Genomic DNA, 54,792 nt, shown 5'->3' with positions numbered 1-54,792 from the left:
GCGACGCGGCGGGCGCGCCGATCCACATCCTGGAGACCGGCCGCGACGTCACCGAGGCCCGCAAGGCCGAGGAGGCCCTGCGGCGCAGCGAATACCGTTTCCGCAACGTGTTCCACGCCATGAGCGTGTCGTTCTGGGAGCTCGACTTCTCGGCCCTGGCCGGGATGTTCGGGGCCCTGCGCGCCAAGGGGGTGACCAGCCTGAGGAGCCACATCGCCGAGAACCCGCGCTTCGTGCGCGAGATGATGGAGGCCAGCCAGGTCGTCGACGTCAACGAGAAGTCGCTGCAGCTGTTCGAGGCCACGCGCGAGCAGCTGATCGGGCCGGTCGACCGTTTCTGGCCGCCGAGCAGCGAGCACGTCTTCGCCGCCAGCGTCGTCGCCGCCCTGGAAAAGAAGCCGCACTACGAAAGCGAGGCGCGGTTCCGCACCTATGACGGCCGCGAGTTCGACGGCCTGTTCACCTGCTGCTATCCGCGCGAATACCTGCCGCAGGGGGCGACCCTGGTCGGCGTCATCGACATCACCGACCGCCTGCGCGCTCAGGAGGACCTGCAGAGGGTGCAGGCCGAACTGGCCCACGCGGCGCGAATTTCGACGCTGGGCGAGCTGACCGCCTCGATCGCCCACGAGGTCAACCAGCCGCTGTCGGCCATCGTCACCAACGGCGAGGCGGGGCTGCGCTGGCTGAAGCGCGAGACGCCGGACCTGGAGGAGGTGCGCAAGGCCTTCGACCGGATGATCGGTGAGGCCAACCGCGCCTCGGGCGTGATCGGCCGCATCCGCACCATGGCGGTGAAGGGCGAGCCGGAGACGACGCGGCTGGCGCTCGGCGCGCTGGTCGAGGACGCCGTGCTGCTGGTGCGGCGCGAGCTGACGGCCCACGGGGTGGCCCTGCGCGTGCAGGTTCCCGCCGACCTGCCCGAGGTGGAGGGCGACCGGGTCCAGTTGCAGCAGGTGCTGGTCAACCTGATGGTCAACGCCGTGCAGGCGATGGCCGAGGGCCTGGAGGACGAGGGGGCCGAGCGGGTGCTGACCGTGCGCGGGGCCGTGGAAGGGCGAGGGGAGGGCGAGGCGGTGGTGCTGTCGGTGGCCGACACCGGGCCGGGCGTGGCGCCCGAGCGCCTGCCGCAGTTGTTCAACGCCTTCTACACCACCAAGTCCGAGGGGATGGGCATGGGGCTGTCGATCTGCAAGACCATCGCCGAGGCCCATGGCGGGACGATCGTCGTGACGTCGCAGCCGGGGGAGGGGGCGCGGTTCGATCTGCGATTGCCCCTGGCGGCCGACCCGCAAGAGATTGATTGATGAATTTTGCTCATCGAGCCGTGAAAGACTGAGCGGCTAATTTTACGATCGCGCGCGCGCTAGATTGGCTGTGCGAGGCCCCGCGGGGGGTCTCCTCCTCCCCCAAAGCCAATCGGAATATCCTGCACATGGCCATCAAAGCCTATGGCGCCTTCGCCGCCGACAAGCCGCTGGAAGCGATGGACATCACGCGCCGCGCCGTCGGCGCGCACGACGTCCAGATCGAGATCGCCTATTGCGGCGTCTGCCACTCCGACCTGCACACCGTGCGCTCGGAATGGGCCGGCACCCTTTTCCCCTGCGTGCCCGGGCACGAGATCGTCGGCCGCGTCTCGGCCGTCGGCGGTTCGGTCAGCCGCTTCAAGGAAGGCGACGTGGTCGGCGTCGGCTGCATGGTCGACAGCTGCAAGCACTGCCACTCGTGCGACGACGGCCTGGAGCAGTTCTGCGAGAACGGTTTCGTCGGCACCTATAACGGCCCGACCGAAGACGCCCCCGGCCACACCCTGGGCGGCTATTCGCAGCAGATCGTCGTCAACGACGGCTTCGTGCTGAAGATCAGCCACCCCGAGGAGCAGCTGGCCGCCGTCGCCCCGCTGCTGTGCGCCGGCATCACTACCTGGTCGCCGCTGCGCCACTGGAACGTCGGTCCGGGCAAGAAGGTCGGCGTCGTAGGCATCGGCGGCCTTGGCCACATGGGCGTCAAGCTGGCCCACGCGCTGGGCGCCCACGTCGTGGCCTTCACCACCTCGGAAGCCAAGCGCCAGGACGCCCTTGACCTGGGCGCCGACGAGGTCGTGGTGTCGCGCAACGCCGATGAGATGGCCGCCCACGCCAACTCGTTCGACTTCATCCTCAACACCGTCTCGGTCAGCCACAGCCTCGACGCCTTCACCGCCCTGCTGAAGCGCGACGGGACCCTGTGCCTGGTCGGCGTGCCGGAACACGCTCACCCGAGCCCGGACGTCGCCGCCCTGATCTTCAAGCGCCGGTCGATCGCCGGTTCGCTGATCGGCGGCATCGCCGAGACCCAGGAGATGCTCGATTTCTGCGCCGAGCACGGCATCGTCTCCGACATCGAGATGATCAAGATCCAGGAGATCGAGACCGCCTACGAGCGCATGCAGAAGAGCGACGTGAAGTACCGCTTCGTGATCGACAGCGCCTCGCTGGCCGAGGGCTGAATCTACCCCGGCGATCGCCCCTCATCCGTGTGTCCCCGCGAAGGCGGGGACCCAAGCTGACTCCCAGGCTGTGGCGCGTTCGGCGCGAGCCGGCCGACTCGGCTTGGATCCCCGCCTTCGCGGGGATGCACGGAAAAAGGGGACGGTCTGTCCGCGAAGGTAGCGATCCCATACCTGGGTATGAGGCCGTCAAACCCTGGGACTGCGACGATAAGCGCAGGTGCGATGGCGACGGGCGGCGCGGTCGCAGAACAATGATCCTCGAAAACGAAGGGGCCCGTCGGGGCGCCCGCAGTCAGGGATCGAAACCATGTCCTTCCTCGCTCCGTCATCCTTCTCCGACGCCGCCCCCTCCAACGGCCTGCTGGCCGCGCGGGAACTGGCGGGCGAGCCCCGCAGCTTCGCCGACCTGCGCGAGGTGCTCGGCGCCCTGGAACGCTCGCTGGAGCGATCGGTCGAGCCCGAGGCGGCCACGGCCCGGGCCCTGGTCGCCAAGGCCTCGGCCCTTGTCGTCGGCGTTGGCGTCGTCGGGGTCGCCGCGCCGCAGGTCGCGCCGGCGGTGCAGGGCGGCCTGGCCCCCTGGCAGGCGCGCAAGCTGCGCAAGCACATCGACGAGGGCCTGGAGGGCGATCTCAGCACGGCGGCCCTGGGCGCCCTGGTGGCGCTCAGCCCCAGCTATTTCGGCCGCGCCTTCAAGGTCACCTTCGGCCAGACGCCGCACGCCTATGTCACCCGCCGGCGGCTGGAGGCGGCCCAGCACATGATGCTGACCACCCGCGAGCAGCTGAGCCAGATCGCCTATCTGTGCGGCTTCGCCGACCAGTCGCACCTGTGCCGGCTGTTCCGCCGCGCCATGGGCGTCGCGCCCCAAGCCTGGCGCCGGGCGCATCGCCTGGCGGCTTGAGCGGCTCCATTTTCTCCCGTCATTCCCGCCCTTGTGGCGGGAACCCCTGGTTCAGCCGACACGTGAAGCGCCAGCGGACCGCCTGCGGTCCGCCTCATCCGTCCTTGCGGCGGACGGAGGGTTTCCCGCCACAAGGGCGGGAATGACGGGAATAAGGATAGGCTGGCCCGCTCTCCACTACGCGACCGTTCCCGCCGCACGCCGCGCGTGCACCGCCGATCCAGGCCACACCTCTCCCGGGAGACTTCCAGGAGAGACGGCCATGGCGAAGTGGTTGAAGAGCGGGGCGGATGCGGGGGTTGTTGCGGCGGCCGACCGGGCGGTGCGCGAGACGGTGGAGGGGATCCTCGCCGACGTGGCGGCGCGGGGCGATGCGGCGGTGCGCGAGCTGTCGACGAAGTTCGACGGCTGGGACCGCGAGAGCTACCGCCTGTCGCCGGCCGAGATCCAGGGCTGCCTCGACCAGCTGTCGGATCGCGATCTGAAGGACATCGAGTTCGCCCAGACCCAGGTGCGCAACTTCGCCCGGATCCAGCGCGATAGCCTCAAGGACGTCGAGGTCGAGACCCTGCCCGGCGTGATCCTGGGCCACAGGAACCTGCCGGTGAACGCCGCCGGCTGCTACGTGCCGGGCGGCAAGTATCCGCTGCTGGCCTCGGCCCACATGTCGGTGCTGACGGCCAAGGTGGCCGGCGTGCCGCGGGTGGTGACCTGCGCCCCGCCGTTCGGCGGCAAGCCCGCGCCCGCCATCGTCGCCGCGCAGGCCATGGCCGGCGCCGACGAGATCTACTGCCTGGGCGGGGTGCAGGCCGTGGCGGCCATGGCCCTGGGCACCCAGACCATCGCGCCGGTCGACATGCTGGTGGGCCCCGGCAACGCCTATGTCGCCGAGGCCAAGCGCCAGCTGTTCGGCCGGGTCGGCATCGACCTCTTCGCCGGTCCCACCGAGACCCTGGTCATCGCCGACGACAGCGTGGACGGCGAGCTTTGCGCCACCGACCTGCTGGGCCAGGCCGAGCACGGCCCCGACAGCCCGGCCATCCTGCTGACCACGTCGCGGAAGCTGGCCGAGGACACCATCGCCTGGGTCGAACGCCTGCTCGAGATCCTGCCGACCGCCGCCATCGCCCGCCGGGCCTGGGAGAGCTTCGGCCAGGTGATCCTCGCCGACAGCGACGAGGAGATGGTCGAGATCGCCGACCGCATCGCCTCCGAGCACGTGCAGGTGATGACCCGCGACCCGGACTATTTCCTCAAGCACATGACCAACTACGGGGCGCTGTTCCTGGGGCCGCGCACCAATGTCTCGTTCGGCGACAAGGTGATCGGCACCAACCACACCCTGCCCACCAAGCTGGCGGCCCGCTACACCGGCGGCCTGTGGGTGGGCAAGTTCATCAAGACCTGCACCTACCAGAAGGTGCTGACCGACGAAGCGTCGGCCCTTGTCGGCGAGTACTGCTCGCGCCTGTGCGCCCTGGAAGGCTTCGCCGGCCATGGCGAGCAGGCCAACATCCGCGTGCGCCGCTACGGCCATCGGGAGGTGCCCTATGCCGGGGCGGCCTCGCCCGTGCTGGCGGCGGAATAGGGGGCGGGTAGGGCGATGGAACTGCCGCGCACGCCGTCGTTCCGTCTGGACGGCCGCCGGGCCCTGGTCACCGGGGCGGGGCGAGGCATCGGCCTCGCCGCCGCCGCGGCCCTGGCCGACGCCGGCGCGACGGTGACCCTGGTCGCCCGCTCGGCCGGCGAGATCGAGGCGGCGGCGCTGGCCATCCGCGAGCAGGGCGGGGCGGCGGAGGCCCTGGCGCTCGACGTCGGCGATGTCGCGGCCGTCCGCGCTGCGCTGGGCGCGCGCCCGGCCTTCGACATCCTGGTCAACAACGCCGGCACCAACCGCCCCAAGCCGTTCGGCGAGGTCACGGTCGACGACTACGACGCCGTGCTCGACCTCAATCTCAAGGCCGCCTTCTTCGTCGCCCAGGCCGTGGCGCAAGGGATGGTGGAGCAGGGGAGCAAGGGCTCGATCATCCACATGACCTCGCAGATGGGCCATGTCGGCGGTCCCAACCGCACGCTCTACTGCGCCAGCAAATGGGCGCTGGAGGGCCTCTCCAAGGCCATGGCGCTGGACCTCGCCCCGCACGGGATCAGGGTCAACACCATCGCCCCCACCTTCATCGAGACGCCGCTGACCCGGCCGTTCTTCGAGGACCCGGCCTTCCTCGAAAGCGTGCTCGCCAAGATCAAGCTCGGCCGCCTGGGCCAGGTCGAGGACCTGATGGGCGCCATCGTCTTCCTCGCCTCCGACGCCAGCGCCCTGATGACCGGCTCCTCGCTGGTGGTGGATGGCGGCTGGACCGCCGATTGAGGCGCTAGACCAGGCGCGAGATCTCGTCGACGCGCTCGGTCGGCACCAGGAAATAGTCCCAGCAGTAGCGCGCCTTGGCGCCGTCCCACAGCTCGCGCGAGCCGATGTCCTTCAGGAACGGGTCGTGGATGCGATAGCCGACCGAGGCGGCGTAGTCGTAGAGGCTGTCCTCGCGGTGGCCGTAGGCCTTGTAGGCCTGGCCGCCCCATTCGACCGAGATCATCGGCCGAAACCGCCCGACCGTTCCAGCCCCGCCCGCCAGGGCGTCCAGCTCTCCGCCCTCGATGTCCATCTTGACGTAGGCGACGGCCGAAATGCCGAGCCGGCCGGCCGCCTCGTCGATGGTCGTGGCGCGAACCTCGATCGTCTGCGGCGTCACCCGGTCGGGGTCGTTGTATTGGCGCACGCGCAGGCCGCTTTCCGACAGGCTGCCGACGGCGCGGACGAACCGCACGGTGGTGTTCTCCAGGCGTCCGAGGGCGACCTTCTCGACCTGGAGATTGGGATGGCGGGCCGCGAGCTGATCCAGCACGACGCCCATTTCCGGCAGGGGTTCGAACGCCGCCACGCGTCCGTCCGGACCTACCGCCGCGAGGAATTGCACCGTGTGCAGGCCGTTGTGCGCGCCGACGTCGAGAACGGTGTCACCCGCTTTGAGGAAGCGCGTGTAGGAGGCGGCCAGCACCGCTTCGTAGTCGATGGTCCGGAAATCGACAGGCGCGCCGGTCATGGACGGTTCTTCCCCACGGGAGACGCGGCCACGAACGATCGCCGCCGAGGACGGGTTCTCGGCGGGCGCGATCGGTCCTGGGTTTTTCTCTCCCTCTACCGATAAGCCTCCGATTGTGTTTCGGTTCCACCCTCCCCATGCAGCGAGCGCCGACCTGGGGGCTCGACGACCCTGCGCGGCTAGGCTAGGCCAGGGTCACCAGCGCGCGGGCATGGCGAAACTGGTAGACGCAGCGGACTTAAAATCCGCCGGCCGCAAGGCCTTGCCGGTTCGACCCCGGCTGCCCGCACCAAGCAATTTCAATGACTTAGATAGATTTCGGAGGCCAGCCGCCGATAAGTTGTGTTTTTCGATAATGTTGTTGAATTTATTCTATTTTCCAGGCTCTCCCAAGCGTTGAGCAGGCTCGCGAGCGGCGTGAGGCCGGAACAAAACGGCTGGGCAGCGCTGCTGATTGGCGTGAGCGGGATGACCCTTTGCCTAACTCATAGGCAACATTTCGTAGCTGACGCGCTAGATTGCCGTTTGCAACTTGTCCGTCTACGGTTCCAATCCGCGCAGCGTGATCAAAAAGATCGTGCTTTGGCTTGGGGGAGCCTTTGGACGATCGGCCGAACATTGAGCTTACTGTTGTGGCTCCAGCCCGCATTGGGATCCTCAGAGACGCGCTACCCAAAACCTCCCAATTTCTCGAAGATCTTCATGACGCCGTTGTGAAGACAGACGCTCGAGTTTTAGTCGATCTCTCTGGTTGCGAGCATATATCGCGATCGGGGTGTTTACTCCTCACGGCGGAAATGGAGAGGTGCGCGAAGTTGGCGAAGCGCACAATCTACGGGCATTTCCCTTTGTCCGAAGCTGTTTGCCGAACCCTAGAAGCGTTTGGCTTCTTTCGGCACTTGCGGATCGTTTCGCCATTCACTGGCCGTAAGCGCACGCGCGATAAGAGCGTTTTGCTGGTCAGATCGGGTGGGCCGACCGATGTGCAGGACCGCCTCAGCGAGGTGGCGCACGTCACACGTCAGTTATTCGATGACAACGCTTATGCAAACGATGTTGAGGTCGCTCTTCAAGAGGCGATGACCAACGTCATTAGCCATGCGTATGATGGTCCTAACGCCAGCGACAAGGCGCACCTCCCGCATCGGTGGTGGTTTGCTGGGGTCGTGGATCACAAACGACGCGACGTGTTGTTCTACGCCCTTGATCATGGGGTCGGAATCCCGACGCGAGCCCCTCAGACAATGCCAGCGGTGATCGACGCATATTGGTCGGGCAAATCAGACGCTCCGATAGTCCGTAGGGATAAGCACGTGTTGGAGGCTGTGGTGCGGGCGCGAAGGGAGGGGATCGCTCCCGAGCGGCATGGCAATGGCCTGCCGCAGATGATCGCGCTAGTGGAGCAGTCGTCTGTTTCCGGCGCGCTGCAGATCATCAGCGGCAAGGGGGGGTATCGCTTCACGAAAACGGCATCACATGAGTCGGCAGCGGAGCCTCGCGAAGCGTGTTATGGGTTTCGGAAGAATTTTCCTGGAACCTTGGTCGTATGGCGCTTGTCTGGTCCGCTAAAGCAGTCTCAACGGTGAACTGATGGACATCCTCGTCGCGCGCGATTTTCACTCCAAACCGTTTGGCCGTTTTCCTGAGCATAGCAAGGATGCCAATGGTCAGAAATTTCGGCGAGAATTCCTCGTGCCCGCACTGAAGCGAGGCGACCGGGTGTTTGTCGATTTTGACGGCACCGGTGCCGTCGCCCCATCGTTTCTTGAAGAGGCTTTTGGTGGCCTGATAGAGGAGGGCTTTGACGAGGCGACGCTTCGCGCGTTGCTGACCGTGCGCTTTCCCAACAACCGAGAGCGTGAGGAAGAAGTCTGGGTCAAGATAGCTATCGCGGCCCATAAGCATCGCGCCCTTGCCCACTAATTCTAGCATTCTTACAGCTCTACTTCCGCTCGCTGGCCCGCTAGTCGCCGCGCTAGGTATCGGCGGTATCGTGACAGCTCTCGTCACACCGATGGCGCTGTCGCATTCACGTCGCTGCAGTCGGGCTCTGGAGGCAGTTGACGATTGCAAAACATCGACGTTGACAGGGATACATCGAGCTGCACGCGGCGAGCAAAACCAAGCGGTCTCCTCTGAACCTTTCGTGAAGCTATCAATTCTTGAGAATCGTATCGCGGAGGCGTTCTCAAGAGGTAAAGACTACCAAATGATTGCTGTAGCGCTGGGATCATTCACCAAGGCAGTCGTGCCATCGGATTCCTTCTCTTCTGAGGCGGCCACTGCGGAAAATCTCAATGCTTGCTGTGCGGCGCTGGAATCCGCGCGTGATGAGCTTCGCCGTGTGATGTTGTTGTCCGCCAATCGCGATCCAATCTTTCGCCATGTGGGGGTTCATAAAAAGGCTGATTGACCTGCTTAAGGGTTGAAAGCGTGTGGGCCATTGCTCGCTTGGGCGATGTCGAGTTCTGCCCGCACCAGCTGTTTCGGCGATCTTGGGCCGCGTGTGCGTCAGCGCACAGATGGCGGCGGCGACTCCGGCGAGTGCGGGGGCGCGTTCGTCTTCCACTCCACACTGCCGGACGCCGGCCGGCTCGCGCGTCCCAGCCCGGGCCGGCCACCTGTCTTCAGCGGCGGGCCTGTTTTCTCTGTCGCCAGGCCAGCGCCGCCAATCCGACCGCGAAGGCCACAAGCTCGGCGTAGCTCCACAGGTAGTAGGCCGAGAAGAAGCCCCACTGCATCAGCGAGCGGTCGAGGGCGAAGGCGACGTGGGTCAGCACGATCAGCAGCTGGAAGGCGGCCATGAACAGCAGCCAGATCCGGCGGTCGAAGAGGGCCACGCTGCCCAGCACGCCGAGATAGACGAGGTCGACGGCGAAGATGCCCCACTGGGGGATACGGTGGTCGTCGATCTCCAGGGCGGCCGAGCCGACCCAGGCGATGATGGTGGCGATGGCCAGGCCGCGTTCCAGCCGGCCGCCGATCCACAGGGCGATCCCGCAGATGACGAACATGGCGCCGGCGCCCAGCTGGGTCGGCAGGATTGAGAACAAGGCGGCCCCCGAACGTGTCCGGGGGCCATTGTCGCGATGACTCGCGTGATTGGGAAAGGGCGGAGGTCGGCGCGGGGCCTCAGGCCGACTTCACCACCTCGAGCCGGCCGCGCGTGGAGTCGGGCTCCTCCTTGTCGCCGCCGCCGACCAGGGTGACGCGGCGCAGGCCGATCTGGTCCTTGGCGTCGGCCAGGGCGCCGTGGGCGGCGATGAGGGAGCGGCGGACCTCGGCCAGGCCCGAGGCGGCCTCCATCACGTGGTCGACGGCCAGCTGGCCGACCCCGGCGGCGATCCTGGCCTGCAGGCGGGCGCGGGGCATGGCGGCGATCAGCTCGCCCATGGCGGCCAGGGTGTTGTCGACGGCCTCCTCGGCGGTGAACAGGCGGGTGGCGAGATGTTCGGCGACGATGCGGCGGTTCATGTGGAGTTCCCCTCGAGAGATCCGGCGGCTTCGGCGGGCGCGGTCCGGACGTTGAGCGAAGGCGCCGGCGGGCGCCTTCTGGGGAAAGGCGGCCTCAGCCGTGGCGCAGGTTCTGGAAGAGCTCGACCACCTGGCGCGCGCCGAGCAGCCCGCCGATCAGCATGGCGAAGCCGAGCGCGATGGCCAGGACGGCCAGCAGGCGGAAGGCGGGGGTCAGAGCATGGTCGAATCCTCCGCGCATTTCTCGCGGAAGCCCTCGTCCAGCACCGTCGCGGTGATGGTCAGGATCTCCCTCAGCACCATCTCGGGCGGCTTGGCGGCGGATTCCTTGCGGATCGCCGAGACCAGGTCGGTCACCAGCGGGGCCAGTTCGGGCGGGGCCAGGTCGGTCAGCTGGCGTTGCAGTTGCGACCAGCCGAAGGGCGGGACCGGCGGCTCGGGGGGCAGGGGCGGCCAGGCCTGCTCGAAGGCGCTCACCGCCTGGCGGATCTGGCGGGCCTTCCACACCAGCATGCCCAGGCGATGTTCCTGCAGGCTGACTGGAGCGGCTGTCTTCTGATCGGTGGTGTCGGATGTCACGGTCGTCGTAAGCCTCGGTTCTACGCAAGGCCGACGGTGGCGAGGACGGCGGGGCGCCCGCCAGTCCGATTGGGTCGGGGTGGGATCGAATCCCATAGTCGGCGGCGACGGCGCCTGTGGGATCGATTCCCCGTTCGTGCTCGCTCAGCACCCGCGCCGCGGCCCGGCGCCCGTTGACGCCCAGCTTGCGGCAGGCGCTTTCCACCAGGGCGTCGGCGCGCGACTTGGAGACCCCCATCAGCGGGCCGATCTCCTTGGAAAGCCTGTGTTCGCTGACCAGGCGCAGGGCTTCGCGCTCGCGTTTGGTCAGAAGTTCGAGGCCGGCGGCGGGGTTGGAAGGCGTGTCCATGGGGGCGAGCGAATCGGCTCCACTCGATCTAGGGATGAAGTGCGTTGCGGCGCGGGGCGGCCACGCCGATAGATAGCCGAGTTCTTCGATCTTCGGACATGCCTAGATGACGACAGCCGGCCCGGATCCCATCGACCTCGCCGTCGGAACGCGCATCCGTATTCGTCGTCGCTATCTGAAGATCAGCCAGGACGAGCTGGCCGAGGCGCTCGGCCTGACCTTCCAGCAGATCCAGAAGTACGAGCGCGGCGAGAACCGCGTCTCGGCCTCGATGCTGGTGCGCATCGCCGCCCGGCTGGAGACCACGGTCGCCACCCTGGTGGGCGAGGACGCCCCCGCCGAGGAGAGCGCCGGCATGCTGGCGGCCCTGACCCTGCCCGGCGCGCTGGACCTGCTGAACGCCTACGCCCAGGCCGGTCCCAAGACCCAGCGGGCGATGGTGGGCCTGGCCCAGGCGATGATCGAGGCCGGCGAGGAGGATTAGAGTTTCGACCTGATTGCATCAGGTCAGAACTAATTCTTTGTTTTAACGCATTTTCTTCACGCGAAGCGGAATCCGCTTCGCATCGAAAATGCTTCAGGCCTCCAGCCGCTCCACGCCCGTGACGCCGAGGTCGGCCAGGGTTTTCTCCAGTTCGACCGCGGCGGCCTCGACCTCGGCCGGGTCGCGGCCGCGGATCACGAGGCTGGCGCCGTAGACGTCCGGCGGGGCGAAGAACGGGTAGCTGCCGATCGACAGGTCCGGATGGGCCTTGGCGACGGCCTCCAGCGGCGCGGCGATCGTGCCCTCGCCGGTGCCGGTGACGCGGACGGTGGTCGCCACCACCACGGCTCCGGTGCGCAGGCGCGGACCGACGTCGTCGAGCATGCCGCGCATGATCGCCGGCACGCCGGCCAGGACGAAGACGTTTTCCTTCTGGAAGCCGGGCGGCCCCTGGACGGGGTTCTTCACCAGCGTCCCGCCTTCCGGCACATGCGCCATGCGGCGGCGGGCGGCGTTGGGCTCGCCCCAGCGCTCGCGCAGCAAGGCCATGATCTCGGGGTGCTCGGGGGCCGTGACGCCGAACGCCTTGGCCACCGAGTCGGCGGTGATGTCGTCGTGCGTGGGGCCGATGCCGCCGGTGGTGACGACGTAGTCGTACTTGATGCGCAGGGCGTTGACGGCCTCGACAATCTCCTGCTCGACGTCGGGCACCACGCGGGCCTCGGCCAGGTCGACGCCATAGGTCGCCAGGTACTTGGCGATGGCGTTGAGGTTCACGTCCTGGGTGCGGCCCGACAGGATCTCGTCGCCGATGATCAGGACTGCGGCGGTGACACGATCGACCATGCGGCGAAACTCCCTGGAACGCTTTCGACTTAAGGCGACGGCAGGCGCGTCGCAACCGTCATCGCCCTTGTCCTGGTCGGCGCCGGGGCTCGCGTCAGGGAACGGCGGCGAGCGTCGGGGCCGGGGCCCGCAGGTGCGCGTCGAGAAAGGCCTCCAGCGCGCGCAGCATGGCCAGGCGATCCTTCTGCCGCGACAGGCCGTGATCGGCCAGGGGCAGTTCGAGATAGTCGACCGGCTTTCCCGCCGCCTTCAGGCGCGCGACCATGGTTTGCGACTGCTCGACCGGCACGGCCTGGTCGACGTCGCCATGCACGATCAGTATGGGCATGGCCGCCGCGGCGGCGCGGCGGGCCGGCGACTCCGTCACCAGACGGGCGCGATCACGCCGGGCGTGTCCGATCAGCCGACGCGTGGCCAGGTCTCCGCCATAGAAGCGGCCCTGGGACTCGATCAGGTCCGGAAGGTCGGCGACACCGGCGATCGACGCCGCGCACTGAAAGAGGCCTGGGTCGGGATCGGTCGCCGCGGCCAGGGCCAGGTAGCCGCCGAACGACCAGCCGGCGACGCACATCCGCCGCGGATCGGCCAGGCCCGACTGGACCAGCCAGCGTCCGCCGTCGATCACGTCCTGATAGACGGCCGCGCCCCAGGCGCGCTCGCCGGCCTTGCGGAAGGCCTCGCCGTAGCCGGTGGAGCCCCGGAAGTTGGGTTGCAGCACGGCGTAGCCGCGGGTGGCCACGAACTGGGCCCACCAGTCGAAGCCGATGTCGTCCCGCGCCTCCGGACCGCCATGGGGCATGACGACGAACGGCAGGTTCCGCGCCTGGTTCAGGCTGGCGACGCCAGGCGGCAGGGTGACGTAGGCGGGGATGTCCATGCCGTCCCGCGCCTTGAAGCGCACGGCGAACTTGCGCCCCAGCGCCGCGCCGTCGAGGGCGGGCTGGAAGCGCGCGAACGGTCGCGTCTCGCCGGTCTTCAGGTCCATCCAGACCGAGGCGACCAGCCGTTCCTGCTCGACGACGCCGGCGACGACGAAGCGGCCGTCGCGGCTCTGGTCGTGGACGAAGACGTTCTCCGATCCGGCCAGCTGCGCGATGCGCGCGGCCCGCGCCTTGGCTTCGGGATCGAAATAGACCGTGCGGCGGCCGTCGGCCACGTATCGGGCGCCCACCACCCGCCGGCCGTCGGGAGAAAAAATCGCGCCCCCGACGTCGTAGCGCTCGTCCTTGAACAGCCGGCTCAGGAAGCGCTTCTGGGAAAGGCTGTAGACATACAGCCCCTCCACGCCGTTCTCGTGGTCGGACACCACCACCAGGCGGTCCGGGTCGCCGTCGAAGCCCAGGGCGGCGATGTCGGTCGTCTCGTCGGTGGCCGGGGTCAACGCGCCGTCGGGCGCCAGGTTGAACAGCCGCGACTGGTCGCGAACGCTGTCGCCCACGCCCAGCCGCGGACGGCCGTCGGCGTCGACCACCCAGCCGACGATGTTCTTGTCGCGATCGAGCACGCGGGTCGCTTCGCCGGTGCGGACGTCGAGGCGCATGAGGCCCGGATGCAGCGGATCGACCCAGTCCACGGCCACCAGCACGCCGTCCGGATCGGCGGGAAGGAAGCTGGCGATCCGGTCCTGGAACTGGGGCGTGTAGATGACGTGGCGGGGGCGTTTGACGAGGTTGGTGAAGGCCTGCAGCCGCTCGTCCGTGGAGAACAGGCGCGTCCGCATGGACAGGATGTTGGTCCGGCCGCGCTCGGGCATGCCGACGCCGAACAGCAGGCGTTCGCCCTTCCAGGCGGCCCACTCGGCGGTGCGGGCCGCGCCCAGGGCGTATTCGGCCGAAGGGCCGTCGGCCAGCCGGTCGGTGTGATAGACCCGCAGGACGTCGAGGCTGTCGCGCTGGGAGACGACCGCGATGCGCGCGCCGTCCTCGGAAAGCGAGATGCTCGCAAAAGCGTCGGGCCGCGCGAAGCGTTCGGCGTCGATACGCTCGTCGGCGCGGCTTGCGCCGGCCGCCAGACAGGATAAAGCCGCGGCCAAGGCCGCAACGAAAACACGCAAGATCAAGCCCCCTCGCCCCGATCGACCGTTACTCGCCCCATGGTGGTTCGTCAAAGGGCGTTCGCGTTCAATTCCGGATCCCTCGCGCCCATGCTGCTTCCTTCACCGCTGACCCACGGACGCATCGTCCAGCGCTACAAGCGCTTCTTCATCGACCTGGTGCTGGACGACGGGCGCGAAGTGACCGCGCACTGTCCGAACTCCGGGGCGATGCTGGGGGTGAACCTGCCGGGGCAGGGGGCGTGGGTGTCGTTCTCCGACGATCCCAAGCGCAAGCTGGCCTGGACGCTGCAACTGGTCGAGGCGGCCGGGCCGGACGGGACCGGCCTGGTGGGCGTCAACACCATGCTGCCCAACAAGCTGGCGGCCGAGGCCCTGGCCAATGGGGTGATCCCCGAACTGACCGGCTACGCCAACGTGCGGCCGGAGGTGAAGTACGCCGCCGCCAGCCGGGTCGATTTCCTGCTGACCGATCCGGACCGGCCGCCGTGCTGGCTGGAGATCAAGAACGTCCACCTGTCGCGCTCGCCGGGCCTGGCCGAATTCCCCGACTGCAAGGCCGCCCGCTCGGCCCGCCACCTGGAGGACCTGGCAGCCCAGGTCGCCGAGGGGCACCGTGCGGTGGCGCTGTTCGTGGTGCAGCGCGAGGACTGCGAGGCCTTCCAGGCCTGCCGCGAACTGGATCCGGCCTTCGCGCGCGGGCTGGACGTCGCGGCCGAGGCGGGGGTGGAGATCATGGTCTGGGCGTGCGCGATGAGCACTGAAGAGATCCGGATCGCGCGGCCGATCGTCTGGAAGCGCTAGGGGCTCCATCCCCTTGATGGGCGAAGGGAGCACGCGGTGCGCCGGTTGAACTTCCGTGCTATAGTCGCGACATAGGTCCGACCGACATTCCAGTTCCGGCGCTCCCTCGCGAGACGCGCCCCGTTTGAGATTGAGCCGCCCATGACCCTCGACGACGCCTTTGAGATCGAGACCGAAACCCGCACGGGCCAGATCAAGATCCACAAGCCGGAAGACTTCGAAGGCATGCGCAAGGCCGGCCGCCTGGCCGCCGAGTGCCTGGACATGCTGATCCCGCACGTCACGCCCGGCGTCTCGACCGACCACCTGGACACGCTGGCCCGCGAGTTCATCCTCGACAACGGCGCCCTGCCGGCCTGCCTGTTCTATCGCGGCTATCCCAAGACCGTCTGCATCTCGCGCAACCACGTGGTCTGCCACGGCATCCCGGGCGACTGGACGCTGCGCGAGGGCGACATCGCCAATATCGACGTCACCGTCATCGTCGACGGCTGGCACGGCGACACCTCGCGGATGTACGGCGTCGGCGAGGTCGGGCCGCGCGCCCGCCGCCTCGTGGACATCACCTATGAAAGCCTGGCCCGCGGTCTGGCGGCGGTGAAGCCGGGCGCGACCCTGGGCGACATCGGCCACGCCATCCAGTCCTATGTCGAGGCCCAGCGCTGCAGCGTCGTGCGCGATTTCTGCGGCCACGGCCTGGGCAAGGTGTTCCACGACTCGCCCAACATCCTGCACTTCGGCCGTCCCGGTCAGGGCGCGGTGCTGAAGGCGGGCATGTTCTTCACCATCGAGCCGATGGTGAACCTGGGCAAGCCGGCGGTGAAGGTGCTGGGCGACGGCTGGACGGCCGTGACCCGCGACAAGTCGCTGTCGTCGCAGTGCGAGCACTCGATCGGCGTGACCGAAGACGGCTGCGAAGTGTTCACCGCCTCGCCGACCGGCCTGTTCCAGCCGCCGATGCAGGGCGCCTGATCGGGACCCTGCGTGGTCCTCGTCGAGGACGAGGTTTTCGCCGCGGATCTGGACGGGGCGGCGCCCACGCCCGCACCCTTACGGGTACGTAGCCTCTAGGCGAAACTGACATTTCAGCTTACCTATCAGTCCGAAGACAACCTTCGGGAGCGGTTTCGTGCGCCAGCCTTCGCCCTTGCGGGCCCCTGACGACGGTGTCGCCGGCGGCGCGCGTTCGCGCATGCTGGTGCTGGACGTCTGCTCGTCGTCGGGTCTGGAGGACTGGTCGCCCGACCTGCAGAAGGCCAAGGTCTACGAGAAGATCCTGCTCGACCTGATCCTGGGCGAACTGCCGCCGGGCGCGCGGCTGGACGAGCAGTCGCTGGCGGCGCGCTACGACGCCGGGCTGGCCGGGGTGCGCGACGCCCTGGGGCGGCTGGCGCTCGAGGGCCTGGTCATCCGCCGGGCTCGCTCGGGCACCACGGTGGCGCCGCTGGATCTGGTGGACCTGCGCCAGGGCTACGAGGCCCGGGCCCTGATCGAGCCGCACTGCGCGGGCCTTGCCGCCCGCCACGCCTCCAAGGCCGACGCCGCCGCCATCAAGGCCGTGTTCGACGGTGCCGAGGAGGCCGCCCGCAACCGCGACCTGCCGGCCCTGGTGGCCATGGACCAGCGCTTCCACGCCGCCGTCGCCCGCGCCTCGGGCAACCTGGCTTTGGCCCGGATCCTGATCCCGCTGCAGCACAAGGCCGCCCGCTTCTGGGTGTTCTCGTTCGGCGGGGCCACCGAGGCCGAGCTGATGGCCGACATCGAGCAGCACCGCGAGGTCGCCGACGTCATCGCCAGCGGCGACGTCGAGGCCTCGAAGGCGGCGATGATGCGGGTGCTGAGCGTGACGCCCGAGGCCGTGCAGCGGCCGCAGGTCGAGGCATGACCTCAAGCCCTCCCCCTCGATGGGGGAGGGTTGGGTGGGGGTGGTCGCGGCGCTGGCCGCCGCGCACTGCCGTCGGCTCAGCAGGTCACCCCCATCCCCGGCCCTTCCCCATCAAGGGGGAAGGGGGCTTTCAGGCGCGCCTCTTCCACTAAGTCCAGATCTGGACTATATTCCGATCTGGATGGAGGCCCGCATGTCCGTCGCCAAGCGCAAACCCGTCGAAGTCGTCGCCGGTTCGGCCGAGCTGGACCTGTCGCGCTTCTCGCCCGCCAACCGTCGCCGGCTGAGCGGGCCGGGCTTGCGCACCTTCCTGGCCATCGCCGACCTGTGGGACCTGTCCGAAGACCAGCGCCTGCTGGTGCTGGGCCTGCCGTCGCGCTCGACCTACTACAACTGGGTGAAGGCGGTGCGGGAGCATCGCGACGTCACGCTGGATCTCGACATGCTGACCCGGATCTCGGCGGTGCTGGGCGTGCACCAGGCCCTGGGCGTGCTGCACGCCAGCGAGCGGGAGGCGATCGCCTGGCTGCGGACGCCGCATACAGCCCCGCTGTTCGGCGGCCGGCAGCCGCTGGAGGTGCTGACCTGCGGAACCCAGGACGGCCTGATCAGCGTACGCCGCTTCCTCGATGCGGCGCGGGGCGGGCTCTACATGCCGCCGGGCGATCTCGACCGCGACTTCCGCCCCTATGACGACGCCGAGATCGTCTTCTCGTGAGCGAGGCCTACGCGCCGGCGCCGCAGCCGAGCTACCGGCTTATCCCGTCGCGCTTTCCGCCGATCGGCCTGTTCGACACGGTGGCGACGGCGGCCGATCTCGACGCGGTGATGGACCTGGCCGGCTGGACCAACGACCGCCTGGTGGCCGAGCGCGTGGCGCGCCTGCCGATCGGTGAGCGGGTCTATGGCCGGACCAACGCCAGCATCGTCATGGCGTCGTTCCTGCACGTCGCGCCCGGCGGCATGCGCTTCAACGGTCCGGATCTCGGCGCCTGGTACGCCGCCGCCGAACTGACGACGGCGGTGGCCGAGGTGGCCCACCATCTGCGGCGCGAGGCGGTCGCCACGGGCGCCCGGAGCCTGTCTCGCCAATACCGGGTCTATTCGGCCAGGCTCGAGGGCGACTATCTGGACATCCGCGGCCGGCAGGCGGCGCGGCCCGAGGTCTATGCCAGCGACGACTATGCGGCCGGCCAGGTGCTGGGCGAGGCGGTGCGCGCTTCGGGCGGGGCGGGGATCCTGTTCGACAGCCTGCGCCACGCGGGCGGGATCAATGTCGTCGCCCACCGTCCCCGCAACGTCCACGACGTGACCCAGGGCGACCACTACGAGCTGCGGGTCGAGGCCGGGTCACGCCGGATCGAGGCCCGGCGCCTGGCCTCGTGAGATCCTGTGGCCGGCGCGCGACAGCCGGCGGAACGTCTCGCCAACTGTGAGGCTTTCGCGACACAGGGTTCTGGCAATTCGTTCTAAAATGTCAGAAGAGATTTTGACGAACGTCAAGCCATCCCCATTTGGTGCGGCGAGGCGGGGCCCAAGGCGCCGCTTCCCGGAGCCTGCCGCATGTCCCGTCGTCTCGTCCTTCTCGCCAGTGTCGCCTCCATCGGCGTCTTCGCCGGCCTCGCCGCCGTCTCCTCGGCGCGGGCGGCCGACCAGCTGACGGAAGTCGACGCTGTGGTGGTGACGGCCCGCGACCGCAATGCGGGCCTGCTGGAAAAGCAGCCGAACGACACGGTGTTCGGCCTGGACAAGCCGCTGATCGAGACCCCGCGCTCGGCCAGCTTCGTCTCCGACCTGACCCTGCAACGCTATGGCGTCGAGACCATCGACGACCTGACGGCGGTGTCGCCGGGGACCTACACGGCCAGCTTCTACGGCGTGCCCGGGGCGCTCAACATCCGCGGCACCCTGGCGGAAAACTACTTCCGCGGCTTCAAGAGGGTCGAGAACCGCGGCACCTATGCGACGCCGATCGGGGCCGCCGAGCAGATCCAGATCGTGCGCGGCCCGCCGACCCCGATCTACGGCTCGGGCAAGGTCGGCGGCATGCTGAATTTCATTCCGAAGTCCGGAAAGGGCGAGGGCGGCTATCTGGAAAAGCCCGAGGGCGAGATCACCCTCACCTACGGCAGCTACAACAAGAAGGACGCCACGGCCCAGGTCGGGCTGCCGGTCGAGGTCGGCCAGGTGATCGGCGGGGTCCACCTCTATGGCGAGGTCGAGGACAGCCACAGCTTCTACCACGGGATCTATCCCAGGCGGCAGACCGGCCAGGTCTCGGCCGATTTCGACCTGGGCGGCGGCTGGAGCGTGGCGCTGGGCGGCATGATCTATCGCTCGCAGGGCGACGTGCAGACCTCGGGCTGGAACCGCCTGACGCAGGACCTGATCGACAACGGGACCTATGTCACCGGCCGAGATACGAGCCTGGTCGACAGCGACGGCAACGGTCGGCTGACGCCTGGCGAGATCGGTTCCTACCCCTACGCCAGCGCCCTGTACCTGGCCTATTACGGCTATCCGACGACGGACGCGGCCCACACGCTGGACACCGGGGTGGGCGCGACCAGGCTGTCGCCGCGCACGGTTTACGTCTCGGCGGCCGACTTCTCGAAGACGGCGACCGACACCCTCTATTTCGACATCGGCCGCAAGCTGTCGCCCGACAGCTCCATCAAGCTGCAGCTGTTCTACGACGCCCTGGAGAACAAGCGCTTCGTCTCCTACGGCTATCCGGCCTGGTTCGACAGCGACGTCTGGGAGGCGCGCCTGACCTGGGACTTCCGCAACGAGGCCTTCGACGGGGCGGTGCGGGCCCAGTCGTTCGTCGGCGCCTCGTATCGGGCCTTCGACGGCCGGCGGCGCGAAAGCTTCAACAGCGGCCTGATCGCGCTGGATCGCCGCGACCTCGCCCACGGCGCCACGGCGACCGACATCATCGGCAGTCCGTTCAATCCCGGCGACGGCGTGGCGTGGGAGAACGACAACCACTCCAAGTGGACGCAGGCCGGCGTGTTCTTCACCACCGACATCTCCCTGGGCGAGCGCCTGAACCTGATGCTGGGCGGCCGCTATGACGACTACGACGTCACCTCGGAGGACGTCGGCTATCTCAGCTACACCGTCGCCGGCGTGCAGAAGGCGGCCAAGGGCAAGGGGACCTATACGGCCAGCGTCAGCTACAAGGCGCCCTTCGGCCTGATGCCCTACGTCACCTATGCCGAAGCCTCGGCCCTGGAGATGAGCCAGGCGGGCGACATCGCGCCGGGCCTCGTGGCCGACGCCAGCGACGCCTGGCTGTCGGACAGCGATCTGGCCGAGGCGGGCGTCAAGTTCCAGTGGCTGAAGGGCACGCTGATCGGCTCCCTGGCCGGCTATCGCCAGAACCGCACCCAGCTGACGGGGATCAACGCTGCGCCGACCGGCACCCGCGCCAAGGGCGTCGAGTTGGAAGTGCGGTGGCTGGCCAGCGACCACTTCAGCTTCACCTTCTCGGGCAACAGCCAGCACACCACGGTGAAGGGCCCCGACACCTCGTTCCAGTACATCCCGACCTACACCGCCGGGGTCAGCGGCGCGGACGGCTATGGCGGGGCCTATGTGGTGTGGAGCTTCGCCAGCATCCGGCCGGGCGACTACGACTACACCCTGATCCCCAAGTCGGTGGTCAGCCTGTACGGCGCCTACGCCTCGGACCAGCACGACTGGGGCAAGGTCTTCGCGACTCTGGGCGTGACCCACGTGACCAAGACCTCGGGCACGGTGCCCGGCGCGCCGGTCTATCCGGCCTACGCCGTGGCCAGCGGCTCGGTCGCCTACGAGTACGGCCCCTATACGGCCACGCTGAACATCGACAACCTGTTCGACGAGCTCTACTTCACGCCCGTCGCCGACACCTACGCCAACCTCGCCGCCCTGCCCGGCAAGGGGCGGGAGTGGCGGGTCACCCTCGCGAGGCGCTTCTGATGGCCCATGTCCGGATCCAGCATCGCCCCTGGCTGCTGCTGGGCGCCTTCAGCTTGCTGCTGTTCCTGATCACCGCGGCGACCTATTCGTCGCTGGGCGTGGTCATTCCGGCCATGGTTCCCGAGCTGGGCTGGAGCTGGGAGCACGCGTTCCTAGGCTTCTCGATCATGGGCGTGGCCACCGGCGCTTCGTCCTGGCTGCCGACCCTGCTGATCCGCCGCTGGGGCGTGCGCGCGACCCTTGTGGCGGGCGCGGCGGTGATGGCCGGGGGACTGGCCCTGATGGCCAACATCCACGGCCTGCCGGCCTATTTCCTGGCCACGGCCCTGCTGGGCGTCGGCTTCCAGGCCGCGGCCCTGATCCCCGGCACCTATGTGCTGTCGGCGATCTTCCGCCAGCGGGCCATGCCGTTCGGCATCTACTTCACCTGCGGCGCCCTGGGCGGCGTGGCCGGGCCGCTGATGGTGCTGGCCAGCCAGAGCGCCTTCGACGGCCACTGGCGGGTCTATTGGGCGCTGCAGGCGCTGGCCATCGGCGTGCTGGGCCTGCTCTGCGCGGCCGTGGTCGGCGGCCCCAAGTGGCTGGAGGAGGCGGGCCGGGCCATGGACCGCCTGACCGCCGCCGACGCCAAGGCCGCCCCGGCCCATCCGCGCGTCTTCCGCACCGACCATGATTGGAGCGTCCGAGACGCCGTGCGCACCCCGCAGTTCGCCATACTGGTGGCGGCCTATTTCAGCCACCTGCTGGCCGGGGTGACCGCCGCCAGCCTGACCCAGGCCCACCTGACCCAGCTGGGCGTGGCCGGCGTGGTGGCGGCTGGCGCGCTGAGCGCCGAGGGCCTGATGCAGGTCGCCGCCCGCCTGGCCGGCGGGGCGGTGGGCGACCGGGTCGATCCGCGCTGGCTGCTGGCCCTGGCGCAAGGCCTTCTGGTCGTTGGCCTGCTGGCGCTGTCACGGGCCACGACCCTGCCGCTGCAGGCGCTCTACGCCGTGGGCGTGGGCCTGGGTTTCGGCCTCACCGTACTGGCCGTCAGCCTGCTGCTGCTCAACTATTTCGGCCGCAGGAACAACGTCGAGCTCTTCTCGCTGGTCTGCCTGGTGGGCGCGGTCTCGGCGGCCGGGCCGTTCATCGGCGGCTTCATGCGCGATCGGCTGGGCGGCTTCACCCAGACCTTCGAGCTGTTCGCCGCCCTGACCGCGGTGGTGTTCGTCGCCGCCCTGCTGATGCGTCCGCCCAAGCCGCGCGTCGCGGCCGTGGCGGAGGCCGAGGCCGCCCCCACGCTCTGAGGTCTTCCCCCGGGTCTCCCTCAGGGTCTCCCAGCGTCATCCTTTTGGTCTATGGTCGCGCCGACTCGCCGGCAGGGCGAGCGACAGGGAGGCGACGATGGGGCACCAGGACGGACGCAAGGCATTCGGCGTCTTCCTGCCCGTGGCCAATGGCGGCTGGATCGTCTCGAAGACGACGCCGCCGCTCGACGGCCTCTACGCCCAGAACCGCGCCGCCGCCGTGCTGGCCGACGAGATCGGCCTCGACTTCATCATGTCGATGGCCAAGTTCCGCGGCTTCGGCGGGCAGACCGACCACTGGGGCTCGGCCCTGGAGTCGGTCACCCTGATGGCGGCCCTGGCCGAGGCCACCAGCCGCGTGAAGATCTGGGCCACCCTGCATCCCCTGCTGCAGAACCCGGCCGTGGCCGCAAAGATGATCGCCACCTTGGATCACATCAGCGGTGGTCGCGCGGGTCTCAACATCGTCGCCGGCGCCTATCGCGACGAGTTCGCCCAGATGAGCGCCTGGGACGACACCCTCAGCCACGACGACCGCTACGAACTGGCCGAGGAGTGGACGCGCCTGGTCAAGCGGCTGTGGGCCGAGGACAGCGTAACCCACGAGGGACGGTTCTTCTCGCTGCAGGACTGCCGGTCCAAACCCAAGCCGCTGTCGCGTCCGCGGCCCGACCTGATCTGCGCCGGGGTGTCCGAGCGCGGCTTCTCCTTCGCCGTGGCCGAGGCCGACGCCTGCTTCATCGGCGGCGAGGACGAGGCGGCCCTGCGCGACGCCAGCCGCCGGGCCAGGGCGCGGGCGGCGGAGCTGGGCAAGGCCGTCCGCACCTACGCCATGTGCACCGTGGTCCATGCCGACACCGACGCCGAGGCGCAGGCATTGGCCGATCGCTATCGCGACGGGGTGGACATGGCGGCGGTCACCACCATGTTGTCGAACTGGGGCGTGCCGCCCGAACGCCTGGCGCAGACCGCCGCGCGCCAGGGGGCGTTCATGACCCGCACCGTGATCGGCGCGCCGGCGACCTGCGGCGCGCGGATTCGCGACCTGGTCGAAACCTGCGAGCTGGACGGGCTGATGCTGATCTTCCCCGACTACGAGGCCGGTCTTTCCATGTTCGGCGCCGAGATTCTGCCCGGCCTGCGGGAGGCCTATCCTTGAACGCCGCCCCCTTCCGCGCCGACGACGGCCTCTCGACCTGGATCGCCCCGGCGCGCACGGCGCTGCTGGTCGTCGACATGCAGGTGGACTTCGCCGCGCCGGGCGGGGTGATCGGCCGGTTCGGCGTCGACCTGTCGTCGGCCGAGGCCGCCCTGGTCGTGGCCGGGCGCCTGGTCGAGGCGGCGCGGGCGGCGGGCGCGCCGGTGGTGTTCGTCGGACTGGAGACGAGGCCGGAAAGCGACTCTCCGATCATGCTGGAGCGCATGCGCCGACGGGGCGGCGATCTGGAGATCGAGCGGGCCATCTGCCGGGCCGGAACGCCGGGGGCGGACTTCTACGGTCCCGTCCCCGCGCCGGGCGAACTGGTGGTGCGCAAGCCGCGCTACAGCGCCTTCATCGACACCGATCTCGACGCGCTGCTGCGGGCGCGGGGCGTCGACACCCTGCTGGTCTGCGGCCTGACGACCGAATGCTGCGTCGACAGCACCGTGCGCGACGCCTTCCATCGCGACTACCACGTGTTCGTCGTCGGCGACGCCTGCGCGGCCTACGAGCCCGACCTGCACGAGGGGGCGCTGAAGAGCCTCAGCCTGTCCTTCGCCCTGCTGCTGGACGCGGCCGAGGTCGAGGCGGCCTGGGCCGGCTAGGCCGGGAAACAGCCAAAGAAAAAGCCGCCCGGGCGAACCCGGGCGGCTGATCTTCGTACCGAAGAAGCGCTGCTTAGAAAGCGGCCTTCAGCGAGACGACGACGCGCGAGCTGTAGATGTCGCCGTAGTCGTGCTCGTCGGTGTCCCAGTAGCGGACGTCGACGGCCAGCTTGTCGGTGAGGGCGTAGCCGGCGCCGAGGTTCCAGGTGGTGTAGTCGGTGCCGACGCCCGAGAAGTAGCCGTCGGTGTCGACGGTCTGGTAGCCGACAGCGCCGGAGACGGTCAGCTTGTCGCTGATCGGCAGGGCGCCGTTGATTTCGACGTACGAGGCTTCACCGCCGTTGCCCGGGAATTCCGGCGACCAGTAGCCGGCGAGGCCGAGGTTCAGCTTGCCGAAGGGCTTCGACACGGCGGCCTTCAGTTCGGTGTAGCTGTACTTGCCGGGCAGGCCGTTCTTGTCTTCGACGTAGCCGTAGTACAGCACGCCGAAGTCGGTCGAGATGTCGCCGAAGGTCGGCTTGACGCCAGCGTACAGGTCGACTTCCACCGACGGGTCATCGGTGCCGAAATCGACGTTCGAGGCCCAGACGCCGGCGTAGCCGATGCCGTAGCCGACATCCACGCCGCCGAACACTTGCGGGTCTTCCTGGGTCTGGCTCACGCCGCGGAACACATAGTCGCTGGCGATGCCGACGTTGTACGAGAGGCTGACTTCCTGAGCCATGGCGGCGCCGCCCAGGGCGACCGTCGCGGCGGCGGCCGCCAGCGAAAGCTTGAAGAACTTCATCCGTGCTATCCCCTTTTCGTTAGCCCGCCGGGAGTTTGCTCCCAACATGTGCGGCGCCTGCAAGCGCGTCAGTTCACAGCCGGGATTAACTGCGGGCCGTGCTCTAGTTGCAATCAGCAGGGCGACAGCGCCAGCGATAAGAACAGAGGTCGTTTAAACTTTGGGCATGTGTGACGAATTTGCTGCATAAGCGGCGTCCGAGGCCACAGTTACCGCAGAACGAACATTTCCGGCTTAGCTGAGGCTTCAGCGCATCGCCATCGTCGCCGCGCCCAGGTGCAGGCCCGCGTCCACCAGCAGGGTCTCGCCGGTGACGTGGCGGGAGGCGGGCGAGGCCAGGAACACCGCCGCGCCAGCCACGTCCTCGGCGCTGGAGGCGACCTGCAGCGGCGTCGCCGCCGCCGCGCCGGCCCGAAGGCGCTCGATCTTCTCCTCGTCCATCGCCTTGCCGAACCACGGCGTGTCGATGAAGCCCGGGCAGACCGCATTGACCCGGATCCTGGGCGCCAGGGCGCGGGCCAGCGACAGCGTCATGGTCGTCATCGCGCCCTTGGAGGCGGCGTAGGGCACCGACGAGCCGTTGCCCATGACGCCGGCGATCGAGCTGGTGTTGACCACGGCCCCGGGACGCGACGCGGCCTCCAGCAGGCTGCGGGCGGCGCGGACCATCTGGAAGGCCCCGACCACGTTGACCGAATAGAGCCGCAGGAAGTCGTCGGCGCTGACCGCGTCGAGATCGGCGTGGCGCGGGGCGAACTTGGTCACGCCGGCGTTGTTGAACAGGGCGTCGATCCGGCCCGAGGGGGCGGCGGCTTCGACGATGCGCCGGCAGTCTTCGTCGGAGGCGACGTCGCCGCGGGCCAGCACGGCCCTGGCGCCCTCGGCCTCGACCTGGCGGGCGGTCTCCTCGGCCTCCTGGGCGCTGCTGGCGAAGTTGACGACGACGAGCGCGGCGCCGCGACGGGCGGTCTCGACCGCCATCGCTCGGCCCAGGCCCGTGGACGCGCCGGTGACAACCACCGTGAAGCCGTCGAAGTCGCGACCCGTCATCCGTTTCCTCCTGCGTTCGAACGCTTGTTTGCGACACCGTAGCCGGGGCTTCGGCGCTTGTCTCGCCGGGAGCGCGGGCCTAAATCGCGGCCATGACCGAACTTTCCGTGACCCAACTGGGCCAGACCGTCTCCGCGCCGGAGAGCCCCGAGGCCGCCGTGCTCGAGGCCGTGCCCAATCCGCAGAACGACGTGCTGTACCTGGCCCGCTTCGTGGCCCCCGAATTCACCTCGCTGTGCCCGGTGACCGGCCAGCCCGACTTCGCGCACCTGGTGATCGACTACGCGCCGGGCGACTGGCTGATCGAGAGCAAGTCGCTGAAGCTCTACCTGACCAGCTTCCGCAACCACGGCTCGTTCCACGAGGACTGCACCGTGAAGGTGGGCCGCAAGATCGTCGAGGTCGCCAAGCCCCGCTGGCTGCGCATCGGCGGCTACTGGTACCCGCGCGGCGGCATCCCGATCGACGTCTTCTGGCAGACCGGCCCGGCGCCGGAAGGCCTGTGGGTGCCCGAGCAGGGCGTGCCGGCCTATCGCGGCCGGGGGTAGTTTCACTCGTTCCCTCTCCCCTTGCGGGAGAGGGTGGCCTCCCGGAGGGAGGTCGGGTGAGGGGTTGCACGAACAGAAACGCCACGACAGCTGATCGGCTGTCGCGGCGTTTTGCGTTTGAGAGACCCCTCATCCGTCGGCTTTCGCCGACACCTTCTCCCGCAAGGGGAGAGGGACTCTACTCGCTCCACTCGCTCGTGATCGCCGCGACGTCCGGCCGCACGCGTTCCTGCGGCTGTTCGGCGCTCGTGCCGATGTAGAGGAAGCCGGCGACCTGCTCGCCCTCGGCGACGCCGAGGATCTTCAGCGCCCGCTCGTCGAAGCTGTACCAGTCGGTGATCCAGTTGGCGCCGTAGCCCATGGCCGAGGCGGCCAGCAGCAGCTGGGTGCAGACCGCGCCGGCGCTCATCACCTGCTCCCATTGCGGCACCTCGTGCGGGACGGGACGCGAGATCACCGCGATCGCCAGCGGCGGGGTGGTCAGCTTGCGCATGGCGGCCGTCGCCTTGGTCGGATTGGCCTGATCGGCGGCCAGGGGCGCGATCTTCGCGGCGAAGGCGGCCTTGGCCTCCCCGCGCAGCAGCACGAACCGCCAGGGCGAAAGCTTGCCGTGGTCGGGCACGCGGGCGGCCAGGCGCAGCAGGTCGAAGATTTCCGCCTCGCTGGGGCCGGGCGCGACCAGCGCCATCGCCGAGGCCGAGCGGCGGCGGGCCAGGAAGGCCAGCACCTCGGGCGCGGGCTCGATCGCGATGGGCTCGCCGAATTCGGGGGCGGGGGGAACGGAACCGGCCAAGACGATCTCCTGAAAGCGCGCTACAGAAACGTCACCTATGGCCCCGCCCTGGTTCAGACAAGTCGAGAGCCCATGTCCGACGATCCAATCTGGCTGAAGCCGCACGGAAAGCCCTGGGGCGTGACCAGCGCCAAGGTCGTCTACGGCAATCCCTGGATCGAGGTGACGGAGTACCAGACCGTCGCACCGACCGGCCGCCCGGCGCTGTACGGCAAGGTGTCGTTCAAGAACCAGGCGATCGGCATCGTGCCGCTGCACGCCGACGGCACGGTGACCCTGGTCGGCCAGGCCCGCTTTCCGCGCGGCAACTACAGCTGGGAGATCCCCGAGGGCGGCGCGCCGATGCACGAGAACCCGCTCGACGGGGCCAAGCGGGAGCTGGCCGAGGAGGTCGGGCTGGTCGCCGCCGACTGGCGGCTGGTGCTCAAACTGGAGCTTTCCAACTCGATCAGCGACGAGTTCGCCCACGGCTTCCTGGCGATGGACCTGTCGCCGACCAAGACCGCGCCCGACGACACCGAGGACCTGGCCGTGGCCCGCGTGCCGTTCCAGGAAGCGCTGAACGCGGCGGTCACTGGGCGGATGCCGGACTCGTTGACGGTGGCGTTACTGCTCCGGGTGCACCATATGGCGTCCGTGGGCGAGCTGCCGGCCGATCTGGCCGCGCGCGTCCTCCAGCCCTTTCCTTCGGAAAGAGCTGGCGATCTTTGAGTTCGGAGCATTTCCCTTGGAAATGCTCCGGGGCGCGTTAAGCACACGCCGTCCGTCCGGCTGGAGCGTTTTGAATAAATATGCTCTAGTCTCCGCTGGGAAGGGAGAGCCCCGTGGCCAAGCATCTTGAAGTCGTGACCGAGCGCGCCGCGCCGCCCGTGTGGGCCGCCCTGCGCAATCAGGCCGAACACGCCGCCAAGGCCGAGCCGGCCCTGGCGTCGCTGCTCAACGCCGTGATCCTCAGCCACGACAACCTGGCCGACGCCCTGACCTTCCAGTTGGCCCGCAAGCTCGGCGACCAGGAGATGCGGGCCATGACCGCCCGCGAATTCGCCGCCGAGGCCTTCGAGAGCGATCCGGCCCTCGTCGCCGCCGCCGAGGCCGACCTGCGCGCCGTGTTCGAGCGCGATCCGGCCACCAAGGGCTATGTCCAGCCCTTCCTGTTCTTCAAGGGCTTCCTGGCGCTGCAGACCCACCGCGTGTCGCACTGGCTGTGGAACAACAACCGCGAGACCCTGGCCTTCTACCTGCAGAGCCGCGCCAGCGAGGTCTTCCAGGTCGACATCCATCCGGCCTCGCGCGTCGGGGCGGGCGTGTTCATCGACCACGGCACCGGCATCGTCATCGGCGAGACGGCGGTGGTCGGCGACGACGTCTCGATGCTGCACGGCGTTACCCTGGGCGGCACCGGCGCCGAGCGCGGCGACCGCCATCCCAAGATCGGCAAGGGCGTGCTGCTGGGCGCGGGCGCCAAGGTGCTGGGCAACATCACCGTCGGCGAATACGCCAAGGTCGCCTCGGGCTCGGTGGTGCTCAAGCCCATTCCCCCGCACTGCACCGCCGCCGGCGTGCCGGCCCGCCTGGTCAACTGCCCCACCTGCGAAGAGCCGGCCCGGACCATGGACCACACCCTGGCCGACGTGGTGTACGACTACGTGATCTGAGGGCCCCAACCCTCCGTAAAATCCCCGCGAAAGCGGGGACCCAGGCTTTTTCCGAAAGGCTTGGCGCTCAACGATAAAACACCTGGACCCCCGCTTTCGCGGGGGTTTTGCGGTTAAGGGGCGAGCCTCAGCGGCAGGCTGTCAGCTGCGCCGTCTCCGGCCTCGGCGCCGGCTTGGCCGTCATGCCGTAGATCGCCAGCGCCCAAAGGGCCGCGACCGCCGCCCATTGCGCGGGCGTGACCCGCGACGATGTCCGCTGCCTGTCCATGCCTGCGCTTATCCGGCGGTTGCGTCCGCGCGGCTAACGACTTATCGGTCGAGCTCTGTGAGGTTTCGTCACATGGCTCGACGCCCGCTGCCGCCGCTGAACGCCCTGCGCGCCTTCGAGGCCTTTGGCCGGCGCGGGCGCATGACCCTGGCCGCCGACGAGCTGTGCGTCACCCACGGGGCCGTCAGCCGCCAGATCCGCCAGCTCGAGGATCACCTGGGCGTCGCCCTGACCGAGGGGCCGCGCAATCGCCTGGTGATGACCGAGGCCGGTCTGAAGCTGGCCGAGGGGCTGACCCGGGCCTTTGACATCCTCGACGAGGCCGTGCCGCGTCCGCCCGAGGACGAACCTCGGCCGACCGTGGTCTCGTGCCTGCCGACCTTCGCGATGAAATGGCTGATCCCGCGCCTGCCGGACTTTCTGGAGCGGTTTCCCGACACGCCGGTGCGGGTGGCCGAATCCAACGGGCCGTTCGACTTCCGCGCCGACGGCGTGGACCTGGCGATCCGGATGCGCGAGCCCGACGCGCCGTCGTCGGCGGACGCCGAGGCGACGCCGTTCCTGGAGACCTTCGTCGGGCCCGTCGTCGCGCCGGAGCTGGCCGCGCGCGTCCGGACGGCGGCCGATCTGGCCGCCCTGCCGCGCCTGCACACCCGCACCTATCTGCACAGCTGGGACCAGTGGGCGCGGGCCGCGGGTCTCGACCTGCCGGCGCCGGGCCTGGTGCGGGAGTTCGACCACTATTTCTACATGATCGAGGCCGCCGCCGCCGGCCTGGGCGCGGCGGTGGTGCCCTACGCCTTCGCCGAGCGGGACCTGGCGGCGGGACGCCTGGTGGCGCCGCTGGGCATGGCGGCCGAACCGACGCTGCTGTGCGCCCTGACGCCCAGGACCGGCGCCTCGCGCGGGGCCCGGCGCTTTCGCGACTGGCTGGTGGCGCAGGGGCGGGCGACGGCGCCGCCGCCGTTTTCTCAACAGGCCTGAGCTCGCCCCTGCGCAAAAGGCCTTACACTTTGCGCCCGGGACCTCTAGTTTCCCGCCATTCCGCCCCACGGGGGCGAAAGCCCAATAACAAGATCAGGAGCCCCCCGTGGACGCCGCCGCCATCGCCAAGCTCGAAGCCCACCTGAAGCGCACCTTCGGCAACCCGCACATCGCCGTGAAGGCCCGTCCGAAGCAAAAGGACTCGGCCGAGGTCGAAGTGAAGGGCGAATTCATCGGCGTCGTCTTCCAGGACGAAGACGAGGACGGCTCGTACATGTTCGAGATGGCCATCCTGGCCGAAGACCTCGAATAGGCCTGCTGCGCTCCGTCGCTTTGAAAAAATGACCATCCTGGCTATCTTGTCGGGGTGGTCATTTTTTTATGGCGCGAGGGCGAGATGGCTGACGGGACCTGGAGCCTGGCCGAAGCCGAAGCCAAGTTCGGCGAAGTGGTCGAACGGGCGCGCACTCATGGGCCTCAGCACCTGACCCGGGATGGTCGGGACGCCGCCGTCGTGCTTTCGGCCGAGGAATACGAGCGATTGCGGGAGGCCGCCCCCCGGAAGTCGCCATCCTGGATGGATGCCAAGCACCGCGTCCTCAGCGACGAAGAGCATGCCGAACTTTTCGCCCGTGACCAGGATCCCGGGCGGATTATCGAGTTCTGATGTTCCTGCTCGACACCAACGTACTTTCCGATGCGACAAAGCTGAGACCGCACCCAGGCGTTTCGCAGTGGCTGGCGGACAAGCCTGCGTCGATGCTGTTCATCAGCGTCATGACTGTGGCTGAGGCCGGTTATGGCGTTGAGCGGCTCGCGCCTGGTCAGAAGGCGGGCAAGCTGCGGGACTGGCTGGACGAGGTGATCGCCGAGTTCGGCGAGCGCATTCTGCCTGTCGATGTCGAGGTCGCTAAAGCCCAGGCCCGCATCCGTCGCACCGCAGAGAGCGCCAAGCGGACCATGCCACAGATCGACGCCTTTCTTGCCGCCACCGCCGAGGTCCATGGCCTGACCCTGGTCACCCGCAACGTCCGGGACTTCGAGGCCTGGGGCGGCCCGGTGCTCGATCCCTGGAGCGTCTAGGCCGTCATCGCCTTCACCTCGCGGCGGATCAGCAGCGAGGCGCCCGCCGCGATCAGGCCGGCGACGCCGGCGATGACGAAGGCCTGGACGTACTGGCCCTGGGCCGCGCGGATCAGGCCCGCGCCGACGGCCGCGGTGGCCGCGCCCAGCTGGTGGCCGGCGGCGATCCAGCCGAACACGATCGGGCCGTCGCGGTCGCCGAAGGCCTGGGTGGCCAGACGCGCGGTCGGCGGCACGGTGGCGATCCAGTCCAGGCCGTAGAACACCGCGAACACCGACAGGCTGACGATCGAGAAGTCCGAATAGGGCAGGTAGATCAGCGAGAGGCCGCGCAGGGCGTAGTAGACGAAGAGCAGCTTGCGCGGGTCGTAGCGGTCGGTCAGCCAGCCCGACGCGGTGGTGCCGAAGAGGTCGAACAGGCCCATCAACGCCAAGAGGCCGGCGGCGCGGACCTCGGGCATGCCCCGGTCGCCGCAGAAGGCGATCATGTGCACGCCGATCAGGCCGTTGGTGGTCAGCCCGCAGATGAAGAAGCCGAGAAACAGCAGCCAGAAGGTGCGGGTCTTGCCGGCGCGGGCCAGGGCCCCGAAGGCGCCGGCCAGGGCGTTGGACGCCGAGCCGCGCGGCGGCTCCACCCAGTCCTCGCCCGCGCCGAACGGCTTGTGGCCGATGTCGGCCGGGCGCTCGGGGATCAGCAGCCAGGCGATCGGGGCCATGATCGCGGCGACGCCGGCCACGGTCAGCACCACGGGCCGCCAGCCGCCGTGCTCGGCGATGAAGGCCATGGCCGGGAGGAAGATCAGCGATCCGGTGGCCGTGGCGGCGGTCAGCAGGCCCAGCATCAGGCCGCGCCGTTCGACGAACCAGCGATTGACGATGGTCGCGCCCAGCACCATCGCGACGGCGCCGCTGCCGAAGCCCGCCAGCACGCCCCAGGTGGCGACGTAGTGCCAGCTCTGCGTCATGAAGGCCGAGAGCCCGGTGGAGACGGCCATCAGCACCAGCGACAGGGCCACCGTGCGGCGCACGCCGAACGACTGCATCAGCGCCGCCGCGAACGGTCCGGTCAGGCCGTAGAGGAAGATGCCGATGGCGGCGGCCAGCGAGATCGAGCCGCGATCCCAGCCGAAGCTCTTTTCCAGCGGCAGGATCAGCACGCCCGGCGCGGCGCGCAGGCCGGCGGCGGCCAGCAGGGCCAGGAAGGTCACGCCGGCCACCACGAAGGCGTAGTTGCGGCCGAAGGGGCGGCGGATCGAGGCCATGCGCGTCTCGCGAGGTTGAATGTAACCGATCGGTACGGGTCTTGATGGCGTTGTACGTACCGGTTAGTAACATCGTCAAGAGGCCTTCTTTACGATGACGAAAACCGACGCCGACCAGCCCCTCCACCTCCAGCCCTACGCGCCGGCGGCGCGCGCGGCCGAGAAGATCTTCGAGACGGCCCGCGACCTGTTCTATCGCGAGGGCATCCGCGCCGTGGGCGTGGACGAGATCGTCAGCAAGGCGGGCGTGACCAAGCCCAGCCTCTATCGCAGCTTCAAGTCCAAGGACGACCTGGTCGCGGCCGTGCTGCGCGAGGTGGAAGAGGGGTTCTGGGACCGGTTCAAGTCGGCCGAGGACGCCTTCCCAGGCGATCCCAAGGCCCAGATGGTCGCCTATTTCGAGGGTCTGGCGGCGCGGTCGGTCGGCGACGACTATCGCGGCTGCGCGCTCAGCAACGCGGCGGTGGAGTATCCCGACCGCCGGCATATGGGCCGCATGGTCTCCCAGGCCCACAAGGAAGACCTGCGCCGACGCCTTCGGGCCAAGGCCGGCGAGATGGGCGCGCGCGATCCCGCCGCCCTGGGCGACGCCTTCCTGCTGCTGATCGAGGGGGTCTTCACCTCCAGCCAGATGTTCGACGGCGACGACAAGCCGGCCATGGCCAGCGTCGGCGCCGTCAAGGCCCTGATCGCGGTCTATTGCCCGTGAACCATCCCCTCGACCGTCCCGTCTGGTCCAGCCTGACCGGCCGGCAGGCGCATCTGGCGATCGCCAGCGGCGGAGCGCTGCGGATGGATCCGCGCTTCGGCCTGTTCGCCGCCGTCGCCGAGGAGACGCCCGACAGCCTGGCCGCCCTGGGCGCACTCGTTGGCGAGCACGGAAACAGCGGCCTGGTCGAGCTTTCCCCGCCGCCGCCGGTTCCCGGGACGGCGGTGGTCTCCAGCGCCCTCTGCTGGCAGATGGCGGCGTCGGCGATCACGCCGCTCAAGCCCGTCGACTTCGAGATCGTCGCCCTGACCGACGCCGACGCCGCCGAGATGCTGGCCCTGGCGACCCTGACCAAGCCCGGGCCGTTCTTCTCGCGCACCCACGAGCTGGGCGAGTTCGTCGGGGTGAAGGTCGGCGGCGAGCTGGCGGCCATGGCCGGCGAGCGGATGCGGCCCGACGGCTTCACCGAGGTCAGCGGCGTCTGCACCCGTCCCGACTTCCGGGGGCAGGGCTACGCCGCCGGGCTGCTGGCGCATGTGGCCGGCAAGATCCTGGCGCGGGGCGAGGCGCCGTTCCTGCACAGCTACGCCGACAACGCCGGGGCCAACGCGCTCTACCGGGCGCTGGGTTTCGAGCGGCGGGCGGACCTGTGGTTCACGGTGCTGGCCCCGAAATGAAAAAAGACCCCGGAAGCGGCGGCTTCCGGGGTCTTCGGTCTTCAGCCGGTGGAGGCCGATCAGGCCTCTTCGGTCTTCCGGGCCTGGATGCGGCACCAGGCGTAGAGGCCGGCCACCAGGATCGCCGCGACGACCAGGGCGATGATCATGCCCAGGTGCTCGGGCGGCGGCGAGGCGATGGCCAGGGGCGCGCCCTTGTTGCTGGCGACGATCAGCAGGGCCAGGGCCACGTTGAACAGGCTCTCGCCGACGATGAAGCCCGAGGCGATCAGCACGCCCAGGCGCTTGGCGACCTCGGCCTTGCGGTCCTTGGAGACCACGCGCTCGAAGATCCAGCCGGCGACGGCGCCGACCACCACGGGGGCGGTCACGGCGCTGGGCAGGTAGATGGCCAGGCCCACGCCCAGCGGCGGCAGGCTGAGGCGGTCCTTGCTGGTCCGGCGCAGGATGATGTCGACGACCACCAGGGCCAGGCCGATCAGGGCGCCGACGCCCAAGAGGTCCCACTGCAGGTTATGGCCGATGACGCCCTTGGCCAGGGTCGAGATCAGCGTCGCCTGCGGCGCGGCCAGGGGCTCTGCGCCGGGCACGACGTTGAGGTTCGGCGCGCCGACGAAGCCGTTGGACTTGGCCAGCAGGTCCAGCACGAACGGGATGACCACGGCGCCCGACAGCACGCCGATCACCAGGGCCGTCTGCTGCTTCCACGGGGTGGCGTCGACCAGTTGGCCGGTCTTCAGGTCCTGCAGGTTGTCGTTGGCGACCACGGCCACGGCCAGGACGGTGGCGGTGACATAGAGGGCGAAGGCGACCAGGGCCTTGGCGGCGTCGGGGCCGATCAGGCCGCGGCCGATGGCGCCGACCAGCAGCGAGGCGCCCAGCACGGTCAGGATGGCGATGCCCGAGACCGGGCTGTTGGACGAGCCGATCAGGCCGGCCATGTAGCCGCAGACGGCGGCGGCCAGCAGGCCGGCGAACACCAGGTAGGCGACGCCGATGATGGTCAGCGGCAGGGCCAGGGCGCCGGCGGGGCCGCCGAGGGCGAAGGCCGCCAGCAGCCAGCCGGCCGGAGCCAGCAGGGCCACCGACACGAGGCCTACGACGAAGAGCGGGATGTCCTGCTCGACGCGGGGAATGTCGCCGGAGCCCGCGCGGCGGGCCTTGCCGGCCTCGAAGGCCGAGACCAGGCCGCGCCAGATCGGAACCACCAGCTTGCCCAGGGTCCAGATGGCGGCCGCGCCGATGACGCCGGCGCCCAGGAAGCGGACCTTGGTGGACCAGATCTTCAGGGCGTGGTCGGCGACGCTCATGCCGGCCTCGGCCGGGAACACGCCGGTCAGGATCGGCACCAGCACGGCCCAGGCGATGAACAGGCCGGTGAACATGGCGACGCCGACCGTGATGCCCATCAGGTGGCCCGCGCCCATCAGCGCCAGCGAGCTGGACGCGCCGATGCCGGTCGCGCCCTTGCCGACCTTGAAGTAGGTGGCCACTTCGGCGGCGAAGATCTTGGCCGCGCCCAGCGCCGCGAAGGCCGCCGACGCCAGGGTGCCGGCGATCACCGCCCACAGGCCCGCCTTGCCCTCGGCCGCGCCTTCGCGCGAGCCGGCGCCGACCTTCAGCACCTCGGCCGCGGCGACGCCTTCCGGATAGGGCAGGGGCGAGTTGGTCACCAGGGCCCGGCGCAGGGGGATCGTGTACATCACGCCCAGGATGCCGCCGACGGCGCAGATGCCGAAGGTGGCCAGGAACGGGATGTTCGACCACCAGCCGATCATCAGCAGGCCCGGCAGCACGAAGATCACCGACGACAGCGTGCCGGCGGCCGAGGCGATCGTCTGGACGATGTTGTTTTCCTGGATGGTCGAGGTCTTGAAGAACCGCAGCAGGGCCATCGAGATCACCGCGGCGGGGATCGAGGTGGCGAAGGTCAGGCCGACCTTCAGGCCGAGATAGACCTGGGCGGCCGTGAAGACGACGGTGATCAGGATCCCCAGAAGCACGCCGCGGAGCGTGAACTCCGAGCGTGGGGCGGCGGCGGCATCGGACATATGGGGTCCCAAAACAGTTAAGGCGGCCGGACCTTGCAGTCCGACCGCCCCATACTCAAGCCCTGAAGGGCATAGGCTGTTACAAAATCACAGAATTAGGGTCACAGAACGCCGAGCATCTCGGCCACCAGGGGATGGCGGACGATGTCCTTGTCGGCCAGGCGGACGACGGCGATGTTCGACAGTTCCTCGAACTTGGCGGCCACGTCGGCCAGACCCGAAATGCCCGGCAGCAGGTCGGACTGGTTCGGATCGCCGGTGACCACCATGGTCGAGTGCCAGCCCAGGCGCGTCAGCAGCATCTTCAGCTGCATGTAGGTGCAGTTCTGGGCCTCGTCGATGACCACGAAGGCGTTGTTGAGGGTGCGGCCGCGCATGAAGCCGACCGGGGCGATCTCGATGGCGCCCTCGGCCATCAGGGCCCGCATGCGCTTGACCGAAAGGCGGTCGGTCAGGGCGTCGTAGAGCGGGCGCAGATAGGGAGCCAGCTTGTCTTCCATGTCGCCCGGCAGGTAGCCGATCGACTCCCCGGCCTCGACGGCGGGGCGCGACAGGACGATGCGGTTGACCCGTCCGGCCTCCAGCGCCTCCACGGCCTTGGCGATGGCCAGATAGGTCTTGCCGGTGCCGGCGGGACCCAGAGCCATGACCAGGTTCTTGTTGTCCATGGCCTCCATCAGCTGGGCCTGGCCCGGCGATTTTGGTTTTATGGTCTTGATGTAGCTCTGATCCCGGGGCGCGTTGTCCGTCTCGCCCAGCGGCGACCAGCCGCCGCGATGCTCCACCGGCAGGCGACGCACCTTGGCGTCGTCATAGCGGTCGTCCGCGCCCTCGCGCACCATCCGCTTCAGGGCTCGCTTGGTCATCAAAGCCTCCATTCAGGCATGAAAAAAGGACGAGGCCGCGAGGCGTCGTCCTTGGGTCGATGAGAGGAGCAGAAGACGGAGCCGCAGGCGCGGCCGGGCGGCTCGGTGGAGCCCCAGGAAGGCGGTGCTGTACGCCGGAACGCCGAACGCAAGACCCTGTTCTCCGTCGTCAGGAGGCCGCGGTCGGTATGGTCCGCGGCGGATACGGAAGGAAGTCTCCCGATGAAGGGATGTTCCATGCCGAATCACCGGATTTACAATGGGGTGATTATGGTTTCTGAGCGATTAAGATTCTGCGTGCCAAAAGAACACGGGGTGTACGGATGACTGTCTATTCGTTGGGCGATGCGGCGCCGCGGCTTCCTCCGGAAGGCGAATACTGGATCGCCCCGAGCGCCAGCGTGATGGGCAATGTGGTTCTCAAGCAGAACGCCAGCGTCTGGTGGGGCGCGGTGCTGCGCGGCGACAACGACCCGATCACCATCGGCGAGAACAGCAACATCCAGGACGGCTCGGTGCTGCACACCGACGCCGGCATCCCGCTGACCATCGGCGCCAACGTCACCGTCGGCCACATGGTGATGCTGCACGGCTGCACCATCGGCGACGGCTCGCTGATCGGCATCGGCTCGATCATCCTCAACGGTGCGAAGATCGGGAAGAACTGCCTGATCGGGGCCGGCGCCCTGATCACCGAGGGCAAGGAGATCCCCGACAACTCCATGGTGGTCGGCGCGCCGGGCAAGATCATCCGCGAGGTCAGCGAGCACCAGGCGATGATCCTGCAGGCCTCGGCCCTGCACTATGTCGAGAACTGGAAGCGCTACCGCGCCGGCCTGAAGGCCCTCTGAACCCTTGGGGCCAGAAAAATGCAGGAGCGCCGCCCTCTGGGGGGAAGACGGCGGCGCTCCTGACGGACCCGCGCGGGGGGCTCGGTGCGCGGGGCTTCTCACGGCGGCAGCGGGATCGAAGCCGCCGTTGGAAGTTCGGATGACCGGAAGGCGCTCTCCACGAAGCCGCCGATCGATCTGATGCCGTCATGATGGCGGCCAGGTTTGCAGATCGGATTAAGGTTGAGTCTTCGCAAAATCCGTAACGACGTTATGGCGGGCGCGGATGTGGGTCCTGGAGGCGTCCGGCCAAGCCCCTTAACTTCCGAAACGGCGGCGTGCCGAAGCAACGAGGGCGGGGGCGGCTCATCCCATCGCCGCCGCCGACCGTCGAAGCCGCGGCGTCGGCGCGCGGGGTCCTCGTATTTTCCGCATTGAAGGAGCGCGGGGCCGGTTCATTCCCCGAACTCCTGCGGGCCGCGGGGTCTCGATCGACGAAAGGTGCGGCGATTTGACCGACATCGCGCGCGGACGGCTGTCTGCGGCCTACGGCGAGACCGGCGTTCAGAGGCCGTTCTTGACGACGCCGATCCAGGTCTTCCGGGGATCGGCGATGCGGCCCTGCCGCAGACGCCAGGTGGAGCGCGTCACGGATCCGCCCGGATCCTTGTCCGACACGTTGCCGCCAATGCTGGTGCAGACGTCGCCCTCGACCGAGACCACGATGTCGACGTGGCTCTTGAAGAAGGTTTCGGCCTTCAGCAGCGCGATCGCGGAGTCGAGATCGTGTACGGGATAGGCCTTGTCCCGGCCGTTCCACAGCAGGTCGCCAGGCTCCAGGGTCGCCGCCTGGGGCGAGGTGAGGACCAGTTCCTGGGGCATGTGCCTGTGACGGCGTATCCGGTCGATATAGACCGAGTGCTTGGCGTCGAAGGCGCCATCGACGCCCGCCTTGCCGAAGCACCATGAAATGAAGGCGCCGGACCAGGGCTGGTCCGTCGCGCCGTCCCAGGTCGGCTGGCCGACCGCTGCCCAATATTGGCTGATGTGACTGCGATAGGGCTCCCGTGCTTCCTCGCCGACGACGTTCCAGTGGTTGTCGATGGTTCTCACCGATCCGCCGAAGATTTCCCATTCGCCGAGCGCGGCCTCGACCAGGTTATCAGCCAGTGCTCCCATGATCGTGCTCCCTGTTCCGTCAGGCCGCATCGACGCCTTCGGCGTCGATGAAGTCCTGAACCTGCTTGAAGAAGGCGTTGCTGTCGGTCCGCAGTTCGGCGGCGTGGCTGTTGATCGGACCCCAATGCTTGCGATTGTTGCGCAGGCCGACGGCGGCGAATTCGACCGCGAAGGCAGGGCAGGCCTTGGTCAGCTTCTGGAACTCCAGGCCGACGCCCTGGCCCCAGTTTTTCCACGAGGCCGGCGAGCAGGTGACGCCGCTGCTGAAGTGCTCTGCGAAATCGGTCTTGCCGGCATAGGCCGTGAACAGGCCGTCGAGCAGGGGGCTGGCCTCGTGCAGGTTGTAGCTGCACTGGAACAGGCCGGCTTCGGCGGTCTCGCCCTGGACGTTGTCGGCCGACATGTCGCGACCTTCACAATACTGTCCCGAGCTTTCCCGCATGCCGAGGCCCAGCAGCAGTACGAAGACGTGTCGCAGCGTGTCCGCCCCGGCCGTGGCGTTGCTCATGCCGAGCTGGGCGAACTGGGTCGCGTAGTGCGAAAGCGCGTCCTTCTGCGGCCGGCCCGTGTCGGCCTTGGCGATCTCCACCGCCACTGGATCGTGCGCCTTGAGCTTGCAGTAGGCTCGCACGAAGGAAAACGCCATGCCGCGATAATAGCCGACCTTCGCCACGCCGCGCTGCGGCCAGTCACGGCTCCTGATCTTGGCGCCCTGAACGATCTGGAGAAGTTTGGCTTTCTGCGTTTCGTCCATGGGCCTGCTCCGAGTGGTCGCCAGACGCGCGTCCGGCCCGGAGGCGGACGTCTCGCCACGAGACGCAATCAGGAGGGCGCGATCAGGCGAATGTTCATCGAGCCCCCCGGCAAGCAAACTAGCTTCGCTTTGCGAATATACACCTTCAGTTGTTTTTGAGTCCATGGCTCGCTTGCGCCGAGTTCGGCGGGAGGGCGTCGCGCGCGGATGGGCAAGCCTGGGCCGTGGTCGAGGACAGCTTCAAGCTGCAACGGTGCGCGCATGCCCTCTTGCCGCCGTCGCCGGGCCGGGTCACTCTCTGTCTTAACAACGATAACATTGTGGGAGGGACGCCATGTCGGGCACGCGCTACGACTACGTCATCATCGGCGCCGGCTCGGCGGGCTGCGTGCTGGCCGCGCGGCTGAGCGAGGATCCGGCGGTGAAGGTGCTGCTGCTGGAAGCCGGCGGCAGGAACGGTTCGGTGCTGGTGCGCATGCCCGCCGGCGTGGGCGAGCTGATCAAGGCCAAGGGCGAGAGCAACTGGGGCTTCTGGACCGATCCGGAGCCGCACCTGGACGGTCGCCGCCTGTGGTGGCCGCGCGGCCGGGGCCTGGGCGGCAGCTCGGCGATCAACGGCATGATCTATATCCGCGGCCACGCCCGAGACTACGACCAGTGGCGGCAGATGGGCCTGTCGGGCTGGTCCTATGCCGAGGTGCTGCCCTACTTCAAGCGCTCGGAAACCTTCCACGGCGGGGGTTGCGACTATCACGGCGGCGACGGGCCGCTGCACGTCTCGGCCGGCGAGTCCGACAGCCCGTTCTACAAGGCGGTGATCGAGGCCGGCCGCCAGGCGGGCCATCCGGTGACCAAGGATTTCAACGGCTTCCAGCAGGAGGGCTTCGGCCCCTACGACCTGACCATCCGCGACGGCAAGCGCTGGAGCGCGGCGGCCGCCTACCTCGCGGGCGCCCTGGCGCGGCCGAACCTGACCTGCATCACCGAGGCCCGCACGACGCGGATCCTGGTCGAGAAAGGCCGGGCGATCGGTGTCGAATATGTCGCAGGCAAGGGCGGCCAGACGGCGGTCGCGCACGCCGACGCCGAGGTGCTGCTGAGCGCCGGCGCGGTGCAGTCTCCGCAAATTCTGCAACTTTCGGGGATCGGCGACCCGGAAACGCTCAAGGCGCACGGGATCGCGACGGTCCACGAGTCGCGCGGGGTCGGCCAGAACCTGCAGGATCACCTGGACGTCTGCCTGTCGTGGACGACCAAGGGGCTGAAGACCGCCTATTCGGCCAACAAGGGGCTGAACAAGCTGGGCGTCGGCTTGTCGTACCTGCTGATGGGCAAGGGCATCGGGCGGCAGAACTTCCTGGAGTCGGGCGCCTTCCTGCGCTCGCGGCCCGATCTCGACCGGCCCGACCTGCAGATCCACGCCGTGCTGGCGATCATGCAGGACCACGGCAAGGTGGTGGTCGAGAAGGACGGCTTCACCCTGCACATCTGTCAGCTGCGGCCCGAGAGCCGGGGCTCGGTGGGGCTGCGGTCGGCCGACCCGTTCGACGATCCGACGATCCTGGCCAACTACCTGGCCGCCGAGGAGGACCGCCGGGCCATGCGCGAGGGCGTGCGGATCGGCCGCGACGTCGCCGCCCAGGCGGCGCTGGATCCCTATCGCGACAGCGAGTACGCGCCGGGCGCCGGCGTAAAGAGCGACGCCGAGATCGACGCCTGGATCCGCGCCAAGTCGGAAACGATCTATCACCCGGTCGGCACCTGCCGGATGGGCGCGGCCGGCGATCCGCTGGCGGTGGTCGACGACCAACTGCGGGTGCAGGGCCTTTCGGGCCTGCGGGTGATCGACGCCTCGGTGATGCCGACCCTGATCGGCGGCAACACCAATGCGCCGACGATCATGATCGCCGAGCGGGCTGCGGATCTGCTGCGGGGCAAGGCGACGCTGGCGCCGCAGGACGCGCCGGTGTTCGACGGGGCGGCCGCGGCGGCGGCTTGACCTCTTCACCCGTAAAATCCCCGCGAAAGCGGGGAGCCAGGCTTTTTCTGAAACGCGCGGCGCTTGACGATAAAACACCTGGGCCCCCGTTTTCGCGGGGGTTTTACGGGTTGGGAGGAGAGGCGAAGTGCGGTTTCGGATAGATCCGACGCCCGCGCCCAATAGGCCTTATTTCAAAGTTTGATTGGGCGAGGGCGGGTGAAGCCGCCCACAGTCACGGCCGTATCCCAATAGGACCTGCTTCATGAGCCAACGCCCCCTCGGCCGCTCCGGCCTCTCGATCGCCCCGCTGGTGTTCGGCGGCAACGTCTTCGGCTGGACGGCCGACGAGACGACGTCGCACCGGCTGCTCGACGCCTTCGTCGACGGCGGCTTCGACGCGGTCGATACGGCCGACGTCTATTCGGCCTGGGTTCCGGGGCACGAGGGCGGCGAGTCCGAGGCGACGATCGGCCGCTGGCTGGCGGCCGGCGGAAAGCGCGACCGCATCAAGATCCTGACCAAGGTGGCCAAGTGGCCCAAGCGCCCCGGCCTTTCGGCCGCCAACATCGTCGCGGCGCTGGAAGACTCGCTGCGCCGGCTGAACACCGACTATGTAGACCTCTACCAGTCGCACGAGGACGACGCGGCCACGCCCCTCGACGAGACGCTGGAGGCCTTCGACCGGCTGGTGAAGGCCGGCAAGGTGCGGGCGATCGGAGCCTCGAACTTCACGCCCGAGCGCCTGGAGGCCTCGCTGAAGACCTCGGCCGACAAGGGGCTGGTCCGCTACGAGTCGATCCAGCCGAAGTTCAATCTCTACGACCGCGACGAGGTCGAGGGGCCGCTGGCGGACCTCACGACCCGGGAAGGCGTCGGGATCATCCCGTTCTACGGCCTGGCCGCAGGCTTCCTGACCGGCAAGTACCGCAGCGAGGCCGACCTCGAAGGGCGCGCGCGCGGGCGGACGGTGAAGGGCTATCTGAACGACAAGGGCTTGCGCATCCTGGCCGCGCTGGATCAGGCGGCCGAGGCGACCGGCGCCAGCCCCGCCCAGATCGCCCTGGCCTGGATCGTCGCCCACCCGGCCATCACCGCCCCGATCGCCAGCGCCACCAGCGTCGAGCAACTGGAGGAGCTGCTGGCCGGCGCCCGCCTGACCCTGCCGCCCGAGGTGATCGCGGCGCTGGACGCGGCAGGGCGGTAGTCGAACAGGGGCATTCGACGGGGGGCAGTCGACAGGACCGTGCGGCGGGGCTACAGCTTGTTGAGATCAATTCTTAACTGAGGCCCCGCCATGACCGAGCGCAATGTCCACCAGATCGCCGACTGGAACGGGCGCACCGGCGAGCGCTGGGTCGCCAACCAGGCCCGGCTCGACCGGATGCTCGACGCCTATGGCCGGGCGGCGGTCGCCGCCGCCGCGCCGGCGTCGGGCGAGCAGGTGCTCGACATAGGCTGCGGCGCGGGGGCGGGCAGCCTGGCGCTGGCGGCCCTGGTCGGGGCCAAGGGCGGCGTGCTGGGCGTCGATGTTTCCGAACCGCTGGTCGCGCGGGCCCGCGAGCTGGGCGAGGACCGGCCGAACGCCCGGTTCCAGGTGGCCGACGCCAGCCGGGCGCTGCTGCCGGTGGCGCAGTTCGACCTGCTGTTCTCGCGGTTCGGGGTGATGTTCTTCGACGATCCGGCGCAGGCCTTCACCCACATGCGCCGGGCGCTGAAGCCGAACGGTCGGCTGGCCTTCGTCTGCTGGCGCGGGGCGGGCGAGAACGACTGGGTGCGCCTGCCGCTGAAGGCCATCGCCCCGATCGTCGGCCCGCCGGCCGCGCCGCCGCCCGAGGCTCCGGGACCGTTCTCGTTCGGCGACCGGGCGCGGGTGGAGCGGATCCTGGGCGAAGCCGGCTTCGTGGATGTGGCGCTGACGCCGGCCGACCATCGGATCGTCTTCGGCGAAGGCCAGACGCGCGAGGCGGCGATCGTCGATGCGGTGGACCTGGCCTTCCAGGTCGGCCCGCTGACCCGCGCCCTGGCCGACCAGGCCAAGGCGGTGGTGGAAGAAGCCAAGATCGCGGTGCGCGAAGCCTTCGCGGCCAAGGCCGAAGAACGGTCGGTGGTGATCGACGGCGCGGGCTGGATCGTCACCGCCCGCAACGGCGAGGCCTAGGTAAAATCCGGGAGGAGGGGGCGCTCCCGCCGCGAGGCGCTCTCCCGAGCGTCCCCCTCCGTCCCTTCGGCGTCGCACCCGGCAGTGCGACGCAAGCCTCCCGCTCCAGAGTTCGGGAGGAAACTTTTCTCAGGCGATCAGCCGGCCGTCGAGGCTGGCCAGCCGCAGGCGCGGGGCCTCGGCGTTGTTGGGGCCGAGCGCCTGGATCCGGCGGACGCCCAGTTCGTAGGCCGGACGGCCCATCAGGCGCTGCATCATGGCGATCGGCTGGTAGAGGCCCAGGAACCGGTCGACCTCGCCGCCGGCGCCGGTCATCGGGGCCAGCAGCACCTCCATGCCGACCGAGGCGACGCCGTGGGCGCGGATGTCGGCGGTGATGACGACGGGCTCGGCCCGGCGGCGGGCGACCTCCAGGGCCGACTTCACCTCCAGCCGGTGCGACAGCGCCCAGAGCGACAGCGAGTCTTCGCCGCGCAGGTCGCGGGCGTGCAGGTCGGCCACGAAGCCGCCGGTCAGGCGGAATGGATAGCGGCCGCCCGAGCGTCCCAGGATGAAGACCTGGGCCAGAATATCGAGGAAATCGCCCGGATCGACATCGGCGCGCGCCGGCATGCGCGCGGCGCCGGCCTGGGTTCGCCAATAGTCTATCAACCGTTCCGTGCTTGGATGGAACATCGTCGTCCCCTGGCGGGTCCACTTCGCGGTCCAGATCGACCGCATGGGGCTTGCTAGGAGAACCGGGCCAGGGGCCCCGTCGTATCGTCTTGGCACAGAGTCGAGGCGCGGCGGGTCCATGGCGCGCTTCTTGCTGGTGAACCGGCTGGAAGACGCACGCTGTGTGAAGGGGAGACGCCATGACGGCGCCGAAACTGACCGTGTCCAAGCTGTGGATCGCCATCGGGGCGGCCATGGCCGGACTCTTCGTGGGCGGCGTCGCCTACGCCCAGTGCAACAGCGGCTGCACGACCACGCCTCCAAGCTGCTGCACCCCGCCGCCGGCGCCCCCGCGCCCGCCCAAGCCGCCGAGCGGCTGCAACGGCGGCTGCAACGGCGGCGGAGGCGGCAAGACCTCGGTCAATGTGAACGTCAACGTCAACGCCAGCGCTTCGGCCACCGCCTCGGCCGGCAGCAGCGCCGGGGCCGGCGCGGGCGCCAGCTCGACCGTCTATTACGGCGGCGGCGCGCACGGCGGCTACTATTCGGGCCCGCAGCCCACCGGCTATATCGACGGCCTCAACGTGATCGGCGGCGAGACCGCCCGCCGCACGGCCTATGAAGCCACCCGCACCAAGTTCAAGCGCGTCGTCGTCCGCGCCGTCTGCCTGGACGACAAGGACATCCCGCACCCGGCCTCGCAGGTCACGCCCGACCGCGACATCGACGACCTCTATGACGGCGAGCTCTATCGCTGCATCGCCGGCAGCCGCATGCAGTACGTGATCGGCGAGTACGACAGCACGATCGACGTCAGCACCGGCGGCCGCGGCGCCCAGACCTACATCTGCCAGAAGAACGAGGCGCTCTATCACACGCCCGGTATTCGCGGCGGCCAAGGCGGCGAGGGCGGGACCCTGGTCTGCCGTCCGCAGCGCCCGGCCCGCGACTGCAACGAGCGCTCGCTGCTGCGCCGCTACGGCGCCGGCGTGAAGATCCTGACCATCCTGACCACCGAGACCTACACCGCCTATCGTGAGGAGACGGTGCGTGAGACGCGGTCGTCGGGCATGAGCCTCAGCCTTGATGGCGGCGTCGGCGGGGTGGTCTACTGATCGCCTGACGCGGTTCGAAACGACAAAGGCCTCCGTTCGAAAGAGCGGAGGCCTTTTTCTTTTCTCCTCACCCGCTTGCGGGGGAGGGGGGACCGCGAAGCGGTGGAGGGGGCGAGACTGGGCTCGGCGCTCTGTCCCTCGGCCCCTCCGTCACGCTGCGTATCCGCAGCGCGCCACCTCCCCCGTTGCACGGGGGAGGAGCAAGGTGGGCGGAAGCTGAAAACGGCCCCCCTCCGGCCCTTCGGGCCACCTCCCCCAGAGGGGGAGGATCACTTCTCCGGCTTGACCTCGAAGGTCCAGCTCTTGTCGTCGGACAGGAAGGCGCGGGCGGCTTTCTGGACGTCGGCGGCGGAGACGCGTTGCAGGCCGGCGATCACCGAGCGGGTGGCGTCGAGCAGGCGCGGGTCGGTCTGTGCGCCCGAGAGCGCGCCCAGCCAGTACTCGTTGGTCTCGCGGGCCTTTTCCAGCTGGTCGATGCGCGGCAGCTTGGCGCGTTCCAGCTCGTCGGCGCCGACAGGCTTGTCGCGCAGGTCGGCGGCGATCTTGCGGACGCTGGCCACCACCTGGTCGAGCTTTTCCGGCGGGACCTCGACCGACAGGCCCAGATACCCCCAGCCGGGGAAGGTGGCGTTGGCCGTGGCCGAGACCGAGGGCGAATAGGTCGCGCCCTGCTTTTCGCGCAGTTCGTCGATCAGCCGCAACTGCATCACCTGGGCCAGGACCTGGATGTTGCGCGAGCGCTGCAGGTCGCTGAACAGGTCGTCGGTCTTCCAGGCCATGAACAGCAGGCCCTGGTCGGCGCGGCCCTTGTGGGTGCGGATCACCGGGGTCTTGGACGGGGCGGGGAAGCCGATCTGCTTGGCCTCCGCCGGGGCGGCCGCGCCGCTGCGGACGGGCAGGGCCCCGAAGGTCTCGGCCACGGCGGCGACGGCCTTGTCGACCGTGGTGTCGCCGACGACGACCACCTCGATCTGGCCGCTCGACAGCGGGCCGCCGACGGCGGCCTTCAGCTGGTCGATCGAGCCGGCGGCGATGTCCTGGCGGCTGGGGAAGGTCCAGCGGCCGTCGTTCGGGTGCATCAGCCCGGCCAGGTCGCGGCCGACGACGCCGCTGTTGGTGCGCTCGAGCTGGTCGTGGATCGTGCCGTAATAGGTCTTGATGCGGTTGAAGGCCTCTGACCGCCAGCCGGCGTCGGAGGCATAGGCCGCCAGAACCTGCATCTCGGTCGACAAGTCCTCGGGACGGGTGCGGCCGCTGAGCACGAAGGCGTCGTCCTCGACGCCCAAGCCCGCGTTCCAGACCTTGCCGGTCAGCACCTGCTCCATGTCCTGGGCGGTGATCTGCTTGAGGCCGCCCTCGATCATCGACGAGGCCGACCACAGCGGGCTCTGGCCGGCCTTCGACAGGTCGAGCAGGCCGTTGCCGATGCGGGCCTTCACCAGGATCTGGTCGTCGCGGAACTTGGTCGGCTTGACCGTCAGGCGCACGCCGTTCTCGAAGCGGACGAAGACGGTGTCGAGGTCGGCAACGTCCTTCTGCTCCACCGGCTTGCCGGTCGGACCGAACACCGCATAGGGCCAGGTCGTGGCCACCGGCGCGGCCGGCGGGGCGACCGGCGTCTTGGTCGAGTCCGTATAGGCGGCGGTGACCGTGGCCTCGCCGCCCTCGATGGCGGTCGGGGTCGGCAGCACGATCAGCGGACCCTGGCCGGCGAACAGCGCGCGCACGGCGGTCGAGACCGCGTCGGCCTTGAGGTCCTTGGTCAGGGCCTCGAAGGCGGCGAGGTTCTGCGAGGGGCTGGTCACCACCTCGCGGTCGCCCAGGCTGCCGACGATGGCGCCGGCCAGGGCCGGGGTGCGCTGGGTGGCCTCGCCGGCGGCGGCGGCGGTGTAGCCCGCGCGCATGGCGGTGATCTCGCGGTCGAGCTCGTCCTGGCGCACGCCGAACTGCACGAGGCGGCGCTGTTCCTGGTCGAGCACCTGCAGGGCGGTCTTCCAGTCGCCCGGCTTCACCTGGGCGAACAGGCCGTTGATCTGGACGGCGTGGTACTGGTCGTTGCGCAGGGCGCCGGCCGAGATGAACGGCGGGGTCTCGCCGCGGGCCAGGGCGCGCAGGCGGCGGTTCAGCACCGCCATGCCCAGGGATTCCAGCATGTATTCGCGGTCGGTGGCCTTGGTCTCGATCCGCTGGTCGGCCGGTTGCGCCCAGCCGATCTGCACAGACTCGCCCGAGCCCGGCTCGACGATGACCTTGGCGGTCAGGCCGCGCTGGGCCACCGCGCCCAGGTCGGGACGCTTGCCCGGCTCGCCCACGGCCTTCCAGTCGCCGAAGCGGGCCTTGATCTTGGCCTCCATGGCGTCGAGGTCGAAGTCGCCGACGGCCACGAACACCGCGTTCTCGGGCCGGTACCAGGCCTGGTAGAAGTCGCGGATGCGCTGGGCCGGGGCGGTGGAGATGACGTCGGTCGTGCCGATCGGCAGGCGCTCGGGCGGGCGCTGGCCTTGCAGGTTGAAGGCGAAGCCCTGCTTGAAGACGCGGTAGCCGGGGGTGTCGCGGGTGCGCTCCTCCGACAGCACCACGCCGCGCTCGCGGTCGACGGCGGCGGGGTCGATGGTCAGCTCGCCGGCCGCCTCGCGCAGCAGCATCATGGCGTCGTCGACCGTGCCGTCGTCGGTCTTGGGCAGGTCGAGGGTGTAGGTCGTCTCGTCGAAGCTGGTCGAGGCGTTGGTGTCGGCCCCGAAGGCCAGGCCCCGGCGCTCGAGGATCTTGACCATCTCGCCTTCGGGCACGTTCTTCGAACCGTTGAAGGCCATGTGCTCGAGGAAGTGGGCCAGGCCCTGCTGGTCGTCGGCCTCCATCAGCGAGCCGGCGTCGAACCACAGCCGAAGCGCCGCCTGGCCGGGCGGGGTGGCGTTCTTGCGCAGGGCGTAACGCACGCCGTTGGGCAGCACGCCGAAGCGGATGGCCGGATCGACGGCGACGTCGGAGATCTCGTGCGGCCACTGGCCGGGCTTGAGGTCGGAGAACTGCGGACCCGAGGTCTTGGCCGGTGCGACCGGCGCCGTGGGCGCGGCCGGCGCGGCGGCGGCGGGCGCCGAGGTCGGGGCGGTGGCCTTCTTGCTCGAACCGGGCAGAACTGAAGGCAGGGTGGAGCAGGCGGTGAGCGCCAGGCCGGCGGAGACGACGAGCGCCAGGCGCGAGACGGATATCATGGCTACCGATCGATTGCGGAAGATGTCGAAGCTCAACTTGGGCGGCGCGCGTGGCGCAAGCAAGGCCGTGCGGCGGCGGATTGGGCCGGGGCGACTTCCAGTTTGCAACATCGGGCCGCAAGCCTGTGGGAAACTCGCGCGCCTGGACTTGCGCAAGGCGCGGCCGCATCCCACTCCGTAGGAAGGCCGGGCGTCCGGCGGCGAGGGAGCAGCGAAATGCGTCGATGGCTTGCGGGCGTTGCGGCCCCCCTGGCGATTTGGGCGGTGCTGGCGGGCGCGCCGGCGATGGTCCAGGCCCAGGTCCGGGCCGAGGGCAAGCCGGCGGCGGTCGCGCAGGTCCAGGACGTCGCCCTGGCCGCCCGTATCGACGCCGTCCTCGACCGCGCCGTGGCCGAACAGCGGCTGGTTGGCGCGGTGGCGCTGGTCGCCCGTGACGGCAAGCTCGTCTACCACCGGGCCGTGGGCCTGGCCGACCGCGAGGCGGCCGCGCCGATGCGCGAAGACGCCGTGTTCCGCCTGGCTTCGGTGACCAAGCCGTTCGTCAGCGTGGCGATCATGCGGCTGGTCGAGGAGGGCAAGCTGTCGCTGGCCGATCCGGTGACCAAATGGCTGCCCGACTTCAAGCCGGCCCTGGCCGACGGCTCCACGCCGACCATCACCATCGGCCAGCTGCTCGACCACACGGCGGGCCTGACCTACGGTCTGTCGGAGACGGCCGAGCACCCGTATCACAAGCTGGGCGTCTCGGACGGGCTCGACATCTCGGGCCTGAGCCTGGACGAGAACGTCGCCCGCATCGGCAAGGGGCCGCTGGCCTTCGCGCCGGGCAGCGCCTGGCGCTATTCCCTGGCCATCGACGTGCTGGGGCTGGTGGCCGAGAAGGCCGACGGCCATCCGCTGCCGCAGGTGGTCGAGCGCACCGTTACCGGGCCGCTGGGCCTGAAGGACGCCGGCTTCCAGGCCGCCGACCCGGCCCGCCTGGCCACCCCCTACGCCAACGCCAGCCCGGCTCCCACCCGGATGACCGATAACCAGGACGTCTCTCTGGGCGCCACCGCCGTGCGCATGGCCCCCAGCCGCGCCACCGACCCGGCGGCCTTCCCCTCGGGCGGGGCGGGGATGGTCGGCACGGCCGGCGACGTGCTGGCCCTGCTGGAGGCCGTGCGCACCGGCGGCGGGCCGGTGCTCAAGCCGGCCAGCGTGAAGCTGATGACCACCGACCAGGCGGGGATCAAGGCCGCCACCCAAGGCCCCGGCTGGGGCTTCGGCTACGGCTGGGCCGTGCTCGACGATCCGGCCGTGGCCAAGACCCCGCAAGGCGTCGGCACGCTGGCCTGGGGCGGGGTCTATGGCCACAACTGGTTCGTCGATCCCAAGGCGAAGCTGACCGTGGTGCTGCTGACCAACACCGCCTTCGAAGGCATGAACGGCCAGGTGACGCGCGAACTGCGGGACGCGGTCTACGGGCAATAAGGTCCTTCTCCCCTTGCGGGAGAAGGTGGCGGCCGAAGGCCGTCGGATGAGGGGTCTCTCAGATGTGAGACGCTCCACCCGGCCTGACCGCCGCACGCGGCTTTGAGGTCTGAGAGACCCCTCACCCGACCTGCTTCGCAGGCCACCCTCTCCCGCAAGGGGAGAGGGAACGGGTTTATGGCCCCGCGCTTTCGCTGCGAGTTGATCGAAGGAGAGCGGAGCGCCCGGGCGACGCCCGAAGGTGCTTTGTGTTGTTACCGTTTCGACGAAGCCGTGCGCTCCGCGCGGTCGTTTGGCTGCCGGCTTCCCAGGCGGCGGCGCTCTATCCCCCTCAGCTCAACCCAACATCCGTAAAGTCCCCGCGAAAGCGGGGACCCAGGCTTTTTCTGAAACGCGCGGCGCTCGACGATAAAACACCTGGGTCCCCGCTTTCGCGGGGATTTTACGGGGGAGGGGCCGAGCCCAGTCTCGCCCCCTCCGTCGCGCTGCGTATCCGCAGCGCGCCACCTCCCCCGCTAAAGCGAAGGAGGAGCAGAGAGGCGTCAGTTCCGGATGTAGAACGCCGCGTTGTTGCCCGTGGCGCTGGCCGCGCCCGTCACCGAGCGGGCCGAGCCCGTGACGCTGGTGGTCGAGCGGGCCGAGACGTCGGCGCTGTTGGACTGGGTGTTGGAGACGCTCATCGAGCCGCCGCACTGGCTGCATACATAGCCGGTGACCGAGTTGCCGGCCGCCGTGGCGCTGGCGCCGATGTCGTAGCCGGTGTCGCCGGCGGCGCTGGCGATCACTTCCACCCCGCCGCCGTCGTTGGTCTGGATGTTGTCGAGCACGAGGGCCGCGCCGGTGTTGCCGACCACGGCGTTGTTGCCCACGCCGTTGGCGCTGGCCTGGGCCGAGCCGTAGAGATACGAGCTGGTTTCGGCCTGCGAGCGCACATAGGCGGTGTTGTACTGGTGGTTGGCCACGTCCAGCAGCGGGCCGGTGTTGCTGGCCGACAGGTCGTTGGCGACGGCGGTGGTCGCCGTGCTGGTCAGGTAGCTGTTGCCGTAGGCGGTGAACTTGCTGGCCTGGACGAGGTCGGAGGTGTTGCCCTGGTCGGCGATCACCCGGGCGGCCGACTGGTTGTAGCCGCCGACCGCGATGCTGTTGCCCGCCGCCGCGCCGGCCACGGTGGACGCGCCGCTGACGTACTGGACGATCGCCCCGCCGTCGGCCAGGACGTCGCCGGAATTGGCCTGGCTGATGCGGGCCCCGGCCGAACCGTTGTCGAGATAGACGCCTTGGGCGTTGCCCATCGCCTGGGTGGCCATGGTCAGGTCGCCGGCCTGGGCGGTCTCGCCCTCGACCTGGCCGCGGGCGGTGACCGCGCCGCTGTTCGTCTGGACCGTGAAGCCGGAATAGGTCGCCTCGGTCATGTCGACCGAGCCGTTGTTGCCGGTCGCCACGGTGGTGACGTCGCTGGACGCGCCCATCGACCCCGAGGCGTTGACCACGCCGTGGCCGTAGACCGAGCCGGAGTTCACCTGGTTCGAGGTGGCGCTGACGTCGGCGCGCTCGCCGCCGATGCCGACGCTGTTGCCGGCGGCGGTGGTCGTGGCGCTGACGCCCTCCTCGACGGTGACGACGTTGAGGGTCTGCTCGGTGAAGACCTCGCCCAGATTGACCTGGTTGTTGAGAACCTGGCCTTGGGCGAAGGCGACGCTAGTAGCGACCGCGACGCACAGAGGGATCGCTGCGATCGTTCCAGCGAGACGGATCTTCGCGGGTCTGCGCATTGTTGGTTCCCAGGTTGTTGTAGGCGGGCGTGTAGGCGCCCGTGACGCCGACGGTGTCGGCGCCGAACGGATCCGACTGCAGGCAGCTCTGGGGACCGGGCATGCCGTAGAGATTGGCGCTCATCTCGACGACCGAGCGCTCGATCAGCGAGCGCACGGCCAGCTGCACCGGCTCCAGCGCGCCCTTGCCGCCCGACAGGTCGAAGACGTTGTTGTTGGCGAAGGCGAAGATGCCGGCGCTGACTTCGCGGCCGATCACCTGCTTCTGGTAGGAGATGACGTCTTCCACCACCAGGGTGCGGCTGTTGATCAGGCGCAGGTCCATGGCGATGTTCATCACGAACAGGCGGCGCTTGAAGTTGGCCTTCAGGCCGTCGCTGTCGAGATCGCCGCCGTAGAGGTCGGCGCCCGCCGAATGGATGTTGTAGTTCAGCTCGGTGACGCCGCCGACGAGATAGAAGTCCGAGCCCGCGACCTGGCCGGCGACGATCTTGCGATAGTCGGCCGGGGCGTCCGGCGTCGGGGCCGGGCGGTCGGAGATCAGCTTGTTGTTGGCGTACTTCAGTTCGAGCTCGGAGACCGAGGTGTCGAAGCGCTCGACCATCGGCATGCCGGCCTTGGCGAAGGCGGTCATGGCCATCAGCGAGGCGCCCTGGGTGACCTTGCGGCCCGAACCGTCGGACTCTTCCTTGCCGGTGTAGTCGGCGATGCGGCCCACGGCGATGCGCGGGGCGGCGACGCGGTTCTGCCGGGCGTAGCTGGCCAGGCAGTTCAGCGCCGTCGAATAGGGGGTCGGGTTGGCCGTGACGGGCGCGGTGCCGATCGGGCGGGCGTAGTTGCCCGCGTCCAGGCGCTTGGGCACGCCGCCGCCGCAGGCGCTTAGCGCCGAGCAGGCCGCGGCCACCAGCAGGAGGATCCGCTTAGTTGCCATTGGAGACACCGCCGTTGGTCGATGCGCCGGCGCTGATGTTGCCGTTGTTGACCTGCTTGGAGTTGACGATCACGACGTTGTTGCTGCCCTGGGTGATGACCGTCAGGTTGTTGCCGATCGCGGTCGAGCCGGCGTAGCCGCCCAGGCTGCCGACGCCCGAATAGCTGTCGAGCGAGCCCGATGAACTGCGGCTCGAATAGACGCTCTGGTCGGCGCCGGTCAGCATGACGCCGTCGACGATGACGCGGTTGCCGTTGGCGTCGCGGGTCGAATAGTCGACGATCTGGTTTTCCTGCCCCGCGGTTCGGCCGTAGCCGGCGTTGTACGAGGCCGAATTGGTGCTGACGCTCTGGGCGAAGGCCGGAACGCTGGCCCCGATCAGGACACCGGCGACGGCGAGAGCCGCGCCGCAGGCCCGGACGAGGGGCTTTTTGTTCTTATTTGAGGCCATGACGGGCTCCGAGACTGTCTGCCAGGGGATCGCAAGCAACCCCCGTGCCAAAACCGGACACGCCAATCCTAGGCGCCAAGGTATCCAGAATTGGTTAAACGCGCACCGCGCGGCGGTTGGGGCGGCCAATCGGACGCGGCTTCGTCCCTTGGACGTCTTCCGCCATTGATCCGGGCGCGGGATTGCGAGACCCTCGTTCTCCAAGAACCATAAGGGAGGATTGAGCTTTGCTGGTGTCTCAGATCCTGAAGGACAAGGGCGACCTGGTGTTCACCGCCTCGCCCCAGGAAACCGTCGGCGCGGCGGCCGCCCTGCTGCACGCCCGCAAGGTCGGGGCGATGGTGGTGCTGGAGGCCGACGAAAGCATCGCCGGCATACTGTCGGAGCGCGACATCGTGCGGCAGATCGCCAAGGAGGGGGCCGGCGCCCTCACCAAGCCGATCTCGGCCTGCATGACCCGCGACGTGATCTTCGCTCAGCCGGACGAGACCATCGAGGCCCTGCTGGCCAAGATGACCGACCGGCGCATCCGCCACCTGCCGGTGGCCAAGGGCGGTCGGCTGGTCGGGATCATCTCGATCGGCGACCTGGTGAAGTACAAGATCCAGGAGACCCAGGCCGAGGCCGACGGCCTGAAGGCCTACATCGCCGCCGGCTGAGGCCGGGGAGACGAGGGGCGCTCTCTCTTCTATAGGGAGCGCCTCATATAAGAGCGCCCCTACATATGGAGAGGGGCGTCAGCCGATCAGCTCGGCGCCCGTGCCCGACACCGCGTCGGCCAGGGTGTAGCCCTCGAGCACGGCGGCGGTGGCGTCGCGCGCCCGCAGCAGGGCCTCGCGCAGGGCGCAGGTCGCCAGGTCGCTGCAGTCCTCGCAGCGGCGGAAGGCGGTGCGGCTGACGCAGGGGGCCAGGGCCAGCGGCCCGTCGACCAGGCGGATGACCTCGGCGAAGTTTATCTCTGCGGCGGGGCGGGCCAGCAGGTAGCCGCCGAACTTGCCGCGACGGCTGGTCACCAGCTTGTGGCGGGCCAGGCCCAGCAGGATGGCTTCCAGGAACTTGCGGGGCGCGTCGGCGCGCAGGGCCAGTTCGCCGGCCGTGACCTGCTCTTCGGCGCGCGCCAGTTCGATCATCGCGCGCAGGGCGTAGCGCGCCTTCTGGGACAACATCGACGACCCCTCTTCTTATATGGGCGCTCTCTATAGATGGAGCGCGCCGGGCGGGTCAGCCGCGCGCACCTGACCCTGCGCGCTCTATGAAGCCAGGGCGGGCCGGCGCGCAAGCTGTTCCGTTCACGGTTCCATGCACAGATCCGCCCACAGCTAAGGGCGCGGGGGCGGCGGAATCGGCTTGCGGCCGGGCGGGGGCCCTCGTAGAAGCCGCACCTCGCCGCGGGGGACGCCTTCGCAGCTTCGGAAATGAAGGTTTCGACTTGCATTTTCGGCGCTGGATCGCTAAGTTCCGCGGCCTCAATCGACTCGGGCAGCTGGATTGCCGACGACCTTTAGGTCTTCGGGAGGGAGCGCT

55 protein-coding genes, 1 tRNA gene and 2 pseudogenes (1 of these 58 only partly in view) are annotated in these 54,792 nt (G+C 69.0%); 35 read left to right on the top strand and 23 right to left on the bottom strand.

Features of this window, described 5'->3' with window-relative positions; all coding sequences use genetic code 11:
- The 3 genes from AC07N1_RS21095 to AC07N1_RS21085 all read left to right on the top strand — a co-directional run.
- Positions 1–1,307: the 3' portion of a sensor histidine kinase gene (locus AC07N1_RS21095; protein ID WP_494673574.1), read on the top strand. Its footprint begins 319 nt before the window's first position; only the last 1,307 of its 1,626 coding nucleotides appear in the window; its start codon lies beyond the left edge, outside the window; its stop codon occupies positions 1,305–1,307.
- Between the two features lie 128 nt (positions 1,308–1,435).
- Positions 1,436–2,491 (top strand): NAD(P)-dependent alcohol dehydrogenase, encoded by a 1,056-nt coding sequence (locus AC07N1_RS21090; protein WP_492855625.1) that lies wholly within the window; start codon positions 1,436–1,438, stop codon positions 2,489–2,491.
- Positions 2,492–2,801: 310 nt separating this feature from the next.
- Positions 2,802–3,395, top strand: coding sequence for a helix-turn-helix domain-containing protein (locus AC07N1_RS21085; protein WP_494673573.1), 594 nt, complete (start codon positions 2,802–2,804; stop codon positions 3,393–3,395).
- Between the two features lie 19 nt (positions 3,396–3,414).
- On the opposite strand, the pseudogene AC07N1_RS21080 reads toward AC07N1_RS21085, so the two are convergent.
- Positions 3,415–3,552, bottom strand: a pseudogene (locus AC07N1_RS21080) (hypothetical protein); the annotation flags it as partial.
- 105 nt (positions 3,553–3,657) lie between these two features.
- Between AC07N1_RS21080 and hisD the strand changes: the two are divergent.
- Together hisD and AC07N1_RS21070 are read left to right on the top strand one after the other, a co-directional pair.
- A complete protein-coding gene (gene hisD, locus AC07N1_RS21075) occupies positions 3,658–4,983 on the top strand; it encodes a histidinol dehydrogenase (RefSeq protein WP_494673572.1) in 1,326 nt (441 codons plus the stop codon).
- Positions 4,984–4,998: 15 nt separating this feature from the next.
- Positions 4,999–5,763 (top strand): SDR family NAD(P)-dependent oxidoreductase, encoded by a 765-nt coding sequence (locus AC07N1_RS21070; RefSeq protein WP_494673571.1) that lies wholly within the window; start codon positions 4,999–5,001, stop codon positions 5,761–5,763.
- Positions 5,764–5,767: 4 nt separating this feature from the next.
- Here AC07N1_RS21070 and AC07N1_RS21065 read toward each other — a convergent pair whose 3' ends face one another.
- On the bottom strand, positions 5,768–6,493 hold the full coding sequence (locus AC07N1_RS21065; RefSeq protein ID WP_494673570.1) for an FkbM family methyltransferase: 726 nt from the start codon (positions 6,491–6,493) through the stop codon (positions 5,768–5,770).
- Positions 6,494–6,698: 205 nt separating this feature from the next.
- Here AC07N1_RS21065 and AC07N1_RS21060 point away from each other — a divergent pair.
- From AC07N1_RS21060 to AC07N1_RS21045, 4 genes are all read left to right on the top strand, one after another.
- A tRNA-Leu gene (locus AC07N1_RS21060) sits at positions 6,699–6,785 on the top strand.
- 523 nt (positions 6,786–7,308) lie between these two features.
- Positions 7,309–8,079, top strand: coding sequence for a hypothetical protein (locus AC07N1_RS21055; RefSeq protein ID WP_494673569.1), 771 nt, complete (start codon positions 7,309–7,311; stop codon positions 8,077–8,079).
- Between the two features lie 4 nt (positions 8,080–8,083).
- Positions 8,084–8,416, top strand: a complete 333-nt coding sequence (locus AC07N1_RS21050; protein WP_494673568.1) for an STAS-like domain-containing protein — start codon at positions 8,084–8,086, stop codon at positions 8,414–8,416.
- A gap of 70 nt (positions 8,417–8,486) precedes the next feature.
- Entirely contained in the window at positions 8,487–8,906 is a 420-nt protein-coding gene (locus AC07N1_RS21045) for a hypothetical protein (RefSeq protein WP_494673567.1), read from the top strand.
- 214 nt (positions 8,907–9,120) lie between these two features.
- On the opposite strand, the gene AC07N1_RS21040 is transcribed toward AC07N1_RS21045, so the two are convergent.
- From AC07N1_RS21040 to AC07N1_RS21020, 5 genes and pseudogenes are all read right to left on the bottom strand, one after another.
- Positions 9,121–9,546, bottom strand: coding sequence for a hypothetical protein (locus AC07N1_RS21040; protein ID WP_494673566.1), 426 nt, complete (start codon positions 9,544–9,546; stop codon positions 9,121–9,123).
- 79 nt (positions 9,547–9,625) lie between these two features.
- Positions 9,626–9,967, bottom strand: a complete 342-nt coding sequence (locus tag AC07N1_RS21035) for a hypothetical protein (protein ID WP_494673565.1) — start codon at positions 9,965–9,967, stop codon at positions 9,626–9,628.
- A gap of 94 nt (positions 9,968–10,061) precedes the next feature.
- Positions 10,062–10,208, bottom strand: a complete 147-nt coding sequence (locus AC07N1_RS21030) for a hypothetical protein (protein ID WP_494673579.1) — start codon at positions 10,206–10,208, stop codon at positions 10,062–10,064.
- Complete coding sequence (locus tag AC07N1_RS21025) at positions 10,181–10,546, bottom strand: hypothetical protein (protein WP_494673564.1); 366 nt, start codon at positions 10,544–10,546, stop codon at positions 10,181–10,183. The genes AC07N1_RS21030 and AC07N1_RS21025 overlap by 28 nt, the downstream gene beginning before the upstream one ends.
- Positions 10,547–10,706: 160 nt before the next feature.
- Positions 10,707–10,895, bottom strand: a pseudogene (locus tag AC07N1_RS21020) (LuxR C-terminal-related transcriptional regulator); the annotation flags it as partial.
- A gap of 106 nt (positions 10,896–11,001) precedes the next feature.
- Between AC07N1_RS21020 and AC07N1_RS21015 the strand changes: the two are divergent.
- Positions 11,002–11,379 carry a helix-turn-helix domain-containing protein gene (locus tag AC07N1_RS21015; protein ID WP_494673563.1) on the top strand — a complete coding sequence of 126 codons (378 nt, stop codon included), beginning with the start codon at positions 11,002–11,004 and terminating at the stop codon, positions 11,377–11,379.
- Positions 11,380–11,472: 93 nt separating this feature from the next.
- Here AC07N1_RS21015 and AC07N1_RS21010 read toward each other — a convergent pair whose 3' ends face one another.
- Entirely contained in the window at positions 11,473–12,225 is a 753-nt protein-coding gene (locus AC07N1_RS21010) for a competence/damage-inducible protein A (protein ID WP_494673562.1), read from the bottom strand.
- 94 nt (positions 12,226–12,319) lie between these two features.
- The gene (locus tag AC07N1_RS21005) at positions 12,320–14,278 is read right to left on the bottom strand and encodes a S9 family peptidase (protein WP_494673561.1); all 1,959 of its coding nucleotides are present in this window, start codon (positions 14,276–14,278) and stop codon (positions 12,320–12,322) included.
- 90 nt (positions 14,279–14,368) lie between these two features.
- Here AC07N1_RS21005 and sfsA point away from each other — a divergent pair, with 90 nt between their 5' ends.
- From sfsA to AC07N1_RS20960, 9 genes are all read left to right on the top strand, one after another.
- The gene (gene sfsA / locus AC07N1_RS21000) at positions 14,369–15,082 is read left to right on the top strand and encodes a DNA/RNA nuclease SfsA (protein WP_494673560.1); all 714 of its coding nucleotides are present in this window, start codon (positions 14,369–14,371) and stop codon (positions 15,080–15,082) included.
- 141 nt (positions 15,083–15,223) lie between these two features.
- Positions 15,224–16,054: a type I methionyl aminopeptidase gene (gene map / locus AC07N1_RS20995; protein WP_494673559.1), complete on the top strand. Its 831-nt coding sequence runs from the start codon at positions 15,224–15,226 to the stop codon at positions 16,052–16,054.
- Positions 16,055–16,274: 220 nt separating this feature from the next.
- Positions 16,275–16,967: a GntR family transcriptional regulator gene (locus AC07N1_RS20990; protein ID WP_494673578.1), complete on the top strand. Its 693-nt coding sequence runs from the start codon at positions 16,275–16,277 to the stop codon at positions 16,965–16,967.
- A 193-nt stretch (positions 16,968–17,160) separates the two neighbouring features.
- On the top strand, positions 17,161–17,685 hold the full coding sequence (locus AC07N1_RS20985) for an antitoxin Xre/MbcA/ParS toxin-binding domain-containing protein (RefSeq protein ID WP_494673558.1): 525 nt from the start codon (positions 17,161–17,163) through the stop codon (positions 17,683–17,685).
- Entirely contained in the window at positions 17,682–18,353 is a 672-nt protein-coding gene (locus tag AC07N1_RS20980) for an RES family NAD+ phosphorylase (RefSeq protein WP_494673557.1), read from the top strand. Before AC07N1_RS20985 ends, AC07N1_RS20980 begins: the two co-directional genes overlap by 4 nt.
- A 177-nt stretch (positions 18,354–18,530) precedes the next feature.
- Positions 18,531–20,933: a TonB-dependent siderophore receptor gene (locus AC07N1_RS20975; protein WP_494673556.1), complete on the top strand. Its 2,403-nt coding sequence runs from the start codon at positions 18,531–18,533 to the stop codon at positions 20,931–20,933.
- The gene (locus AC07N1_RS20970; RefSeq protein ID WP_494673555.1) at positions 20,933–22,219 is read left to right on the top strand and encodes an MFS transporter; all 1,287 of its coding nucleotides are present in this window, start codon (positions 20,933–20,935) and stop codon (positions 22,217–22,219) included. Before AC07N1_RS20975 ends, AC07N1_RS20970 begins: the two co-directional genes overlap by 1 nt.
- Positions 22,220–22,316: 97 nt before the next feature.
- The gene (locus AC07N1_RS20965; protein ID WP_494673554.1) at positions 22,317–23,378 is read left to right on the top strand and encodes an LLM class flavin-dependent oxidoreductase; all 1,062 of its coding nucleotides are present in this window, start codon (positions 22,317–22,319) and stop codon (positions 23,376–23,378) included.
- Positions 23,375–24,025 carry a cysteine hydrolase family protein gene (locus AC07N1_RS20960; RefSeq protein ID WP_494673553.1) on the top strand — a complete coding sequence of 217 codons (651 nt, stop codon included), beginning with the start codon at positions 23,375–23,377 and terminating at the stop codon, positions 24,023–24,025. The genes AC07N1_RS20965 and AC07N1_RS20960 overlap by 4 nt, the downstream gene beginning before the upstream one ends.
- A 73-nt stretch (positions 24,026–24,098) precedes the next feature.
- On the opposite strand, the gene AC07N1_RS20955 is transcribed toward AC07N1_RS20960, so the two are convergent.
- Positions 24,099–24,812 (bottom strand): TorF family putative porin, encoded by a 714-nt coding sequence (locus AC07N1_RS20955; RefSeq protein WP_494673552.1) that lies wholly within the window; start codon positions 24,810–24,812, stop codon positions 24,099–24,101.
- A 246-nt stretch (positions 24,813–25,058) separates the two neighbouring features.
- On the bottom strand, positions 25,059–25,862 hold the full coding sequence (locus AC07N1_RS20950; RefSeq protein ID WP_494673551.1) for an SDR family NAD(P)-dependent oxidoreductase: 804 nt from the start codon (positions 25,860–25,862) through the stop codon (positions 25,059–25,061).
- Between the two features lie 92 nt (positions 25,863–25,954).
- Here AC07N1_RS20950 and queF point away from each other — a divergent pair, with 92 nt between their 5' ends.
- The gene (queF, locus tag AC07N1_RS20945) at positions 25,955–26,410 is read left to right on the top strand and encodes a preQ(1) synthase (RefSeq protein WP_110121693.1); all 456 of its coding nucleotides are present in this window, start codon (positions 25,955–25,957) and stop codon (positions 26,408–26,410) included.
- A gap of 178 nt (positions 26,411–26,588) precedes the next feature.
- Here queF and AC07N1_RS20940 read toward each other — a convergent pair whose 3' ends face one another.
- Positions 26,589–27,203, bottom strand: coding sequence for a nitroreductase family protein (locus AC07N1_RS20940; protein ID WP_494673550.1), 615 nt, complete (start codon positions 27,201–27,203; stop codon positions 26,589–26,591).
- Between the two features lie 72 nt (positions 27,204–27,275).
- Between AC07N1_RS20940 and AC07N1_RS20935 the strand changes: the two genes are divergently transcribed.
- From AC07N1_RS20935 to AC07N1_RS20910, 6 genes are all read left to right on the top strand, one after another.
- Positions 27,276–27,914, top strand: a complete 639-nt coding sequence (locus AC07N1_RS20935) for an NUDIX domain-containing protein (protein WP_494673549.1) — start codon at positions 27,276–27,278, stop codon at positions 27,912–27,914.
- Positions 27,915–28,027: 113 nt separating this feature from the next.
- On the top strand, positions 28,028–28,858 hold the full coding sequence (cysE, locus tag AC07N1_RS20930) for a serine O-acetyltransferase (protein WP_494602801.1): 831 nt from the start codon (positions 28,028–28,030) through the stop codon (positions 28,856–28,858).
- Between the two features lie 340 nt (positions 28,859–29,198).
- Positions 29,199–30,110: a LysR substrate-binding domain-containing protein gene (locus AC07N1_RS20925; RefSeq protein ID WP_494673548.1), complete on the top strand. Its 912-nt coding sequence runs from the start codon at positions 29,199–29,201 to the stop codon at positions 30,108–30,110.
- Between the two features lie 106 nt (positions 30,111–30,216).
- The gene (locus AC07N1_RS20920) at positions 30,217–30,423 is read left to right on the top strand and encodes a DUF3126 family protein (protein ID WP_494602805.1); all 207 of its coding nucleotides are present in this window, start codon (positions 30,217–30,219) and stop codon (positions 30,421–30,423) included.
- An 84-nt stretch (positions 30,424–30,507) separates the two neighbouring features.
- The gene (locus AC07N1_RS20915) at positions 30,508–30,777 is read left to right on the top strand and encodes a type II toxin-antitoxin system Phd/YefM family antitoxin (protein WP_494673547.1); all 270 of its coding nucleotides are present in this window, start codon (positions 30,508–30,510) and stop codon (positions 30,775–30,777) included.
- Positions 30,777–31,193, top strand: a complete 417-nt coding sequence (locus AC07N1_RS20910; protein ID WP_494673546.1) for a type II toxin-antitoxin system VapC family toxin — start codon at positions 30,777–30,779, stop codon at positions 31,191–31,193. Before AC07N1_RS20915 ends, AC07N1_RS20910 begins: the two co-directional genes overlap by 1 nt.
- Here the strand turns inward: AC07N1_RS20910 and AC07N1_RS20905 are convergent.
- Complete coding sequence (locus AC07N1_RS20905; protein ID WP_494673545.1) at positions 31,190–32,455, bottom strand: MFS transporter; 1,266 nt, start codon at positions 32,453–32,455, stop codon at positions 31,190–31,192. The two genes, AC07N1_RS20910 and AC07N1_RS20905, sit on opposite strands and share 4 nt — an antisense overlap.
- 94 nt (positions 32,456–32,549) lie before the next feature.
- On the opposite strand from AC07N1_RS20905, the gene AC07N1_RS20900 reads away from it, so the two are divergent.
- Positions 32,550–33,164: a TetR/AcrR family transcriptional regulator gene (locus AC07N1_RS20900; protein ID WP_494673544.1), complete on the top strand. Its 615-nt coding sequence runs from the start codon at positions 32,550–32,552 to the stop codon at positions 33,162–33,164.
- A complete protein-coding gene (locus AC07N1_RS20895; RefSeq protein WP_494673543.1) occupies positions 33,161–33,841 on the top strand; it encodes a GNAT family N-acetyltransferase in 681 nt (226 codons plus the stop codon). The genes AC07N1_RS20900 and AC07N1_RS20895 overlap by 4 nt, the downstream gene beginning before the upstream one ends.
- A 59-nt stretch (positions 33,842–33,900) precedes the next feature.
- On the opposite strand, the gene AC07N1_RS20890 is transcribed toward AC07N1_RS20895, so the two are convergent.
- Both AC07N1_RS20890 and AC07N1_RS20885 read right to left on the bottom strand, forming a co-directional pair.
- Positions 33,901–35,892, bottom strand: a complete 1,992-nt coding sequence (locus AC07N1_RS20890) for an OPT family oligopeptide transporter (protein WP_494673542.1) — start codon at positions 35,890–35,892, stop codon at positions 33,901–33,903.
- 101 nt (positions 35,893–35,993) lie between these two features.
- Positions 35,994–36,770, bottom strand: coding sequence for a PhoH family protein (locus AC07N1_RS20885; protein ID WP_494673541.1), 777 nt, complete (start codon positions 36,768–36,770; stop codon positions 35,994–35,996).
- Between the two features lie 311 nt (positions 36,771–37,081).
- Between AC07N1_RS20885 and AC07N1_RS20880 the strand changes: the two genes are divergently transcribed.
- Positions 37,082–37,609 carry a gamma carbonic anhydrase family protein gene (locus AC07N1_RS20880; protein ID WP_494673540.1) on the top strand — a complete coding sequence of 176 codons (528 nt, stop codon included), beginning with the start codon at positions 37,082–37,084 and terminating at the stop codon, positions 37,607–37,609.
- A gap of 543 nt (positions 37,610–38,152) precedes the next feature.
- On the opposite strand, the gene AC07N1_RS20875 is transcribed toward AC07N1_RS20880, so the two are convergent.
- Complete coding sequence (locus tag AC07N1_RS20875; RefSeq protein WP_494673539.1) at positions 38,153–38,767, bottom strand: DUF2272 domain-containing protein; 615 nt, start codon at positions 38,765–38,767, stop codon at positions 38,153–38,155.
- 19 nt (positions 38,768–38,786) lie between these two features.
- The gene (locus AC07N1_RS20870) at positions 38,787–39,521 is read right to left on the bottom strand and encodes a hypothetical protein (protein WP_494673538.1); all 735 of its coding nucleotides are present in this window, start codon (positions 39,519–39,521) and stop codon (positions 38,787–38,789) included.
- Between the two features lie 334 nt (positions 39,522–39,855).
- On the opposite strand from AC07N1_RS20870, the gene AC07N1_RS20865 reads away from it, so the two are divergent.
- From AC07N1_RS20865 to AC07N1_RS20855, 3 genes are all read left to right on the top strand, one after another.
- Complete coding sequence (locus AC07N1_RS20865) at positions 39,856–41,520, top strand: choline dehydrogenase (RefSeq protein ID WP_494673537.1); 1,665 nt, start codon at positions 39,856–39,858, stop codon at positions 41,518–41,520.
- A 244-nt stretch (positions 41,521–41,764) separates the two neighbouring features.
- Positions 41,765–42,706, top strand: a complete 942-nt coding sequence (locus AC07N1_RS20860; protein WP_494673536.1) for an aldo/keto reductase — start codon at positions 41,765–41,767, stop codon at positions 42,704–42,706.
- A gap of 90 nt (positions 42,707–42,796) precedes the next feature.
- On the top strand, positions 42,797–43,660 hold the full coding sequence (locus AC07N1_RS20855; protein ID WP_494673535.1) for a class I SAM-dependent methyltransferase: 864 nt from the start codon (positions 42,797–42,799) through the stop codon (positions 43,658–43,660).
- A 129-nt stretch (positions 43,661–43,789) separates the two neighbouring features.
- On the opposite strand, the gene AC07N1_RS20850 is transcribed toward AC07N1_RS20855, so the two are convergent.
- Positions 43,790–44,335 (bottom strand): PAS domain-containing protein, encoded by a 546-nt coding sequence (locus tag AC07N1_RS20850; RefSeq protein ID WP_494673534.1) that lies wholly within the window; start codon positions 44,333–44,335, stop codon positions 43,790–43,792.
- 179 nt (positions 44,336–44,514) lie between these two features.
- On the opposite strand from AC07N1_RS20850, the gene AC07N1_RS20845 reads away from it, so the two are divergent.
- Positions 44,515–45,429 (top strand): hypothetical protein, encoded by a 915-nt coding sequence (locus AC07N1_RS20845; RefSeq protein ID WP_494673533.1) that lies wholly within the window; start codon positions 44,515–44,517, stop codon positions 45,427–45,429.
- A 269-nt stretch (positions 45,430–45,698) separates the two neighbouring features.
- On the opposite strand, the gene AC07N1_RS20840 is transcribed toward AC07N1_RS20845, so the two are convergent.
- Positions 45,699–48,641, bottom strand: coding sequence for a M16 family metallopeptidase (locus tag AC07N1_RS20840; protein WP_494673532.1), 2,943 nt, complete (start codon positions 48,639–48,641; stop codon positions 45,699–45,701).
- Positions 48,642–48,857: 216 nt separating this feature from the next.
- On the opposite strand from AC07N1_RS20840, the gene AC07N1_RS20835 reads away from it, so the two are divergent.
- Entirely contained in the window at positions 48,858–50,114 is a 1,257-nt protein-coding gene (locus AC07N1_RS20835; RefSeq protein ID WP_494673531.1) for a serine hydrolase domain-containing protein, read from the top strand.
- A 542-nt stretch (positions 50,115–50,656) separates the two neighbouring features.
- Here AC07N1_RS20835 and hfaD read toward each other — a convergent pair.
- Genes hfaD through hfaA form a run of 3 tightly spaced genes read right to left on the bottom strand, consistent with a single transcriptional unit; the run spans position 50,657 to position 53,268 of the window.
- Positions 50,657–51,886, bottom strand: a complete 1,230-nt coding sequence (hfaD, locus tag AC07N1_RS20830) for a holdfast anchor protein HfaD (protein WP_494673530.1) — start codon at positions 51,884–51,886, stop codon at positions 50,657–50,659.
- Positions 51,813–52,817, bottom strand: coding sequence for a holdfast anchoring protein HfaB (hfaB, locus tag AC07N1_RS20825; RefSeq protein ID WP_110120657.1), 1,005 nt, complete (start codon positions 52,815–52,817; stop codon positions 51,813–51,815). The genes hfaD and hfaB overlap by 74 nt, the downstream gene beginning before the upstream one ends.
- Positions 52,807–53,268, bottom strand: coding sequence for a holdfast anchoring protein HfaA (gene hfaA, locus AC07N1_RS20820; protein ID WP_494673529.1), 462 nt, complete (start codon positions 53,266–53,268; stop codon positions 52,807–52,809). The genes hfaB and hfaA overlap by 11 nt, the downstream gene beginning before the upstream one ends.
- Before the next feature lie 227 nt (positions 53,269–53,495).
- On the opposite strand from hfaA, the gene AC07N1_RS20815 reads away from it, so the two are divergent.
- Entirely contained in the window at positions 53,496–53,927 is a 432-nt protein-coding gene (locus tag AC07N1_RS20815) for a CBS domain-containing protein (protein WP_110120655.1), read from the top strand.
- A 78-nt stretch (positions 53,928–54,005) separates the two neighbouring features.
- Here AC07N1_RS20815 and AC07N1_RS20810 read toward each other — a convergent pair whose 3' ends face one another.
- Positions 54,006–54,434 (bottom strand): RrF2 family transcriptional regulator, encoded by a 429-nt coding sequence (locus AC07N1_RS20810; RefSeq protein ID WP_494673528.1) that lies wholly within the window; start codon positions 54,432–54,434, stop codon positions 54,006–54,008.
- Between the last annotated feature and the right edge of the window lie 358 nt (positions 54,435–54,792).

Source organism: Caulobacter sp. GW821-FHT09B11, assembly GCF_059418205.1.
The sequence above is the reverse complement of the archived record's forward strand: the minus strand, read 5'-3'. Positions and strand labels throughout refer to the sequence as shown.

Bases quoted from the DNA above. Each gene is read 5' to 3' on its own strand.
- AC07N1_RS21065 (WP_494673570.1), bottom strand. From the start codon at position 6,493: ATGACCGGCGCGCCTGTCGATTTCCGGACCATCGACTACGAAGCGGTG.
- AC07N1_RS20840 (WP_494673532.1), bottom strand. From the start codon at position 48,641: ATGATATCCGTCTCGCGCCTGGCGCTCGTCGTCTCCGCCGGCCTGGCG.
- AC07N1_RS20950 (WP_494673551.1), bottom strand. From the start codon at position 25,862: ATGACGGGTCGCGACTTCGACGGCTTCACGGTGGTTGTCACCGGCGCG.
- AC07N1_RS21085 (WP_494673573.1), top strand. From the start codon at position 2,802: ATGTCCTTCCTCGCTCCGTCATCCTTCTCCGACGCCGCCCCCTCCAAC.
- AC07N1_RS20810 (WP_494673528.1), bottom strand. From the start codon at position 54,434: ATGTTGTCCCAGAAGGCGCGCTACGCCCTGCGCGCGATGATCGAACTG.
- AC07N1_RS20875 (WP_494673539.1), bottom strand. From the start codon at position 38,767: ATGGGAGCACTGGCTGATAACCTGGTCGAGGCCGCGCTCGGCGAATGG.
- AC07N1_RS21070 (WP_494673571.1), top strand. From the start codon at position 4,999: ATGGAACTGCCGCGCACGCCGTCGTTCCGTCTGGACGGCCGCCGGGCC.
- AC07N1_RS21010 (WP_494673562.1), bottom strand. From the start codon at position 12,225: ATGGTCGATCGTGTCACCGCCGCAGTCCTGATCATCGGCGACGAGATC.
- AC07N1_RS20890 (WP_494673542.1), bottom strand. From the start codon at position 35,892: ATGTCCGATGCCGCCGCCGCCCCACGCTCGGAGTTCACGCTCCGCGGC.
- AC07N1_RS20880 (WP_494673540.1), top strand. From the start codon at position 37,082: ATGACTGTCTATTCGTTGGGCGATGCGGCGCCGCGGCTTCCTCCGGAA.
- hfaA (WP_494673529.1), bottom strand. From the start codon at position 53,268: ATGGCCTCAAATAAGAACAAAAAGCCCCTCGTCCGGGCCTGCGGCGCG.
- AC07N1_RS20985 (WP_494673558.1), top strand. From the start codon at position 17,161: ATGTCCGTCGCCAAGCGCAAACCCGTCGAAGTCGTCGCCGGTTCGGCC.
- map (WP_494673559.1), top strand. From the start codon at position 15,224: ATGACCCTCGACGACGCCTTTGAGATCGAGACCGAAACCCGCACGGGC.
- hfaD (WP_494673530.1), bottom strand. From the start codon at position 51,886: ATGCGCAGACCCGCGAAGATCCGTCTCGCTGGAACGATCGCAGCGATC.
- AC07N1_RS20990 (WP_494673578.1), top strand. From the start codon at position 16,275: ATGCTGGTGCTGGACGTCTGCTCGTCGTCGGGTCTGGAGGACTGGTCG.
- sfsA (WP_494673560.1), top strand. From the start codon at position 14,369: ATGCTGCTTCCTTCACCGCTGACCCACGGACGCATCGTCCAGCGCTAC.
- AC07N1_RS20870 (WP_494673538.1), bottom strand. From the start codon at position 39,521: ATGGACGAAACGCAGAAAGCCAAACTTCTCCAGATCGTTCAGGGCGCC.
- AC07N1_RS21050 (WP_494673568.1), top strand. From the start codon at position 8,084: ATGGACATCCTCGTCGCGCGCGATTTTCACTCCAAACCGTTTGGCCGT.
- AC07N1_RS21030 (WP_494673579.1), bottom strand. From the start codon at position 10,208: ATGCGCGGAGGATTCGACCATGCTCTGACCCCCGCCTTCCGCCTGCTG.
- AC07N1_RS20850 (WP_494673534.1), bottom strand. From the start codon at position 44,335: ATGTTCCATCCAAGCACGGAACGGTTGATAGACTATTGGCGAACCCAG.
- hfaB (WP_110120657.1), bottom strand. From the start codon at position 52,817: ATGGCAACTAAGCGGATCCTCCTGCTGGTGGCCGCGGCCTGCTCGGCG.
- AC07N1_RS20910 (WP_494673546.1), top strand. From the start codon at position 30,777: ATGTTCCTGCTCGACACCAACGTACTTTCCGATGCGACAAAGCTGAGA.
- AC07N1_RS20955 (WP_494673552.1), bottom strand. From the start codon at position 24,812: ATGAAGTTCTTCAAGCTTTCGCTGGCGGCCGCCGCCGCGACGGTCGCC.
- AC07N1_RS20970 (WP_494673555.1), top strand. From the start codon at position 20,933: ATGGCCCATGTCCGGATCCAGCATCGCCCCTGGCTGCTGCTGGGCGCC.
- hisD (WP_494673572.1), top strand. From the start codon at position 3,658: ATGGCGAAGTGGTTGAAGAGCGGGGCGGATGCGGGGGTTGTTGCGGCG.
- AC07N1_RS20935 (WP_494673549.1), top strand. From the start codon at position 27,276: ATGTCCGACGATCCAATCTGGCTGAAGCCGCACGGAAAGCCCTGGGGC.
- AC07N1_RS20905 (WP_494673545.1), bottom strand. From the start codon at position 32,455: ATGGCCTCGATCCGCCGCCCCTTCGGCCGCAACTACGCCTTCGTGGTG.
- AC07N1_RS20855 (WP_494673535.1), top strand. From the start codon at position 42,797: ATGACCGAGCGCAATGTCCACCAGATCGCCGACTGGAACGGGCGCACC.
- AC07N1_RS20885 (WP_494673541.1), bottom strand. From the start codon at position 36,770: ATGGAGGCTTTGATGACCAAGCGAGCCCTGAAGCGGATGGTGCGCGAG.
- AC07N1_RS20965 (WP_494673554.1), top strand. From the start codon at position 22,317: ATGGGGCACCAGGACGGACGCAAGGCATTCGGCGTCTTCCTGCCCGTG.
- AC07N1_RS21015 (WP_494673563.1), top strand. From the start codon at position 11,002: ATGACGACAGCCGGCCCGGATCCCATCGACCTCGCCGTCGGAACGCGC.
- AC07N1_RS20915 (WP_494673547.1), top strand. From the start codon at position 30,508: ATGGCTGACGGGACCTGGAGCCTGGCCGAAGCCGAAGCCAAGTTCGGC.
- AC07N1_RS20835 (WP_494673531.1), top strand. From the start codon at position 48,858: ATGCGTCGATGGCTTGCGGGCGTTGCGGCCCCCCTGGCGATTTGGGCG.
- AC07N1_RS20900 (WP_494673544.1), top strand. From the start codon at position 32,550: ATGACGAAAACCGACGCCGACCAGCCCCTCCACCTCCAGCCCTACGCG.
- AC07N1_RS20860 (WP_494673536.1), top strand. From the start codon at position 41,765: ATGAGCCAACGCCCCCTCGGCCGCTCCGGCCTCTCGATCGCCCCGCTG.
- AC07N1_RS20925 (WP_494673548.1), top strand. From the start codon at position 29,199: ATGGCTCGACGCCCGCTGCCGCCGCTGAACGCCCTGCGCGCCTTCGAG.
- AC07N1_RS20845 (WP_494673533.1), top strand. From the start codon at position 44,515: ATGACGGCGCCGAAACTGACCGTGTCCAAGCTGTGGATCGCCATCGGG.
- queF (WP_110121693.1), top strand. From the start codon at position 25,955: ATGACCGAACTTTCCGTGACCCAACTGGGCCAGACCGTCTCCGCGCCG.
- AC07N1_RS21090 (WP_492855625.1), top strand. From the start codon at position 1,436: ATGGCCATCAAAGCCTATGGCGCCTTCGCCGCCGACAAGCCGCTGGAA.
- AC07N1_RS20865 (WP_494673537.1), top strand. From the start codon at position 39,856: ATGTCGGGCACGCGCTACGACTACGTCATCATCGGCGCCGGCTCGGCG.
- AC07N1_RS20975 (WP_494673556.1), top strand. From the start codon at position 18,531: ATGTCCCGTCGTCTCGTCCTTCTCGCCAGTGTCGCCTCCATCGGCGTC.
- AC07N1_RS21035 (WP_494673565.1), bottom strand. From the start codon at position 9,967: ATGAACCGCCGCATCGTCGCCGAACATCTCGCCACCCGCCTGTTCACC.